This is a genomic window from Kordia sp. (genome assembly GCF_022447245.1).
Taxonomy (GTDB): Bacteria; Bacteroidota; Bacteroidia; order Flavobacteriales; family Flavobacteriaceae; genus Kordia.
The window spans coordinates 1-57671 of record NZ_JAKVBC010000020.1; the positions used below are offsets into that span (position 1 = coordinate 1).

General features: G+C 32.6%; 57 protein-coding genes, 1 tRNA gene and 3 pseudogenes (1 of these 61 running past the window's edge). 22 read left to right on the top strand and 39 right to left on the bottom strand.

Annotated features, from left to right (window positions below):
* The 4 genes from MK119_RS14040 to MK119_RS14055 all read right to left on the bottom strand — a co-directional run.
* Positions 1-276 (bottom strand): Arm DNA-binding domain-containing protein (locus MK119_RS14040; RefSeq protein WP_290679941.1); only part of this gene is annotated, 276 nt, incomplete at its 3' end.
* Between the two features lie 268 nt (positions 277-544).
* Positions 545-2164, bottom strand: a complete 1620-nt coding sequence (locus MK119_RS14045) for a T9SS type A sorting domain-containing protein (protein WP_290679943.1) — start codon at positions 2162-2164, stop codon at positions 545-547.
* 221 nt (positions 2165-2385) lie between these two features.
* Positions 2386-4077 (bottom strand): helix-turn-helix transcriptional regulator, encoded by a 1692-nt coding sequence (locus MK119_RS14050; RefSeq protein WP_290679945.1) that lies wholly within the window; start codon positions 4075-4077, stop codon positions 2386-2388.
* 89 nt (positions 4078-4166) lie between these two features.
* Positions 4167-6230, bottom strand: coding sequence for an ATP-binding protein (locus MK119_RS14055; protein WP_290679947.1), 2064 nt, complete (start codon positions 6228-6230; stop codon positions 4167-4169).
* 289 nt (positions 6231-6519) lie between these two features.
* Between MK119_RS14055 and MK119_RS14060 the strand changes: the two genes are divergently transcribed.
* Entirely contained in the window at positions 6520-6870 is a 351-nt protein-coding gene (locus MK119_RS14060; RefSeq protein WP_290679949.1) for a hypothetical protein, read from the top strand.
* On the opposite strand, the gene MK119_RS14065 is transcribed toward MK119_RS14060, so the two are convergent.
* A complete protein-coding gene (locus MK119_RS14065; RefSeq protein ID WP_290679951.1) occupies positions 6854-7399 on the bottom strand; it encodes an alpha-ketoglutarate decarboxylase in 546 nt (181 codons plus the stop codon). The genes MK119_RS14060 and MK119_RS14065 overlap by 17 nt on opposite strands.
* A 113-nt stretch (positions 7400-7512) precedes the next feature.
* On the opposite strand from MK119_RS14065, the pseudogene MK119_RS14070 reads away from it, so the two are divergent.
* The 3 genes and pseudogenes from MK119_RS14070 to MK119_RS14080 form a co-directional block, all read left to right on the top strand.
* A pseudogene (locus tag MK119_RS14070) lies at positions 7513-10284 on the top strand (2-oxoglutarate dehydrogenase E1 component); the annotation flags it as partial.
* A gap of 137 nt (positions 10285-10421) precedes the next feature.
* A complete protein-coding gene (odhB, locus tag MK119_RS14075; RefSeq protein WP_290679953.1) occupies positions 10422-11642 on the top strand; it encodes a 2-oxoglutarate dehydrogenase complex dihydrolipoyllysine-residue succinyltransferase in 1221 nt (406 codons plus the stop codon).
* A 205-nt stretch (positions 11643-11847) separates the two neighbouring features.
* A complete protein-coding gene (locus tag MK119_RS14080) occupies positions 11848-13881 on the top strand; it encodes a carboxypeptidase-like regulatory domain-containing protein (protein WP_290679955.1) in 2034 nt (677 codons plus the stop codon).
* 276 nt (positions 13882-14157) lie between these two features.
* Here the strand turns inward: MK119_RS14080 and MK119_RS14085 are convergent, their stop codons facing one another.
* Positions 14158-14598, bottom strand: a complete 441-nt coding sequence (locus MK119_RS14085; RefSeq protein WP_290679957.1) for a retropepsin-like aspartic protease — start codon at positions 14596-14598, stop codon at positions 14158-14160.
* Positions 14599-14746: 148 nt separating this feature from the next.
* Here MK119_RS14085 and MK119_RS14090 point away from each other — a divergent pair, with 148 nt between their 5' ends.
* The 8 genes from MK119_RS14090 (at position 14747) to MK119_RS14125 (ending at position 19942) form a co-directional block, all read left to right on the top strand.
* Positions 14747-15514, top strand: coding sequence for a TatD family hydrolase (locus MK119_RS14090; protein WP_290679959.1), 768 nt, complete (start codon positions 14747-14749; stop codon positions 15512-15514).
* Positions 15515-15598: 84 nt separating this feature from the next.
* A complete protein-coding gene (locus tag MK119_RS14095) occupies positions 15599-16627 on the top strand; it encodes an asparaginase (protein ID WP_290679961.1) in 1029 nt (342 codons plus the stop codon).
* Between the two features lie 57 nt (positions 16628-16684).
* Positions 16685-16772: transfer RNA gene (locus tag MK119_RS14100), tRNA-Ser, on the top strand.
* Positions 16773-16849: 77 nt separating this feature from the next.
* The gene (locus MK119_RS14105) at positions 16850-17575 is read left to right on the top strand and encodes a MotA/TolQ/ExbB proton channel family protein (protein WP_290679962.1); all 726 of its coding nucleotides are present in this window, start codon (positions 16850-16852) and stop codon (positions 17573-17575) included.
* A 30-nt stretch (positions 17576-17605) separates the two neighbouring features.
* Positions 17606-18016 (top strand): hypothetical protein, encoded by a 411-nt coding sequence (locus tag MK119_RS14110; RefSeq protein ID WP_290679964.1) that lies wholly within the window; start codon positions 17606-17608, stop codon positions 18014-18016.
* 2 nt (positions 18017-18018) lie between these two features.
* A complete protein-coding gene (locus MK119_RS14115; RefSeq protein WP_290679966.1) occupies positions 18019-18645 on the top strand; it encodes a biopolymer transporter ExbD in 627 nt (208 codons plus the stop codon).
* Positions 18646-18657: 12 nt separating this feature from the next.
* Positions 18658-19146: a biopolymer transporter ExbD gene (locus tag MK119_RS14120; protein ID WP_290679968.1), complete on the top strand. Its 489-nt coding sequence runs from the start codon at positions 18658-18660 to the stop codon at positions 19144-19146.
* Positions 19147-19246: 100 nt separating this feature from the next.
* A complete protein-coding gene (locus MK119_RS14125; RefSeq protein ID WP_290679970.1) occupies positions 19247-19942 on the top strand; it encodes a porin family protein in 696 nt (231 codons plus the stop codon).
* Here MK119_RS14125 and MK119_RS14130 read toward each other — a convergent pair.
* The 3 genes and pseudogenes from MK119_RS14130 to MK119_RS14140 form a co-directional block, all read right to left on the bottom strand.
* On the bottom strand, positions 19937-20542 hold the full coding sequence (locus MK119_RS14130; RefSeq protein ID WP_290679972.1) for a phosphatase PAP2 family protein: 606 nt from the start codon (positions 20540-20542) through the stop codon (positions 19937-19939). The genes MK119_RS14125 and MK119_RS14130 overlap by 6 nt on opposite strands.
* Positions 20543-21999, bottom strand: a pseudogene (gene rpoN, locus MK119_RS14135) (RNA polymerase factor sigma-54).
* A gap of 57 nt (positions 22000-22056) precedes the next feature.
* Positions 22057-22737: a hypothetical protein gene (locus tag MK119_RS14140; RefSeq protein ID WP_290679974.1), complete on the bottom strand. Its 681-nt coding sequence runs from the start codon at positions 22735-22737 to the stop codon at positions 22057-22059.
* A gap of 314 nt (positions 22738-23051) precedes the next feature.
* Here MK119_RS14140 and MK119_RS14145 point away from each other — a divergent pair, with 314 nt between their 5' ends.
* The 3 genes from MK119_RS14145 (at position 23052) to MK119_RS14155 (ending at position 25480) form a co-directional block, all read left to right on the top strand.
* Positions 23052-24770 (top strand): hypothetical protein, encoded by a 1719-nt coding sequence (locus tag MK119_RS14145; protein ID WP_290679976.1) that lies wholly within the window; start codon positions 23052-23054, stop codon positions 24768-24770.
* A gap of 264 nt (positions 24771-25034) precedes the next feature.
* Positions 25035-25277, top strand: coding sequence for a class I lanthipeptide (locus MK119_RS14150; RefSeq protein ID WP_290679978.1), 243 nt, complete (start codon positions 25035-25037; stop codon positions 25275-25277).
* Between the two features lie 68 nt (positions 25278-25345).
* Positions 25346-25480 carry a hypothetical protein gene (locus MK119_RS14155; protein ID WP_290679980.1) on the top strand — a complete coding sequence of 45 codons (135 nt, stop codon included), beginning with the start codon at positions 25346-25348 and terminating at the stop codon, positions 25478-25480.
* 154 nt (positions 25481-25634) lie between these two features.
* Here MK119_RS14155 and asnS read toward each other — a convergent pair whose 3' ends face one another.
* From asnS to pyrH, 8 genes are all read right to left on the bottom strand, one after another.
* Entirely contained in the window at positions 25635-27077 is a 1443-nt protein-coding gene (gene asnS / locus MK119_RS14160; RefSeq protein ID WP_290679982.1) for an asparagine--tRNA ligase, read from the bottom strand.
* A gap of 569 nt (positions 27078-27646) precedes the next feature.
* Complete coding sequence (locus MK119_RS14165; RefSeq protein ID WP_290679984.1) at positions 27647-27901, bottom strand: DUF1428 family protein; 255 nt, start codon at positions 27899-27901, stop codon at positions 27647-27649.
* Between the two features lie 141 nt (positions 27902-28042).
* A complete protein-coding gene (locus MK119_RS14170) occupies positions 28043-28732 on the bottom strand; it encodes a hypothetical protein (protein WP_290679986.1) in 690 nt (229 codons plus the stop codon).
* A gap of 156 nt (positions 28733-28888) precedes the next feature.
* The gene (locus tag MK119_RS14175; protein WP_290679988.1) at positions 28889-29266 is read right to left on the bottom strand and encodes a hypothetical protein; all 378 of its coding nucleotides are present in this window, start codon (positions 29264-29266) and stop codon (positions 28889-28891) included.
* Between the two features lie 61 nt (positions 29267-29327).
* Positions 29328-31745 (bottom strand): efflux RND transporter permease subunit, encoded by a 2418-nt coding sequence (locus MK119_RS14180; RefSeq protein WP_290679990.1) that lies wholly within the window; start codon positions 31743-31745, stop codon positions 29328-29330.
* 50 nt (positions 31746-31795) lie between these two features.
* A complete protein-coding gene (locus tag MK119_RS14185) occupies positions 31796-34318 on the bottom strand; it encodes a DUF5686 and carboxypeptidase-like regulatory domain-containing protein (protein WP_290679992.1) in 2523 nt (840 codons plus the stop codon).
* Positions 34319-34480: 162 nt separating this feature from the next.
* Complete coding sequence (gene frr / locus MK119_RS14190; RefSeq protein WP_290679994.1) at positions 34481-35035, bottom strand: ribosome recycling factor; 555 nt, start codon at positions 35033-35035, stop codon at positions 34481-34483.
* Between the two features lie 194 nt (positions 35036-35229).
* The gene (pyrH, locus tag MK119_RS14195; protein ID WP_290679996.1) at positions 35230-35937 is read right to left on the bottom strand and encodes a UMP kinase; all 708 of its coding nucleotides are present in this window, start codon (positions 35935-35937) and stop codon (positions 35230-35232) included.
* Between the two features lie 237 nt (positions 35938-36174).
* Here pyrH and MK119_RS14200 point away from each other — a divergent pair, with 237 nt between their 5' ends.
* The 3 genes from MK119_RS14200 (at position 36175) to MK119_RS14210 (ending at position 37282) form a co-directional block, all read left to right on the top strand.
* A complete protein-coding gene (locus MK119_RS14200) occupies positions 36175-36342 on the top strand; it encodes a hypothetical protein (protein ID WP_290679998.1) in 168 nt (55 codons plus the stop codon).
* A gap of 245 nt (positions 36343-36587) precedes the next feature.
* Positions 36588-36833 carry a hypothetical protein gene (locus MK119_RS14205; RefSeq protein ID WP_290680000.1) on the top strand — a complete coding sequence of 82 codons (246 nt, stop codon included), beginning with the start codon at positions 36588-36590 and terminating at the stop codon, positions 36831-36833.
* Between the two features lie 200 nt (positions 36834-37033).
* Positions 37034-37282, top strand: coding sequence for a hypothetical protein (locus MK119_RS14210; protein WP_290680002.1), 249 nt, complete (start codon positions 37034-37036; stop codon positions 37280-37282).
* Between the two features lie 561 nt (positions 37283-37843).
* On the opposite strand, the gene tsf is transcribed toward MK119_RS14210, so the two are convergent.
* The 4 genes from tsf to rplM form a co-directional block, all read right to left on the bottom strand.
* On the bottom strand, positions 37844-38809 hold the full coding sequence (tsf, locus tag MK119_RS14215; RefSeq protein WP_290680004.1) for a translation elongation factor Ts: 966 nt from the start codon (positions 38807-38809) through the stop codon (positions 37844-37846).
* Positions 38810-38915: 106 nt separating this feature from the next.
* Positions 38916-39701, bottom strand: coding sequence for a 30S ribosomal protein S2 (rpsB, locus tag MK119_RS14220; RefSeq protein WP_290680006.1), 786 nt, complete (start codon positions 39699-39701; stop codon positions 38916-38918).
* A gap of 172 nt (positions 39702-39873) precedes the next feature.
* The gene (rpsI, locus tag MK119_RS14225) at positions 39874-40260 is read right to left on the bottom strand and encodes a 30S ribosomal protein S9 (RefSeq protein WP_290680008.1); all 387 of its coding nucleotides are present in this window, start codon (positions 40258-40260) and stop codon (positions 39874-39876) included.
* Position 40261: 1 nt separating this feature from the next.
* Entirely contained in the window at positions 40262-40717 is a 456-nt protein-coding gene (gene rplM, locus MK119_RS14230; protein ID WP_290680010.1) for a 50S ribosomal protein L13, read from the bottom strand.
* A 277-nt stretch (positions 40718-40994) separates the two neighbouring features.
* On the opposite strand from rplM, the gene MK119_RS14235 reads away from it, so the two are divergent.
* Positions 40995-41996, top strand: coding sequence for a hypothetical protein (locus MK119_RS14235; RefSeq protein ID WP_290680012.1), 1002 nt, complete (start codon positions 40995-40997; stop codon positions 41994-41996).
* 57 nt (positions 41997-42053) lie between these two features.
* Here MK119_RS14235 and MK119_RS14240 read toward each other — a convergent pair whose 3' ends face one another.
* The 8 genes and pseudogenes from MK119_RS14240 to MK119_RS14275 form a co-directional block, all read right to left on the bottom strand.
* Positions 42054-42881, bottom strand: coding sequence for a tellurium resistance protein TerC (locus MK119_RS14240; protein ID WP_290680014.1), 828 nt, complete (start codon positions 42879-42881; stop codon positions 42054-42056).
* Between the two features lie 14 nt (positions 42882-42895).
* Entirely contained in the window at positions 42896-44095 is a 1200-nt protein-coding gene (locus MK119_RS14245; RefSeq protein WP_290680016.1) for an SGNH/GDSL hydrolase family protein, read from the bottom strand.
* A gap of 11 nt (positions 44096-44106) precedes the next feature.
* Positions 44107-45072: an acyltransferase gene (locus tag MK119_RS14250; protein ID WP_290680017.1), complete on the bottom strand. Its 966-nt coding sequence runs from the start codon at positions 45070-45072 to the stop codon at positions 44107-44109.
* Positions 45073-45154: 82 nt separating this feature from the next.
* Positions 45155-46117 carry an acyltransferase gene (locus MK119_RS14255; protein WP_290680019.1) on the bottom strand — a complete coding sequence of 321 codons (963 nt, stop codon included), beginning with the start codon at positions 46115-46117 and terminating at the stop codon, positions 45155-45157.
* A 5-nt stretch (positions 46118-46122) separates the two neighbouring features.
* Positions 46123-46779: a methyltransferase gene (locus tag MK119_RS14260; RefSeq protein ID WP_290680021.1), complete on the bottom strand. Its 657-nt coding sequence runs from the start codon at positions 46777-46779 to the stop codon at positions 46123-46125.
* Between the two features lie 12 nt (positions 46780-46791).
* The gene (locus tag MK119_RS14265) at positions 46792-48312 is read right to left on the bottom strand and encodes a radical SAM protein (protein WP_290680022.1); all 1521 of its coding nucleotides are present in this window, start codon (positions 48310-48312) and stop codon (positions 46792-46794) included.
* Positions 48312-49286, bottom strand: a complete 975-nt coding sequence (locus MK119_RS14270) for an SGNH/GDSL hydrolase family protein (RefSeq protein WP_290680024.1) — start codon at positions 49284-49286, stop codon at positions 48312-48314. The genes MK119_RS14265 and MK119_RS14270 overlap by 1 nt, the downstream gene beginning before the upstream one ends.
* 285 nt (positions 49287-49571) lie before the next feature.
* Positions 49572-49840 (bottom strand): annotated as a pseudogene (locus tag MK119_RS14275) (DUF2200 family protein); the annotation flags it as partial.
* A 159-nt stretch (positions 49841-49999) separates the two neighbouring features.
* Here MK119_RS14275 and MK119_RS14280 point away from each other — a divergent pair.
* Genes MK119_RS14280 through MK119_RS14290 form a run of 3 tightly spaced genes read left to right on the top strand, consistent with a single transcriptional unit; the run spans position 50000 to position 53145 of the window.
* On the top strand, positions 50000-51115 hold the full coding sequence (locus MK119_RS14280; protein ID WP_290680026.1) for a hypothetical protein: 1116 nt from the start codon (positions 50000-50002) through the stop codon (positions 51113-51115).
* 4 nt (positions 51116-51119) lie between these two features.
* Positions 51120-51554, top strand: a complete 435-nt coding sequence (locus MK119_RS14285) for a hypothetical protein (protein WP_290680028.1) — start codon at positions 51120-51122, stop codon at positions 51552-51554.
* Positions 51547-53145 (top strand): glycosyltransferase family 39 protein, encoded by a 1599-nt coding sequence (locus MK119_RS14290; RefSeq protein WP_290680030.1) that lies wholly within the window; start codon positions 51547-51549, stop codon positions 53143-53145. Before MK119_RS14285 ends, MK119_RS14290 begins: the two co-directional genes overlap by 8 nt.
* A gap of 202 nt (positions 53146-53347) precedes the next feature.
* Here the strand turns inward: MK119_RS14290 and MK119_RS24330 are convergent, their stop codons facing one another.
* The 10 genes from MK119_RS24330 to MK119_RS14335 form a co-directional block, all read right to left on the bottom strand.
* Positions 53348-53569, bottom strand: a complete 222-nt coding sequence (locus MK119_RS24330) for a class I SAM-dependent methyltransferase (protein WP_366512821.1) — start codon at positions 53567-53569, stop codon at positions 53348-53350.
* A gap of 3 nt (positions 53570-53572) precedes the next feature.
* Positions 53573-53749 carry a hypothetical protein gene (locus MK119_RS14295; RefSeq protein WP_290680032.1) on the bottom strand — a complete coding sequence of 59 codons (177 nt, stop codon included), beginning with the start codon at positions 53747-53749 and terminating at the stop codon, positions 53573-53575.
* A 21-nt stretch (positions 53750-53770) separates the two neighbouring features.
* Positions 53771-54079 carry a hypothetical protein gene (locus tag MK119_RS14300; protein WP_290680034.1) on the bottom strand — a complete coding sequence of 103 codons (309 nt, stop codon included), beginning with the start codon at positions 54077-54079 and terminating at the stop codon, positions 53771-53773.
* A gap of 94 nt (positions 54080-54173) precedes the next feature.
* Positions 54174-54650 (bottom strand): hypothetical protein, encoded by a 477-nt coding sequence (locus tag MK119_RS14305; RefSeq protein ID WP_290680036.1) that lies wholly within the window; start codon positions 54648-54650, stop codon positions 54174-54176.
* A gap of 339 nt (positions 54651-54989) precedes the next feature.
* Positions 54990-55325, bottom strand: coding sequence for a sensor histidine kinase (locus MK119_RS14310; protein ID WP_290680038.1), 336 nt, complete (start codon positions 55323-55325; stop codon positions 54990-54992).
* A complete protein-coding gene (locus MK119_RS14315; protein WP_290680040.1) occupies positions 55307-55579 on the bottom strand; it encodes a hypothetical protein in 273 nt (90 codons plus the stop codon). Before MK119_RS14315 ends, MK119_RS14310 begins: the two co-directional genes overlap by 19 nt.
* Before the next feature lie 24 nt (positions 55580-55603).
* Positions 55604-55990, bottom strand: a complete 387-nt coding sequence (locus MK119_RS14320; RefSeq protein WP_290680042.1) for a hypothetical protein — start codon at positions 55988-55990, stop codon at positions 55604-55606.
* Between the two features lie 241 nt (positions 55991-56231).
* Positions 56232-57074: a metallophosphoesterase gene (locus MK119_RS14325; protein ID WP_290680043.1), complete on the bottom strand. Its 843-nt coding sequence runs from the start codon at positions 57072-57074 to the stop codon at positions 56232-56234.
* Positions 57074-57256, bottom strand: a complete 183-nt coding sequence (locus MK119_RS14330; protein WP_290680045.1) for a metallophosphoesterase — start codon at positions 57254-57256, stop codon at positions 57074-57076. Before MK119_RS14330 ends, MK119_RS14325 begins: the two co-directional genes overlap by 1 nt.
* A gap of 16 nt (positions 57257-57272) precedes the next feature.
* On the bottom strand, positions 57273-57671 hold the 3' portion of the coding sequence (locus MK119_RS14335) for a hypothetical protein (RefSeq protein WP_290680047.1). Its footprint extends 186 nt past the window's final position; 399 of the gene's 585 nt are visible here — the last part of the coding sequence; its start codon lies beyond the right edge, outside the window — the gene reads right to left on this strand; the stop codon is at positions 57273-57275.

Sequence of the window (57671 nt, forward strand, 5' to 3'; positions counted from 1 at the left end):
AATCTGCTGAGCACTTATCTCCATATCGTTGGATTGTAGGTCGATAAGTCGCTTATTTGCTTCAGCAAGTTTAGTGGCGATGAGATTATTTAGTCGTGCAGAATTTGGATGTGATTTTCGTACCTTACGTTCAGCTTCGTTCCAATATTTCTTGTCAATATAGTGACCTGTATAGATGTAAGAGGGCTTTCGATTTTTAATGATTCTCACCACTAACGGGTACAAGCCTTCTTTGTTGGGTTTGTTTCTAAGGAGTACTTTTACGCTTGTTGCCATGTTCGTATCTTTTATCTAAGTTACGAAATTTAGGTAAAACATAGGTAAAACATTTGGTGTTTTTTCTTAGGTTTTTGTGAACAGTAAATTTAGTAAAATATTGGTAATCAATTGATTTTTAGTGCACATACGTTCAAATGAGTTCAAATTGAACTGGATTCAAAATCCAGTTCTTTCGAGAGTGTGGGTTCGATTCCCACCTCGAGTACTGAAAATTCAAATCCCAACAGAAATGTTGGGATTTTTACTTTTTGTAAAATTAAGAATGTTATTTTGTGATGACTAAATGATGTGAATACACTTGATTCGCACCGGTTATCTTTAATATATATGTCCCAGTTGGTAAACTTTGCGTATTTATTTCAGTAGAATTTTTTGGAAAAGTACCTTTTAAAAGCAACCTTCCCTTCATACTGTAAATTTGATATTCTATCTCAGATAGATCTTCATCTAGTTTTATGGAAACAACATTTTTTGCTGGATTTGGGTATGCTTGAAGAGTTTTTATCTTTTTGACTTCATTTAAGAGAGCACGAGAAGCTACAGGAAGGCAAACAGGAGCTCTTGTTCCTCCATCAACCATTTCTCCATCTTGGATAGGGATAATGTCATTAGTAATTTGGCTAAGCTTAAAATTACTTCGTTGTTCTTCGCTTCCTGAAACTAAGATACCAACTTCATCTACGTTACAACAATTAGTTAAATCAGGCAGTGTGCTCATGACAGCTCCATTTCTTAGCGGAAGAAGAGAGAAACCTTCAGGTCCTGGATCTACTCCGCCAGCTAGCATATTTCCAGAAGAAATAGAAATAGCATCGAATAGTTTAGAGTTTAATTGACCATAAATTCTAGAATTTACAAGTGAAACGCTAGTGTCAATTGTGGCAAGATATTTAAAGCTTTCCAGTTCTCCTGCAATCAAAAAAAGTGGTGAGTTGGGTATTTTGTGAATGCTTTCCAACATATTTCCTTTACTAGAAGTGGTAGAAGTAGCGCTTTCTACTAATACGCCGCTTAAAAAAGTTCCCACTGGGTTTACAACCATGATAAAGCCAAAAGAAAGATTGTCATGGATATTAGTTGTGCCGCCAACAATAATGAAATTCCCTTCATCGGTTTCAATAATTTCTCTAGGAATGAGATCTCCAACAGAATTATGTTGTGGATGTATAAGACCAAGTTTTGAGACAGTGTTATTAATTGCACTAAATCTGTAGAAGAAAAAACCACCGCCGTTGTTAACATCGGTAGCTACAACAACAATAGAATTGTCATTTGCAATAATAGCATCTTGTACACGATGCGGATTGAATATGTTAATAGTTCTGGATGCTATAAGAGCACCAGAAGTACCATTCAACAATACGAAAAAAGATCTGCTAATACTTCCATCTGATTGAGTTCCTACCACAAGTATATTGTTATCGGAAGTCTCTAAAACTTTTGCAGCAGTCAGATCGAAATTTTCCAATGGAATTCGTTGTCTCCATACAGGATTTCCATTCAATCGTAAACTAAATACAATAATCTCGGTATTCAGATCTGGATCGGTGTCTTGGTGTGTGCCAGCAATCACAAATTGTGAATCAGAAGTAATCATACTACTAGCAAACGTTTCTATACCATCATATCCGATAGCTTGACTCCATAAGGGAGTTCCGTTGTTTAAAAAAGAAGCGCAATAAAGGTCTCTTCTTCCATTTCCAAAAGAATCGGTATGTCCAGCAACTATAATATGATTAGAGTTTGGCTGGTGTACTTCAAAGATATCATCATTGATATCTCCTCCAACTTGCGTACAAAATTGTCCGTATGTAGTATTTGTAAATAGTAGTAAAAATATAAACGTAAAAAAGGTAAATTGGCAAAAAATAAGTTTTGTCCTCATAATAATGATGTTTTAAATGAATAATAAAAAACCGGTTTTCTGATGTATTAATTAATACTTCAAAAGTAGTTTTAGATGCTAATTATTATGAAGAATTACGAGGACAAAAATGTGACAATTCTTCTGTTATTGTCGATTTTATATATATGTAGGACAAATGTGGGACAGATGTGAGGTAAATTTATTTATACATGTTTTTATCCTTTTGTATTTTCTAAAAATTAAGCTGATTGATTCATTTTTTTGAGAAAATAAGAAACGGTCAATTCAGTTTGTTTTTTAAAAGCTTTTGTGAAAGATTCTGGGTTAGAAAACCCAGCTTCTTCTGAAATAGCTTTTACAGTATACTTTTTAAATTTTGAATCATTTTTAAGACAATCTAAAATATAATTAATTCTCAGATCATTGACATAATTTCTAAATGTTTTATGTTTATGAGTATTAATGATTTTTGAAAGATATTTAGGATTTGTTTTTAGCTTTTTTGATAAGGTTGATAATGTTATTTTTTTATTTAAAAAGCCTTTCTTTGTTTCAAAATTGGTGAGCTCTCCTAAGATTCGACGAATGATCTCATCGTTGATTTCTAAAGAATCATTTTTAAAACTTTGAGAGGAAATTTTAGGTTTAACTTGATGATTTGAATGAACCAACTTCAGAAACTTTTTTTGGTCTTTTTTTCTATTATAAAAATTAAAAACAAAACCAATTACAGCGATGATAAGTAGTATTGAGAAAATGACATAATAAATAACAGAGTTATTACGCTGTTTTTTGAGCAATCTGTCTTTTTGAGCAATTAAGTTTTTCGTGTCATAATCTTTATGTAATTTTTGAACAAGAAGTGTAAACTCTTTATTAATAATACTGTCAATGGTGAGTAAGCGATTCGTATAATACAACTCTTTTTCTGTATCACCTTTGGTTTTATAATAATCTAAAATGCCTTTGTATGCGTCTCGAAATTCTGGAATGAGATAGCCGCTAATCTTATACAAACTATCTAATTTTTTATAGTAGTCAGTGGCTTTTTTAAAATTGCGGTTATGGTTATTAATTTTTCCAAGATAAAAATAGCACTCAGCTAAATCAGGATTTAAGTTCCTTTTTACAAAATAGGGGATAACCTTTACAATACTTTTTTTGGCAACTTTATAATTTCCACGCGCAAATTGATTTCCAGCTTCTTCTTTTCTAAACATTGTCGGTGTATAGTAACCGTAATTCTTGATGGATGATAATTGAGCGCCTTCATTGAAAACAATAGTTGCAGAATCATGCTTCTTTAAGCCAATATATGCTAATCCTAAAGTATATAAGGCGGTAAGTTTAGTGCAATTTGGATCGTTGTATTGAGAAGTTTCATAATCAAACATGCTATTCTCCTTAAAGATGTCTGCCGCTTCTCTATATGCTCCTATGTGTAATTTAAATGATGCTATATAATGTTGTGTTTTGTTGTAAAACTCGCCCTTTTGATCCTTAAAAAAGTCTCTTGCTTTAATATAATAGGATAAGGCTTGTTCTGGTTGTCCCTTTAAGGAATTTAAGACGCCTTTATGAATATAGCTTTCATGTAAAATTTTATCAAGATTATTTGTTTTGCTTATGGAGATGGCGCTATCAATGTATTTTGTAGCATTAGTCATATTGTTGGCTATAAAATGTAATAGGATATAACTGTTAGCAATTGCTTCAATATTATGTTCTTTTTTTGCCTTATTAATTTTGAAGTTGGCTATCTGTTTTGCTGCATCTTTTTTTGCAGTTTCTAATTTTGAATAGAAACTGTCTTTAAGTTCAGAAAAACTCTTGTTTTTTAATGAGTCTTCAGGAATAAAATCTTGAGCATTTCCATGTATAGTATAAAAAGGAAAAATTAATAAGAGTATTATATATTTTAAATATCTCATCATAAAATAGAGGATAACAAGTGTTCAAGTATTGTTTTGTAAAATTAAACGAATGAGATGATAGAACAATTATTATTTAACTAAGAAAATTATAAGCAAATAGTTTTATGAATGGTTTTTATAAAATCTTCAGTCAAAAAAGGCTTCATTATATAGCCATTCATTTCGTGCTTATTCATTTTTGCTTCCACTTCTTCACTGGAAGATGCGGTAAGTGCAATGATGGAAATATCAGCATTAAATTTACGGATAAGCGAAGTGGTTTCATAACCATCTAAATCGGGCATGTGTAAATCCATCAAAATACAGTCAAACTGTTCTTTTTCAATAATAGTAATGGCTTCTTTTCCTGAACTGACTACTTTTGTAATTACCTGAAAATCATCAAGTATTTTTTGGGTTACTAATTGATTGATTTTATTATCGTCTACAATTAAAATTCGCTTATTTGCGATTGATGTACAAATATTTTCAAGTGTATTATTTTGCAACTTTGAGGCTTCTATCTTCTGAAAAATAAGTTCAAAGCTAAATGTAGCTCCTTGATTGACTTCACTTTTTATACAAATAGAACTATCCATAAGATTTAAAATTCGCTTTACAATCGAAAGTCCTAATCCAGTTCCGTTATATGATTTTTGAATTTTTGTTTGTTCTTGATAAAACTTTTCAAAAATTTGTTCTTGTTTTTCTTTTGAAATACCTACGCCATCATCTTTAATTTCAAAATAAATTTTTACATGTTGATCAAGATCATCTACTAATTTAGCAGTAACATATATATTGCCTTTGTGAGTAAATTTAATAGCATTCGATATTAAATTAATAAACACTTGCGATAACTTTAAAGAATCTCCTTTCAAAGATTGTGGAATAGTATCATCGTATACAATGTGAATTTTATTTTGACTATTATGCAACGAAAACTCCAGACTCTCTATAATATTATTGATTAGGCTTTTTAGCTTAAAATCTAGAAATTCTAGTTTTATTTCTCCAGATTCAATTTTATTTAACTCTAATACATTATTAATTAATGATAATAAATGACTTGCTGAAAAATTCAAAGATTCTAAATATTCTCTATGGCTGCTATTTACATTTTCTTTAGAAAGCAGTTTTGAAAGTTCTATAACGCCATAAAGTGGTGTGCGCAATTCATGACTAATTTCAGAATAAAAATTACTTTTTGCTTTTGACAGTTCTTCTGCTTTGCTCTTTGCAATATTAAGCTGCTTGTTTTTCTTAAAGATTAAATATGTGCTTATTAAAAGTCCCAAAACAAATAGTGCGAGGACCGTATTATATATTCTAAACTTTGAGATAGTAGCATCTTTAAACTCCTGTTCTGTTTCTAATAATCGAACTTTCTCTTCATTTTCGCGTAAAAAATTGTCGGCTTCAACCTGTTTGGCTTTTTCAAATTCTTTGATTTTATTCAGTGAATCTTTGTAAATGGTATATTTCTGCATAAAACCATAAGCCTTCTCAGGTTTGCTATCATTTCTAAATAACTCAGCTTGTTCTTTATAAAGGTTTGCTAGAACTTCTATAAAGCTATATTTTTTGGAAGCTTCAATAGATTTATCAAAATACAATTGGTGGTTTTTAAAGTCTTTAATCTTGTAATATGCATAGGTTAACTGTACATATATAAGTGCTTTTAATTTTCGATCCTTATACAAAGGAACCTTCCTTATAATATCTAGGGTTTCTAAAGAATACTTTATACCTTCTTTATATTTTTCTTCTTCATAAATTTTAAGTTCAGCAACATTTGACAAAGGATAAATCATGTCTACTTCATATCCACCTGCTTTTGCAAGATTAATAGCTTTCGTAAAATACATATTGGCTTTGGGAATACTATCAAAATCTTTATAGTTTACTCCAATATCATTATAGGATAATACTAAATTAAAAGTGTCTTTTGCTTTTTGGAAAATGTCTTTTGCTTTGAACAAATAATAGAAACTTAAGGAATCTTTACTTACGTAGTAATGAGAATTTCCAAGAGATGCATAACAGCGCCCAATTAAAATACTGTCATTTACTTCTTTGGCATACTTGAGTATTTTATTATTGATCGCGATAGATTCAACATGTTTGCCTTGTTCAAATAATTTAAAGGCTCTCTCTTTCTCTGCTAACATAGAATCTTTTAGTACATCAGAGTTGTTCTGTGACAATGACAAAAAGGGAATTATAAAGACAAGGAAAAGAAAATATGTTTGCTTCAAACTAAATCAATGGTTTAACTCAATTAATTTACTAAAACTATTGCAAATATACGCTTTAATAATAGTTTTTAGTGTAATCTGCTTTTTATGAGGTGATTAAGCGAATCTTAAAAAACTTTTTATAGATGAGACAAATCATCAAACTCTAAAAATAGTAGGTTTTTGTGGTTCTTTGTCGGAAAGATTTGAGTATTTTCGTTATATGCTAAAAAATCACACGCATATAGAAGAATTGTTAATTGATGCAACCAAAGAAGTACTATATGAAAAACTAATAGCGCAACTCAATAAAGATTTTTTGTTAGCTAATATTGAAGAAACTTTCCCTGCTACTATTTCTCCAGAATCCTTGAAAAGAGAATTGCACGCAATTGTTTATCAGCTAATTAGAGAAAAATTCGCTGAATATTTAAACTTGCTTTACATTATGGATGTTTCTGAAGCCAAAATTAAAGCGTTAGATGGATCGGATATGGTTGGACTTTCTGAACAAGTAGCTTTTCTAATGCTAAAACGCGAATGGCAAAAAGTATGGTTTAAAAATAAACTCTAAAAAACGGCACCAAAGCATCTGCATAAATACTTTTATCGTCATCGTGTAAAACATTATAGCGAATACCAACAGTAATATTGTTTGTGGTATATCCAACGCCAAAAAATACAGCAGGTTGCCAATAATCATCGTCTACAAAAATAGGATCTTCAAAATCTCTGCTTACATGCAAATATTCAAACTCACTCGACAATTGAATTTCAGGCAATGGATTAAACAAACCAATAAAACTTCCACCTACAATGGTTGACTTAAAAAAATCATCATCTTTAAAATAGGTGTAGTTGAGTGAAACACCAGCAGAAAATTGTGTATTAAAGTCATAAATAGCACTTGGAGCTACTGTAGCGCTAAAAATTCCATTGGCAAAACTCAAACCCAATCCGCCGCCAAAACGAATATGTTGCCAAAAATCACTTCCTCTAGAATTTAAATTGGAATTATTTTGCGAAAATGCTGAAAAGGATGCTAAGAGTGTAAAAATGATTAAAAAAGTACTTTTTGGTCGGGAAAAAACAGAATTTTTCATGTATTAGAAAAGCTTATGGATTATTCCTATAAATATATACAAAACTTGTGATGTGTTTTTGTCAAAAGTTGTATTTTTGGTAAAATTTTGTCGAAACAAGACAAGAAAGAAAAAACATGGATAGATTTTCCTTTTTAAATGCAGCACATACAGCATATTTTGCTGAATTATACGATCAATATTTAGAAAACCCAGATAGCGTTGAGCCAAGTTGGCGAGCGTTCTTTCAAGGATACGATTTTGGAACTGAAAGCTACGGTGAAGAAATGGCAGAAACAACAGAAACTGTTACGAAAGTAGTAGTTCCTGAAAATGTAAAAAAAGAATTCCAAGTTGTAAAACTTATCGACGGATACCGTACACGTGGACATTTATTTACTAGAACGAACCCTGTTCGTGAACGTAGAAAATATGAGCCAACTTTAGCCTTAGAAAATTTTCAACTCAGCGAAAGCGATTTAGATAAAACGTTTGAAGCAGGTTCCATCTTAGGAATTGGGAAAACAACACTAAGAAATATTATCACACATTTAGAGCGTATTTATTGCGAATCTATCGGTGTAGAGTATATGTATATCAGAAAACCAGAACAGATTAAGTGGATTCAAGATAAATTGAATGTCAACGACAATCATCCGCAGTTTTCTAACGATACCAAAAAACACATTCTTAAAAAACTGAACGAAGCAGTTTCTTTTGAAAATTTCTTGCATACAAAATATGTAGGGCAAAAACGTTTCTCGCTAGAAGGTGGAGAATCCTTAATTCCTGCGTTAGACGCTGTTGTAGAAGAAGCAGCAAACAAAGGTGTAAAAGAGTTCATTTTAGGAATGGCGCATAGAGGTCGTTTAAATGTACTAACGAATATCTTTGGTAAATCAGCGAAGAATATCTTTAGTGAATTTGACGGAAAAGACTACGCAGAAGCTATTTTTGATGGTGATGTAAAATACCATTTAGGATTAACTTCTGACAGAGAAACAGATTCTGGAAAGAAAATAAATATGAATATTGCGCCAAATCCATCGCACTTAGAAACGGTTGGAGCAGTAGTAGAAGGAATTGCCAGAGCAAAACAAGATCGTTATTATCCAGATAATTTCTCTGAAGTGTTACCAATTGTAATTCACGGTGATGCCGCAATTGCAGGGCAAGGTTTGGTATACGAAATTGTACAAATGTCACAGTTAGATGGTTACAAAACTGGCGGAACCATTCATATTGTAATTAATAATCAGGTCGGATTTACTACCAACTATTTAGATGCGCGTTCGTCTACGTATTGTACTGATGTCGGAAAAGTAACACTTTCACCAGTATTACACGTAAATGCAGATGATGCAGAAGCCGTTGTTCATGCAGCTTTATTTGCATTAGATTATAGAATGACATTCAAGCGTGATGTATTTATTGACTTATTAGGATACCGTAAATATGGACACAACGAAGGTGACGAACCTCGTTTTACGCAACCAAAATTATACAAAGCCATTTCAAAACATAGCAATCCACGTGATATTTACGCAAAGAAATTACAAGAGCAAGGCGTTATTGATGGAAACTATGTAAAAGAATTGGAAAAACAATACAAGGACTCACTAGAAGTAAAACTGGAAGATTCTCGTAAAGAAGAAAAAACAATCATCACACCATTCATGCAAGATACTTGGAAAGATTTTGAGCGAGTAGATGAGCATGAAATGGCAAAAGATGTGGATACTACATATCCAAAAGAAAAATTAGCAGAAATCGCTAAGGCAGTTTCTAAATTGCCTGAAGACAAGAAGTTCTTGCGTAAAATAGAACGTTTAATCTCTGGTCGTCACGATATGTTTTTTGAAAAAAACAAAATCGATTGGGGAATGGGTGAAATGCTAGCGTTTGGTTCTTTATTACAAGAAGGATATGATGTGCGTATCACAGGACAAGATGTGGAAAGAGGAACCTTCTCGCATCGACATGCAGTAGTAAAAGTAGAAGAATCAGAAGAGGAAATCAAATTACTTGACCATGTAGCAAATGAGCAAGGAAGCTTCTATATTTACAACTCTTTGCTATCAGAATACGGAGTGGTTGGATTTGATTATGGATACGCTATGGCAAGTCCAAAAACACTTACGATTTGGGAAGCACAATTTGGAGACTTCAGTAATGGAGCGCAAATTATGATTGACCAATATATCTCTTCTGGAGAAGACAAGTGGAAAACACCAAATGGGTTGGTGATGTTATTGCCACACGGATATGAAGGGCAAGGAGCAGAACACTCATCAGCGCGTATGGAGCGTTACTTACAATTATGTGCAAAAGACAATATGTACATGGCAGATTGTACAACACCAGCAAACTTCTATCACTTGTTGCGTCGTCAGATGAAAGCAGGTTTTAGAAAGCCATTAATTGTATTTACACCAAAAAGATTATTGCGTTTGCCAGCAGCAGTTTCTACAGTAGACGATTTTGCAAACGGAAGTTTCCAAACGTTAATCGACGATGTTGATGCAGATGCTAAAAAAGTAAAAACATTAGTGTTCTGTACTGGTAAATTCTATTACGATTTACTAGAGGAACGTTCAAAGCAAGGAAGAGATGAAGATGTTGCTTTAGTACGAATAGAGCAACTATTCCCATTGCCAAAAACGGAAATAAGAGAAGTATTAGCAAAATATACAAACGCAGACGATATTGTTTGGGCACAAGAAGAACCAAGAAATATGGGAGCTTATGGACACTTACTAATGCATGTGGAGGAAGTACGAAATTTTAGAGTTGCTTCTAGAAGATTTTATGGTGCACCAGCAGCGGGAAGTTCAGTGCGTTCCAACCGTCGTCACGCAGAAGTAATTGCATACGTTTTTGATAAAAATAAAAATAATATGCGTTAAGGATTGTATTTAACTTAATTTAATAAATAAGTGAGTGCAAAATAGTAACAGCGGTTGCAGAAGTCATTGAACGAAGTTGAAATGAGTCGAAGCAAACACCCAAAAAAAGTAAAATAAAAACTAAAATATAGAACACGATGATTTTAGAAATGAAAGTTCCTTCGCCAGGAGAATCCATCACTACAGTAGAAATTGCAGAATGGTTAGTACAAGACGGCGATTACGTAGAAAAAGACCAAGCAATTGCTGAGGTTGATTCTGATAAAGCAACGTTAGAGTTGCCAGCAGAAGCTAGTGGAACAATCACCTTAAAAGCAGAAGAAGGCGATGAAGTAGAAGTTGGACAAATAGTTTGTTTGATTGATACAAGTGCAGAAGCTCCAAGTGGCGATACGGCAAAAGAAGAAAAGAAAGCCGAGGCGCCAAAACCTGAGCCTGCAAAAGTAGAAACGCCAAAACCTGCAGAACCTGCAAAAACATACGCTTCAGGAAGTGCTTCTCCAGCAGCTAAGAAAATCTTAGCAGAAAAGGGAATGAGTGCTAACGAAGTAAAAGGAACTGGAAAAGACGGTCGTGTTACTAAAGATGACGCAGTAAAAGCACAACCTAGTATGGGAACACCTTCTGGTGGATCGCGTGGAAGTGAGCGTAAAAAATTATCAATGTTACGTAGAAAAGTGGCAGAACGTTTGGTATCTGCAAAGAACGAAACGGCAATGTTAACAACGTTCAACGAAGTAGATATGTCGCCAATTTTTGCACTGCGTAAAGAATACAAAGAAACATTCAAAGCAAAGCATGGTGTAAGTTTAGGATTTATGTCGTTCTTTACTTTAGCTGTAGTTCGTGCATTAAAATTATATCCAGCTGTAAACTCTATGATTGATGGAAAAGAAATGATTAGCTATGATTTCTGTGACATCAGTATTGCAGTTTCTGGACCAAAAGGATTAATGGTTCCTGTAATTAGAAATGCAGAAAACTTATCATTTAGAGGTGTAGAATCAGAAGTAAAACGTTTGGCATTGCGTGCACGTGATGGGCAAATCACTGTAGATGAAATGACAGGAGGAACATTTACAATTTCTAATGGTGGAGTTTTCGGTAGTATGTTATCAACACCAATTATCAATCCGCCGCAATCAGGTATTTTAGGAATGCATAACATTGTTGAAAGACCAGTTGCTGTTGATGGGCAAGTAGTTGTTCGTCCAATTATGTATGTTGCCTTGTCTTATGATCATAGAATCATTGATGGGAAAGAATCAGTAGGATTCTTAGTAGCAGTAAAAGAAGCGCTAGAAAATCCAACTGAATTATTGATGGACAACAATGTAAAAAAAGCTTTAGAATTGTAAAAAAAACAATCTATTCAAAATATGAATAACCATTGCTGAAAAGTGATGGTTATTTTTTTTGGAAAACCTTTAATGTAATGATTCATGAGCGGACTTTGTTTACTTCTTTATTTTTCAGTATATTAAAGAGTGTTCGAGTGAATTTTTATAAGAAAAATCGGCATAATTCTTGATGAAGATTATGCGTCCAAAAATATGATCAGCCATGAAAAAAATTACCTGTTTTATACTTACGTTTCTCTTCACAATTACTGCTTTTGCGCAATATGAAATTACCATTGATGCGCATGTGTTGGATATGGATACTAAAGCTCCTATTCCGTATGTAAATGTAGAATTTCAAGGAAAAGACTTAAAAGCAGTTACCGATGCTGAAGGAAAGTTTACATTGACCTTTGATGAAGGTTGGATTGACGATACCGATCGTTTTCAGTTAGTGGCTAATGGGTATAATATAGTCAATGTAGACATGTCAAAACTGAGCAAATACTTAACATTTACAGATAAAATCTTTTTGACAAAAACGACTACAAAAGCTAAAAACACTCTAAAAGGAACTGTTTTTACAGAAAAAAATAATTCAATTCAAAATGCGATAGTGCAGGTAAAAAACAGCTTCAAAATGACGCAGACAAAAGCTGATGGTTCATTTGAAATAGCAGTCAATATTGGAGATGTACTTGTGATTGATTATGTAGGAGTTCACAAAAAAGAAATTGTAATTCGTGATATGAATCCACTGAATATCAAATTGCAATCAAACACAGAATTACTTAATGAAGTTACGCTAAAAGGGAAAAAATCTCCAAAAAAAAAACAATATACAGATACTGGATTTGGACGAATGAATCTAGAAGCTTTTGGAGGCGGAAGTGTAATCACTTCTGATAATATTGGGCCACAACATATTTATGTCTCAGATGTTTTACGCGGAAGTATTGCGGGCTTATTTGTATATAATGGAGAAGCCAATATTAGATCTCGATTCAATCAATTTGCAAGACGAAGTATAAACCCTGCAAATGGAGGGGCTTCAATGTCGCCTAGACAACCTGTACTCATCTTAAGAGGAAATCCAGTTCAAGTATATTATGATGGTTTTCCATACTATGGGAATATAGATGAAATTGAAATTCGTTCCATAGATAATATTGTAGTGTTGAAATCGATGGCATCTACTATTTTATATGGCGGAATACCAACAATCTTAATCACATCTAAAAATAGATTCTTAAAAAGAGATGTGGATGGAAATACTGTCAATTCAGCGTTGTTAACTAATAACTACTACAAAGAAAATATTCCTTTAATTTCTAATTCGGAAGAAAAACCAATATATATAGCAGAGTTAGAACAAGCAAAAAATTATGCGCAAGCACTGGAAATATATAAACAGCAAAAACAAAATCCATCACGTGAAACAATTCCGTATTACCTAAATACTGCCGAATATTTTAAAAGATGGAATGATGAAAAACCACTTGCAATCCTAAAAGAAGTTGAAGTGCTTGCGGAAGAAAATCCAAAAGCATTAAAAAGTCTGGCGTATAAATTAGAAGAACTCGGTGAGTTTGCTGCTGCGAAAATAATCTATCAGAGAATAGCTTTGTTATTACCAAATTCTTCACAATCGTATAGAGATTTGGCCTTAGCATACAAACGCGCGGGGAATTATCAAGAATCGTTAGACCTATATATAAAAATGCTTACAGATTCTTTTGAAAACATAGATTTTTCAGGAATAGAAAATCCACTCTTAAGCGAAATGCAACAATTGCTTCGTAGACATAGGGTAGAACTTGATTATAAAGACATACCATCTAATTTGCTAAAAGCAACATTTAAATATGATGTGCGAATTGTATTGGAATGGAATAGAGCAGATGCTGAATTTGAATTGCAATTTGTAAATCCTACCAAAAAATTCTATACATGGCAACATTCCATCATGTCAAAAAAAGATCGTTTGCTCGATGAGGCAAAAAATGGTTATTACATGGAAGAATTTATTATTGATGAAGCTGATATGGTTGGTGAATGGATGGTGAATGTCAAAAGTCTGGAAACAGAAAAAGCAATTAATCCAACATATTTAAAGTATACAATCTACAGGAATTATGGAACGCCAAATCAAGAACGTAGCATCAAGATAGTGAAACTGTATAAGCATCAACAAAAAGTTACCTTAGATAAGATTAAATACCAACCACAACAATCAACAGTATCATCGCAGCGATAATTGTATAATGCATACAAGTTTATAGAACGAAAAAGCTAATAACTCCACAAGTCATAAATATTGATGCAAAATCCGGCAATCAATAAAATAATTTGGATGATAAAAAGTACGTTAAATCGTTTATTGTTATGAGTAAGGGAATTCATGACAAATAGATTAAATTAATAATATTGTAAAATTCTTAAAAAGGGGGCAAAAATAAATGCGTAGTAATACCTGATTTTATAAAACAAGTATCTCTTACGAGGAATAATAACAGTTGTATTGCTAAAAACCCTACTTCAAATACAAACAGTTTTTGTCATAATCGATCACAGCTTTTCCTTTGCGTAGAATGTCCGCACCAATAATTCCGTGTACAGGTTTTGCATCGTGTTGTGTCAATGCAGTATTTACGTGATCTAAATTGAATAACACCAAAGCCACACGTTGTTTAGTCCATTTACCAAGACGAACTTTATTGTTTTTTGAAATTTGTGTTTCCATATTAACAGCGCCAGCTCCAGCAGCTTTAATCTTTGAATCTTTTGCTTTCAAGTTGAAGATTTTTACGGCTTCAAAACCGACACAAGAGCTAGAAGCTCCTGTATCTAAGATAAAACTACCTTCAATGCCATTAATCTTAGCTTTTACTTCGTAATGATTCGTATTAATACGATTCAACTTAATCCGTTTATATCCTTTATCAAGTAAAAACTTTCGCAAACTTTTTTTCATCTACACAAATATCTAATTCAATTAGATGCAAAAATACAAATCAAAACGAATGTGGGTTATAAATAACTCTTAAAAAGTGAAAATGAGATTGACTTTTTTTAAAATAAAGTTTTCTACATAATCTTATGGAAAATACTATTTTTACGCCATGATTATTACAGATACACATACACATTTATATAGTGAAGCATTTGATGAAGATAGAGATGAAATGATGCAGCGTGCTTTGCAAAATGGCGTACAACGTTTTTTTGTGCCAGCAATTGATTCAACATATACGGAACGTATGTTTCAGTTAGAAAAAGACTATCCAAATGAAGTGTTTCTAATGTCAGGATTGCATCCAACACATGTAAAAGAAAATTACAAAGAAGAACTAGCACATGTAGAAGCACTTTTGGCAGAACGAAAATTTTATGCAGTTGGTGAAATAGGAATCGATTTATACTGGGACAAAACCTTTTTAACAGCTCAGCAAGAAGCCTTTCAATATCAAATTCAACTTGCGAAGAATTACAAACTTCCAATCGTAATTCATTGTCGTGATGCTTTTGATGAAGTTTTTGAAGTACTTGAAAAAGAAAAAGACGATTCCCTATTTGGCATCTTCCACTGTTTTACAGGAACTCAAGAGCATGCCGAAAAAGCAATTGGGTACAATATGAAATTAGGAATTGGTGGTGTAGTGACTTTTAAAAACGGGAAAATAGATAAGTTCCTAAATGAATTTCCTTTAGAGCATATTGTTTTAGAAACAGATTCACCATACTTAGCACCAACGCCATACCGAGGAAAACGTAATGAAAGTAGTTATGTAATGAATGTATTGGGAAAAGTCGCTGAAGTTTATAACATATCAACTGACGAAGTTGCAAAAATTACGACTGAAAACTCAAAAGCAGTTTTTGGAGTTTAGAGTTAAAACTAACATTGAGAAATTAAGTTATAAATATTAAGAATCGTCACCAAGAACCATAACCCAATACCTAAAACCAACAGCATGAACCAACCAAAAATATTACTCATCTATACTGGAGGAACTATTGGAATGATCAAAGATTTTGAAACAGGTGCTTTGCGTGCTTTCAACTTTGATAAACTACTAGAGCGTATTCCAGAACTTTCACATTTAGATTGCGACATAGAAACGATTGCCTTTAAAGATCCTATTGATTCTTCTGATATGAATCCGAAATATTGGATAAAAATAGCAAGTATCATTGAAGAGCACTACAATAATTTTGATGGTTTTGTGGTGTTGCACGGAAGCGATACGATGAGTTATTCTGCTTCAATGTTAAGTTTTATGTTGGAAAACCTCGCAAAACCAGTCATATTCACAGGTTCTCAATTACCGATTGGAGATTTGCGTACCGATGCAAAAGAAAATTTAATTACGTCAATCCAAATTGCTTCTTTACAAGATGAAGAAGGGAATCCAGAAATTACGGAAGTTGGTTTATACTTTGAATACAAACTATACAGAGCAAACAGGACTACCAAAATAAATGCAGAACATTTTGAAGCGTTTGCCTCATTGAACTATCCTCCTTTGGCTGAATCAGGTGTGCATTTAAAAATATTTAAAGAAAACTTATGGCGTCCAGAGAAGGGAAAAGCATTCAAAGTTCACAAAGAAATAGATAATAATATAGCTTTAATCAAGTTATTTCCTGGAATAACAAGCGCAAGTTTAGAAGGTTTTTTAGCTTCTGATACGATAAAAGCCATCGTTTTAGAAACATACGGAGCAGGAAATGCGCCTACAGAAGCATGGTTTTTAGAATTTTTATACAAAATAAAGCGAAAAGGTATAATTATTGTAAATGTAACTCAGTGTTCTGGAGGTAAAGTGATCATGGGGCAATATCAAACTAGTGTTGCGCTGAAAAACCTAGAAATAGTAAGTGGTAACGACATCACAACAGAAGCTGCTATTGCAAAACTGATGTATCTTTTAGGTAGAAAAATGGACGAATCCACGTTCAAAACTGTCTTTGAAACACAAATTAGGGGCGAAATGTCCTAAAAATAACAGGATATATTTCAAAAACTAAAATATTTTTTGTTATTTGCTCGACGATAAAGAGAGGTCGCCGAGTGGTCGAAGGCGCACGCCTGGAAAGTGTGTATGCGGCACAACCGTATCGAGGGTTCGAATCCCTTCCTCTCTGCATAAAAATATCGTACATTATTACAAAATTTTTATATCTTTAACCCGATTAACTAACAAAATTTAAGTTCAAGAGAAATGAAAAAAGGATTTTCTATTATGGCTGTAGCCATGTTAACGATTTTAAATGTAGGTGTAGCATCAGCTCAAAATGATGCAGCAGCAGACGCTGATCAAGGTATTCACCAAATATTAAAAGAATACTTCATCAAAGGTGGACCAGAGTTCATGGGAATTGTACTGTTGTGTTTGATCTTAGGATTGGCAATATGTATCGAAAGAATCATCTACTTAAATATGGCAACAACTAATAATAAAAAGTTATTAGCAAATGTTGAGAATGCATTAGCAAGTGGTGGTGTAGAAGCTGCTAAAGAAGTTGCTAGAAATACAAAAGGACCTGTTGCGTCTATTTTCTACCAAGGATTAGACCGTATGGACGAAACAGTTGACAATGCTGAAAAAGCAGTTGTAGCTTACGGAGGTGTACAAATGGGACAATTAGAAAAAAACGTATCTTGGATTTCTTTATTCATCGCAATTGCACCGATGTTAGGATTCATGGGAACGGTAATTGGTATGATTCAAGCCTTCTCTGATATCCAAGCAGCAGGAACAATGGATGCATCGTTAATTGCAGGTTCTATTCAGGTAGCATTATTAACAACAGTATTCGGTCTTATTGTAGGTATTATACTTCAAATTTTCTACAACTATATTATTGCTAAGATTGATAGTATTGTAAACGATATGGAAGATTCATCTATTTCTTTAATAGATTTATTGGTTCGTTACAAGAAATAATACTATCAACTTTTTACAATACAATATATTATGAAACAATTAAAAATAATATTAACAGTTTTAATCGCTGTGATTGCACTTGTAGGAGTTATCCTATATATCACGATCCTTTCTGGTAAATCTACAGGAAATGGAATGATTGTTGCGGGAGAAGTATTAGTTCCTATAACAGCTGCTGTCGCATTGTTCTTTGGGATTAAAAATTTGGCTACCAATCCACAAGCATTGAAGAAATCGTTAATCTCATTGGCAGTCTTTGCAATCATCGCAATATTATCATACGTTGCAGCTAATGACGCTATGACAGAAGTAGGTGATATAACAATTGATGCAACTAGATCAAAATTAGTAGGAACAGGTATTTACATGTTCTATTTCTTAGCAGCAGTTGCTATTTTGGCAATGGTTGGATTTGGAATCAAAAAAACACTTAACAAATAATTATGGGAAGAAGAAACATACCAGAAGTGAATGCAGGTTCAATGGCTGATATCGCATTCTTACTTCTTATCTTTTTCTTAGTAACCACTACTTTTGAGCAGGATGAAGGTATTACTAGAAAGTTACCGCCAATTCCGCCTGAAGGAGTAACGCCACCAATTATCAAGCAAAAGAACTTATTTACAGTATTAGTAAATAAAAACAATGATCTTTTGGTTGAAGAAGAAGTTATGGATTTGAAAGATTTGCGCCAAGCAGCAATCGATTTCTTAGATAACGGTGGAGGAACTAACGAAAAAGGAGAGCCATGCACATATTGCCAAGGAAAGAAAAATCCTGAATCATCGGATCATCCTAACAAAGCAATTATATCTGTGCGTAATGACAGAGAAACAGAATATGCAACATTCATTTCTGTTCAAAATGAGCTTGTAGGAGCATATAATTTCCTTAGAGATAGAGAAGCTGTAAAATTGTTCGGTAAGGATCGTTCATTTACTAAAATGGATTCTATATTATCGCACCCGCAAACAACAGATGAAAACCTTATCGAGGATCTAAAGGATAAAATGAAGACAATAAAGGACATGTATCCTTTAAAGATATCTGAAGCAGAAACTAGTAATTAAAACGTAGCGATTATGTCTAAATTTAAAAAGAAAAAAAGTGGTGAACTGCCACCAGTATCTACAGCAGCTTTGCCTGATATTGTATTTATGTTATTATTCTTCTTCATGACGGTAACTACGTTTAAAAAGGATGATTACAAAGTAGCTCAGAAGTTTCCTTATGCAGATCAAATACAAAAGCTAGATAAAACAGATCCAGTTATATATATTTATGCAGGGACACCAAGTAAAAATTATCAGAAGGATGTTGGATCGCAACCAAAAATTCAGTTGAATGATAAATTTGCGGATGTTTCTGAAATCAAAGATTATTGGTTCAATACGTTAAATACTGACTTAGGACCAGAATTTAGAAATGTTGCTATTACTGCTTTAAAAGTAGATGGTGAAACAAACATGGGACTTGTAGCTGATATTAAGCAGAATCTTCGCGAGATTAATGCGCTAAAAATTAACTATACTACCAGAAATGGTAATTCTAGTAAGAATTTTGAAAAATAGAAGATCTTAAATTTATAAAAAAAAGCACTCTGTATAGAGTGCTTTTTTTGTATTATCTTGCTATCTAATTAATACTATTATCTTGTTAAAATAGAATCGAATGAAGCATATTGTTATTGGAATTTTAGTGTTGCTAGGGATGCAATTTGGGTTTGCCCAAGAAGAAGCAATTCAAGATACAATTCCAGATGATAAGTATCGAGAAGATCAATTTTACATTGGATTTACCTATAATATTCTTCAAAATCGTCCCAGTGGTATTTCTCAGAACAATCTCTCTAACGGAATACATATAGGTGTTATTCGTGATTTTCCTATTAATAAGAAAAGAAATAAGGCAATTGGAGTAGGTTTAGGATATTCATACAATTCTTATTTTCACAACCTAAAAGCATTAGAAACTGCTAATGGAATTACATATCAGGAAATAGAAAGTAGTGAAAGCTTTAAGCGCAACAAATACCGAACACATGAAGTTGAGTTGCCAATTGAATTTCGTTGGCGTACCTCTACAGCTACCGATTATAAGTTTTGGCGTATTTATGGAGGATTGAAATTTGGCTATATCTTCTCAGGAGTTTCAAAGTTCATTAGCAATAGTGAAAAGATTAAGTTTCAAAACAAAGATATAAACCGTTTTCAATACGGACTTACGCTAAGTGCAGGATATAATACGTGGAATTTTCATTTGTATTATGGATTAAACAAACTCTTTAAAGATGGTACTATGACTGTAGACGGCGAGCAGTTTGAGATGAATACCATCAAAGTAGGTTTGATATTTTATATTTTATAACCAATCATACATCACTAATACTTGCGGAATAGCTCCAATAAAGAAACCAATAATTAATTCTATAAATGTATGCGCTTTTAAATACAATCGTGAAGTGCCTACAAGTCCAATCATAAAAATAAGTATGCTTAAGGCAAAGGTGATATTGAGTTGATACGTAATACTCAGTACAATAAAAAACAGTACCAAACCAGCCATTCCCATTATATGCATGCTCGCTTTTACGCGAAACAATACAAGAATTAAACAAGCAATAGAGGAAATTAAAGTTGCTAGAAAGAAATCGTGCAACTCAGCAAATAAAGATTTTGAAATTACTTTTGTAATCATTAAAAACAAGAGTAACACATATAAATACAGTGGAATTCTCCGTTGTTTTACATCTTTCACAAAAATAGAATCAATCAGTCGAAAACGTCGTAACAGAATAAATGTTAAGATTGGGATAAAGATGGTGAAAATAGAAACGGTAACAGAAACATCAATTTTAAAATTAAAATCATACAAGCGCGGTGTGACTAAGAAAAAGCCAACTGTTGCCATCACAGGGATGAAAATGGGGTGAAATATGTAGGATATTACCTTGAGAAAAGTACGCATCTATATTTTCTTTCGTAATCGTGCCACAGGAATATCTAACTGTTCTCTATATTTAGCTACAGTTCTACGCGCAATCGGATACCCTTTTTCTTTGAGAATAGTTGCTAACTTTTCATCGGTCAATGGTTTCTTCTTGTTTTCCTCTTCGATAACTGTTTCTAAAATCTTTTTAATTTCCCGAGTAGAAACATCTTCTCCTTGTTCATTTTTCATCGATTCAGAGAAAAATTCCTTAATTAATTTAGTTCCATACGGCGTATCTACATATTTGCTATTTGCTACACGTGATACGGTAGAAACATCCATATTGATCATATCGGCAATATCCTTTAAAATCATTGGTTTTAACTTGCGCTCATCGCCTGTAAGGAAATATTCTTCTTGATAATGTAAAATGGCATTCATTGTTACCAAAAGTGTCTGCTGACGTTGTTTAATGGCGTCTATAAACCATTTTGCGGCATCTAACTTCTGTTTAATGAACATCACAGCATCTTTTTGCGATTTTGTCTTTTGACGTGTATCCTTATAGCCTTTCAACATATCGTTGTATTCTTTAGATACATGTAGTTCTGGAGCATTTCGTCCGTTAAGCGTCAATTCTAATACGCCTTCAACGATACGAATGGTAAAATCAGGAACAATGTGTTCAATAATTTTTGTATTCCAGCATAAGAACCACCAGGTTTTGGATTTAAACGTTCAATTTCTAAAATGGCATCGCGCAATTCTACTTCGGTAATATCAAACTTCTGTAAAAGCTTTTTGTAATGTTTCTTGGTAAAATGCTCAAATGATTTTTCTAAAATAGCAATTGCCATTTCAATAGAAGCTGTTGGTTCTTTTCTGCGTAATTGAATTAACAAGCATTCTTGCAAATTTCGCGCACCAACTCCAGCAGGATCTAACTCATGAACAATATGTAAAATCTTCTCAATGTTTTCATCTGTCGTAAAGATGTTTTGTGTAAATGCTAAATCATCCACAATATCTTCCAAAGGTCTTCGGATATAACCACTTTCGTCAACACTTCCAATCAAAAACTCAGCGACTTCACGATCTTCATCGGAAAGCCTGAAGGTATTTAATTGATTTTTTAAATGCTGATTAAAAGATGTTCCAGAGGCATACGGAACGCTCTTTTCTTCATCATCGACACTATAATTATTAGCTTGTAAACGGTAATTAGGAATTTCGTCATCGCTCAAATATTCATCTACATTGATATCTTCAGCAGAAATAGTTTCATTTCCGTAATCGTCATCATAATCATTTGACAAATCGGAATCAAACTCATCTACTTGCTCTTTTCCGCTATCTAATGCAGGATTTTCTTCCAGTTCTTGTTTCAGTCGTTGTTCAAAAGCTTGTGTAGGCAATTGAATCAATTTCATCAACTGAATTTGTTGTGGAGATAATTTTTGAGATAATCTAAAGTTTAATTGTTGTTTAAGCATAGTTTTTTGTGTAAAAACACGTGGTTGTCGTTGATTGATTATTTTCTTAGCAATATATCACTGCTCGTATATTGAGTAGATGGCTTTTCCGCCACCAGTTTGCATATTCATAGTCCGTTTTCCTTTGATAAATCGTTTAGTTATGCGGTCAATTTCATACGTTCCTTCTGCTTTATTCTTCTTTAGCATTCCTCCAAAACCATCAATATCCATGGTTACATCTATAAAAATTTTATCTTTCGTAATATCGTTTACGGTATACGTAAATTTTATTTTTTGCGATGCTATCAATGGATTCGTTGTGTCATAACTCCATGTAACTCCTACTGCCAAATCTTCTTTAGGAAAACTCATTGTAGGTACAGTTGTGTATTGTTCTACAATTGCTGTATCAATAAATAAAGATGCATCCTTAAACGTTGCACTTTTAATCAAATTTCCATACTTATCTAAAGTAAAAGTAAATTCCTGATCTAAGTATTGCTTTATGTCATTATACATTTCCAATTCGGTATCGCTCATTTTTTTGGTATTGTTTAATGCTTTTACAACTTCGGTGTCTACATTTTCTTTCTCTCCAAATAAGTCAGCTTTGTATTGCATACGTTTCACTTTTCCTGTAAACACAAAACTGCTATCACTTTTGATCTCATCCAATCGAAATTGTACTTCATTCTTATCTTCAAAGAATCCCATTTTGTTGGCTTTTGTATTGGTTCCAAAAACCAAAGTTTGCATGAATCCTTTTTCAAATTTTAAAGTCGAACTGACCTTATCAGTACTTTTTGAAGTACAGCCTACCAAAAATAATACCATTATTAGGCTTAGAAGGAAACTTTTTGTCAAAAAATGGTTTTAGCATTACACAAATATAACAAACTTCAATGGTAATGACAGGTGTGAACTAAAATAATAGGAGGGGAATTCCTGTCTTTAGAAAAAGTAGGAAAAGATCATTTTTGGGGAATAACACCCTTTTAAGAAACTTTAAAAATATAAATCTTTAAAAATTAAAACCGTTAAAGTGAGCTGATATGAATACTGTGCAAAAAATGAAAAGAGATTATCTTTCAAAACATATTGTTGTTAAACTTATACTTTTTACAAGCTGTTATTTGTTTTCTTTAGGAAATATGCACGCTCAAAAAAGAGATTTTTTAGTTGTAGAATATTTACAAAAAACCCGAAAGTTTGCTTACGAAAATAAACGCGATTCTACCATTTATTATATGCAGAAAGCTGAGAAGAAAGCTTTAGGGAATCCTGACGAACTTTTTAGAGTATATAGTCGTGCAGGTATGTATTTTTTTAGAGAAGACTTTAAACTGGATTCTGCACGTGTATACTTAAAGAAAATGCAAAAACTGCTCCCAAAGATACAAGATGATGTGCTCAAAGCTAAAGTATATAACAAAACCGGATATTTCTTTTTTATAGATGGTCAGTTGGGAAAGGCGTATGAAGCATTTCGTAAGGCATTAAAAATTAACTTTAGTGAAGGCACATTTTTAGATGCAGGAGTGTTGGCAACAACCTATATCCGTATGGCACGATTGTATGCGAAATTTTCATTGTATGCTGAAGTATTAGATTTTGCTGAAAAAAGTATCACGCTTACTAAAAATGAAAAAGGTGTAGATAGAGTTTCTGTGTATCGGCAAATTGGTTGGATTCAAAAAAAGATGGGTAATTATTATGAAGCATTAAAATTTTTAAAAGATGCAGAACGTATCAATAAAAATAACCATAATAAAACAAAACGTGATAGGTATGGAATTATAATCAAACGAAATATCGCAGAAGTGTATTATGAAATAGGAGATAAAAGAAAGTCGCTAAAACTGATTTTAGAGAGTATAAAAGATGCAAAAAAAGCAAAAGTTAGAAACATTGATATGAGTCTTTATTTGCTATTGTCTAAACTGTATAACGACCAAGGAAATTTTAAGGAGGCTTTGAAAAACGGATTAAAAGCATACGATATTGCTGTGGTAAGAGATCTTCCCGGAAAACTAGCAGCAACGACCAAACAATTAGAAAATATATATGAAAATATGGGAGATAGTGATTTAGCATATTATTATGTAAAAAAATACAATGACGCGAAGTCACGAGTAGAAAAAGAAGAAGGGAAGTCTGCATATTTAAAAGAAGAACTTAAGATTGCGAAACGTGAATTTGAAGAAAAGATGCAAGCCATAGAGTCAAAAGCAGAAATGGCAGAATTGAACACACTTTTAATAACAATGGCATTGATAATGTCTATTGGGTTTGGATTTCTTTTTTACCGAAGAAAAAAGATTGTTTTTTTACAGCAAATCGCTAAAAAGGAAAAAGTAAAGTATAAAATTCAACAACAGTTGAAAGAAGAAAAAGAAAAAGTCATAGCAAAAGAAGAGGAGTTAAAAGTGTATATGAAAATGCTTTCCGATGATTCAAATACAAGTGTAAAAAATCTCAAAGAAGTAAAAAGAATATTGAATGAATTACGTGATTTTAAAATTTTAACCGAAAACGATTGGACAGGTTTTAAATCTATATTTCAAAATGTATATCCTAACTTTTTTAAAAACTTTAAAATACGGTCCATTAATTATTCACAAGGCGATTTAAAGCTAGCAGCGCTTGTTCGGTTAAACTTTAACACTAAAGAAATTGCCGAAATTTTAGTCATATCGCCTGATAGTGTTCGTAAAAGTAAATACAGACTTCGCAAAAAAATGAATTTTACTTCCGAAGAAGAATTACAAAAATTTATTCACGACTTATAGTATGTCCTGTTTTTGTCTCAGTATAGATATTGAGTAGGTTTTATAGTGTATTTGTCACGTTTATGTCTTGTTGTTTTTTCGTTTAAAAACGAGCACGATTCTAATTTTGAAGTGAGTAATTGAAAAATCGCTTTCAAAGTGTTCAATGTCGTTTCTTATGGCATATTCACAAACACAGGTTAGATTTGGGAATTTAGTTTTAGGTGTTTTAGAAAGCGGTTTTTTTAATCTTCAAAAATTAGTAACCGTTAAAATCATTTTAGTATGAAAAAACAAAAAGTAAATCTAAAACGCTTGACATTGCATAAGAAAACAGTGTCTAGCTTGCATCAAAACCAAGTTTCCGGAGGAGTGCCAAGATCATTAGGTTGTCCAGGAGGAATGAGTGTTATTTTAAACTGCACAACAACACAAGATCCTACACCTCCATTAATTACTATTGATCCTGAAAAGGAACTTTGTAGAACTATTCTCAATTCATGTAAATCGTACTGTCCATTTTGTTAAAAGGCAGCATTGTAAACTTTTAAATTATATTTTATGAAAAAAGAAAGATTCAAAGTAAGAAATTATCCTTGCATAAAAATGCAATTGCTGATGTGAACGCAAACGCGATTCAAGGAGGAACTATTGGAACAATTATCACATTGTTAGAAACGCGATTAGCTATCATTTGTACAACAACAACCGCTACAAATACGGTAACTTAAAGAAAAACAGTTTGTGAAATTACCTGTATAGAATGCCCGACATATAATATAATACTATGTCCAGGAACAATTGTCAAAACGACACTTTGTTTAGGCAATAAAAAAACCGTCAAGCTACACTTGACGGTTTTTAGTTTCCATTAAATTTTTATTTTTAAAACGCTGCGTTTTGTGGTGTTCTTGGGTAAGGAATTACGTCTCTAATATTGCTCATTCCTGTAACAAACATTACCAAACGCTCAAAACCAAGTCCGAAACCAGAGTGTACAGCTGTTCCGTATTTACGTAGCTCTAAATACCACCATAATTCTTCCTCAGGAATATCCAAAGCTGCCATTTTTTCTTTTAAAACATCCAAACGTTCTTCACGTTGCGATCCGCCGACAATTTCTCCAATTCCTGGGAACAAAATGTCCATAGCACGAACTGTTTTTTCATCTTCGTTTAAACGCATGTAAAATGCTTTGATGTTTGCTGGATAATCAAATAAGATTACTGGACACTTAAAGTGTTTTTCTACCAAGAAACGCTCGTGTTCACTTTGTAAATCTGCGCCCCATTCATTGATTAAGTATTTAAACTTCTTCTTTTTGTTAGGTTTCGAGTTACGTAATATCTCAATCGCTTCCGTATAACTTACACGTTTAAAGTTGTTATCAATTACAAAACGCAATTTCTCTGTCAAGGTCATTTCATTACGTTCTGCTTGTGGCTTTGACTTATCTTCTTTGACTAAACGTTCTTCCAAGAATTTTAAATCATCTGGATTGTGTTCTAATACATAACTTAGTACAGACTTCATAAAATCTTCTGCTAAGTCCATATTTCCTGCCAAATCCATAAAAGCAACCTCTGGTTCAATCATCCAGAACTCAGACAAGTGACGTGATGTATTTGAGTTTTCAGCTCTGAATGTTGGTCCAAATGTATAGACTTTACCTAAAGACATCGCATACGATTCTGCTTCTAACTGTCCAGAAACAGTCAAATTTGCTTCCTTTCCAAAGAAATCCTGCGAATAATCTACATTTCCATCTTCATCTAATGGTGGATTCTTAGGGTCTAATGTTGTAACTCTAAATGTTTCTCCTGCACCTTCTGCATCACTTCCAGTAATAATTGGTGTATGCATATAATAAAATCCATTTTCGTTGAAATATTTGTGTATAGCAAACGATAATGACGAACGCAAGCGCATCACAGCGCTAAATGTATTGGTACGTGTGCGTAAATGTGCTTGTTCACGTAAAAATTCCAAACTATGTCTTTTAGGTTGCATGATCGTTTTTGAAACTTCTTCTGGATCAGCATCACCTAAAATTGTAATCTCTGTTACTTGTACTTCTACTTTTTGCCCTTTTCCTTGACTTTCTATCAATTCTCCTTTAATGGCAACAGAAGCACCAGTTCCGATACGTTTTAAAATATCTTCATTGGTATTTTCAAAATCAACAACACATTGAATATTATTTATAGTTGATCCATCATTTAAAGCAATAAAACGGTTTGCTCTAAACGTTCGTACCCAACCTTTTACAGTAACTTCCTGTAGCAATGTTTCTGAGTTTAGTAACTCTGCGACTGTGTATGATTTCATCTTTTAAATATTTTAGGCGACAAATATAATTCATTAGTGAAAACTTACGAAACGAGCTACAACAATTTTTTACGGCTAACTGATATGATTACTAGTAAATTCAAATTGAGAGAAGTACTAAAAATAAAAATGAACAGATGATAAAGACATAGAGTAAAATTGCTTTTAAAAGATGGTATATTTTGTACGAAGAGTATGTTTTTCTTATAGGAGAATTCAGTAAAGCGTAAAAATACCTTAAAATAAAAGGGTATTACCCAGTAAAAAGGGGATTTTTCCCCTTGTCCAAACGCTCAATCTTGACATATATTTGTCATGGCTATTAATCAATTGTAATCTTAATTTGTCTTCAATGATTAAGAAAATTAAGGTAGGTTTGGGGGAACCGAATAGAGTCTGAATGCTGTAACAACAGCTTCAGGCTTTATTTTTTGTGACTATCTCACAAAAGTAAGTAATTATCTACATATGGAGAGGTGGTTCATCTAATTTAAAGTGATTTTGTCGTAAATTTCAATCAAATATGGCTTTCAGAAGGCTAATCAAGTTAGAAAATACTCTTTTGTAGCTTATTGTTTTGAATGTACAAGTGAGCGAAATCCGCCATAAACCATTCTACTGGCATCAAAAATCAACCTGTTAGGATTTACTAAAGGCGCAACCAATGTTGCCATTCTTGGATCTTTAGGAACTTTTTTGTTAGCTATATCTCTAATTTCTTTTGAAGGAAATAAAACCCAACCAAATATGATTTCTTCATCATCTTTTATATCTACGTTTTCAATAAAAGATTTTGTGTCTTCTAATGATAATTTTTCGTCCACGAATTCAAATTAGGTAATTACGCCATGTTATTTCCAAATTACAGCTACCTTTTTCTTTTCATACAATTATATTTTAGGAATAGGGAGCATAAATCCGTCTATATAATTTTTACAAGCCAGCTTCTAGTATTACGTAAGTAATTACTGGTTATTCATTTCAGATTGTAATTTAGTCATTTTTTCATCGGTCATTGTTGCTGTTTTAGACATTCCATTGATGAGTTCAAATGTCATTGTCAATGCTACAGCAGGATCTAATGCCTTTTTAGTTTCAATGAGTATTTTACCAAGAGCTATAATCGCTATTTGCAATGTTTTTTCATTGCTTTCAAAGTGGATGTATTTGTCAACAAATTTTCTTGTTTCATAACCAACTCGTAATGGTAAAAGAAAAGGTTTATGATCTTCAGGAATAGATAAATTCAGATTTCCCCATTCAGTTTCGTCAATATTATTTATATAGCTTTCAAAAATTCCAGTCAAAGAAGGATAAGAAGTTTTACTGAAGTGTGCATTAATTCTAGTTTTAATTCGTGCAAAAACAGCTGTTTTAGGTAATTGATTCCAATTTTCAGTAGCAATTGGTCCAACAAGTGTATCGTTCATTTTTTCGGAGAAAACTGCAGTGCCTGGTTCAAATTCGTGGCTATTTATTGAAAATTCATTCGTGACTTCAATACATCTTTCGGCAACAATAGTTGCGATGACGCAGATTGCATCTTCAACGCGAACTCCTTTTTCTGTCTCAACACTGTCGTAGACAAACTCTACTAATTTTTTCGCTAATTTTTCATCGGAAGGCTTAAAGTTTAAAAAGTCAAATATTCCCATAGTTTTGATTTTGTTACGTAATAATACGACAAGAATTTAAGGAGTAATAAATTACAATTTTAGTATTGAAATGGCAACATCATTTGAAGAATTCTAAATGTAAAATTCCTTTAAAGGTTTGGGAGTTTGAAAGCTAAACGGAATCGGTTTTAAATCTTACTCTATTGATTTAATCATCTCTTTTTCGACAACAATTCCGTTAGATTCCGTTCTGCAAAGAATTTTATTTTTGTTGATATCTATAATCTCAATAATATATTTAGTTCCGATGATAGATTCCATTTTTGGAACATTAACCTCAATATATTCTATTTCATATGTACAAGCTGTCAACCATTTTACTTTGCTAGTTAGTTTCCAACCCATTTTGGGGTAATGATCTGTTTGAAGAGAATCGTTTCTTTCAGTTACTAAATCTGCATAATCTGGATCAGAATATGTGAATTTTCCAATTTTGAAATCAGAGCATTTTTTCTCTTGTGAAAAAGAAATTAACGATATAAATAATGTTAGTATTGTTATGACTTGTTTCATGCTAAAACGACATATTTTGCATGTTTCGCTATTGCTAATATCGTAAATATTATGAATAGGTTTACTCTTTTTTGTCTTTTCTTCGAGCTAAGTCCGATAGTTTCCTATTTGGTTTTTCAGGAAGAATTCGAAAGCTTGAATTTTTGATAACGCGTTTGTTAGCAATGCTTCTTTCTAACGAAAGTAATAAAGAAGGCAATAATAGTAAATTGGCCAACATGGCAAAAAGTAGCGTTGCAGAGACCAATCCGCCAAGAGCGACAGTTCCTCCAAAACTAGAAATCATAAATACCGAGAATCCAAAGAATAATACAATAGACGTGTAAAACATACTTACTCCAGTTTCGCGTAATGCTGCATATACGGATTTACGAATTTTCCAGTGATTGCTTTGTAATTCCTGTCTGTATTTTGCTAAGAAATGAATGGTATCATCTACAGAAATACCAAAAGCAATACTAAATACCAAAATGGTAGAAGGTTTGATAGGAACGCCTAAAAAGCCCATCATTCCTGCTGTAATTAGTAACGGTAATAAGTTAGGTACTAATGAAATCAAAATCATACGGAATGAACGAAATAAATACGCCATAAACAATGAAATCAAGAAAATCGCTAGTGATAAAGACATGATTAGATTGTTGACTAAATATTTGGTTCCTTTCAGGAAAACAAGCGCTTTTCCTGTCATTGTTACATCAAATTTATCTTTGAAAGTATTCTTTATTTTGTTTTGTAAATTTTCTTCGATACGTTCCATTTTATCGGTTCCGATATCTTTCATAAACGTTGTAATACGTGCATATCTTCCAGTAGAATCGACAAAACTTGCTAGTAAATTGGTTTCAGATTTTGACTTTCCAGCATACGCCATAATCCAATTGTTCTCGTTGGAAGTAGGTAAGGTGTAGTTTTTAGCCAATCCACCAAAATATGCTTGACGCGAATATTTTGCTAAACTTACTACAGACATTGGTTGTGACAACTCTGGAGTTTCAATGATCAGTTCTTCAAACTTGTTCATACGTTTTAGCGTAGACAGTTTAGTAACCCCATTTTTACGTTTGGTATCAACCAAAATTTCCAATGGCATAATACCGTCAAACTCTTTTTCAAAGAAGCGAATGTCTTTAAAGAAATCAGCGCGTTGTGGCATATCTTCAATCAAACTTCCTGAAATTCGAATTTGATAAATTCCAATAATGCTCAAGGCAAGTAATCCTACAGAAACGGCATATACAGAAAATCGATGGTGTCGTACCATTTTCTCCATCCAAGAAACAATCGTATTGATCCAACGCTTGCTTAAGTGATTTAAGTGTTTCTGTTTTGGCAATGCCATGAAACTATAAATGATCGGAATGATCAATAAAGAAAGTATAAAAATGGCGATGATATTGATAGAGGCCACAATACCAAATTCCTTCAATAGTTTACTTTCTGTGATGATAAACGTTGCAAAACCAGCTGCGGTTGTTATATTGGTCATCAAAGTTGCGTTTCCAATTTTTGAAATTACGCGTATTAACGATTTGGCTTGATTTCCATGTTTTTTTATTTCTTGCTGGTATTTATTGATGAAGAAAATACAGTTTGGAATTCCGATGACAATAATTAAAGGCGGAATCAATGCTGTTAAAACGGTAATTTCATAGTTTAATAAACCAATAAAACCAAAAGACCACATTACACCAATCATTACCACAATCATGGAGATGAAAGTCGCACGGAATGATCGGAAGAAGAAAAAGAAAATTAAACTTGTGATGAGCAAAGCCGCACCAATGAACAATCCGATTTCATCGACAATGTTTTGTGAGTTTAATGTACGAATGTATGGCATTCCTGAAACGCGGAGATCTAATCCAGTTTCATTTTCAAACTCTTCAATCATTGGCAATACTTCTGCGTAAATAAAGTCTTTACGAACTGCAGTATTTACAATTTCTTTATCGAGATATACAGCCGTTCTAATGGTTCCTTCATCATTAAAAAGTAAGCTTTTGTAAAATGGTAAATTGTTGAAAAGTTCATCACGAATGGCTTCTGCTTCTTCTTGTGTTGCAATTTTTCCTTTGACTAGTTCATCAAGTGCAAAACGCTGATTTTCTTCGTCTTTTATAAGCTTTTTTAAATTTTCGGTAGAGATTACCGCACTTACTTCTGGCTTTGCGTTAAATCGTTTGCTAAGACGATTCCATGCATTAAATTTTTCTGGAGTAAAAAGCGAGCTGTCTTTTACAGCGAGAATAATTAAGTTTCCTTCTTCCCCAAAAATATCAAGGAATTTGTTGTATTCTATATTTACAGGATGATTGTCAGGTAATAAATTTGCTTCTGTATACGAGAAACGCATGTTTTTCCATTGGTAACCAAGAAATACAGTCATTCCAACTACAAGTGTTAAAATGATGATTCTATTTCTAAGAATCAAACGCGCAACACTTGCCCAGAAACGGGTATTTATCCATTTAATCATTGTCTCACTTTTAGCTCGTGCAAATTTAGCAAAAACGAATGAAGGCAGGCTTAAAAACCTAAACTAAAATAATAGGTAAACTTAAATGATAAATTATCTTCAAATTTTGGCAAATGATACGCACCATATCTGTACATAAAACTCAATCCAAAACCAGCAAATAGCTTATTGATTTCAAATCCAGATTCAGAAAATCCGTGCTTTAATGAATCGAAGTTTTGACCTAAATGGCGTTCAATGTCTTTAGCATCACCAATGGCAAATCGTGAAATTAATGTCAATTCTGGTCTAAAACCACGCGTAATTTTGAATGGTTTAAATTTATGTTTTGCCTGAACCATGGCATATTTATCTGAAAAGAATTCATTGAAATACATGGTTTCAAAACTATTTCTTCCTGCAATTGAAAAACGTTGTAAGAGTACATCTTTGTTTGGATTGTTTGGTGATGTATGGTATAAATGTGAAATCGGAATATCACCTAAACCTAAACCACCCTTTACCAAGAAAGTCGTAACACCTTTGTCAATAGGTCGAATTTCATGTACAATACGTGCATCAAACTTCGTATAGTTAAAATTACCACCAAAAAGACCATCAAAGCTTCTAGTAGCTTGGAACGCAAATTGAGGAAATCCTCTTTTGATTTCATTACGCCCATGACGGGTTTGCATATACTCACTAAATGGATTCCATTGCACAGATAATGTAGCTTCAGTGATTTCGTAAGAGTTGAAAATTTCACCGCCTTTTACAAAACCATAATCATACGTAGATTCTACATTACTTTTTGAAATCATCAAATTTGCATGCGTTTTTGCTGTGACTTGATGCTCAATATTTGCGGTTAAGCGTCTAGTTTCATAAAAGAGATCAATATTGAACAATCGCGGTTCAAACAGTGAAAAAGCACGTCTGTCTGTAATAAAACGTGAACTTCCTGTTTCTACCAAGTCATCGGTATATGACATTCCAAACCAGGTTTGTGTTCGTTTATCCAATCGCGCAGCAGCGCCAACTCCAAATTTAAAATCTTTGTCGCGTGTTCCGTATACACCATATCCATTTAGACGATATTTGGTAGAAAAATTAGCATTGGTTACACCACCAAGTCCTAAACGGAAAGCTTCGTAATTGTTGTATTTTACCAAGTACCGTAAATCCAGATCTACATATTTTGTTGGATAATATCCTTTCAGCAATTTTCGTGCGAGATAAATATCTTTTTCAACGCCATCTTCTGCAATAATACTATCTAATACTACGTAAGTTTCTTTCCCGCGTTTGGTAATACTGTCTGTACGGAATTTATTCCAATACGCTTCATCTCTATTGTGTGCTTGATCTTCAATCTCAATCGCCAAGCCACGCCCACGAATTTTTACAGGTTCGTTGATCTTTAAGTCAAAATTTTTGGTTTTTGAACTTAAATACACAAAATTGTCAACATCTTGTTTGTTGGTTCTGAAGGTTTTGGTACTGTCTTGTGGAGTACCACGAGATACACTAACTGCCTGTCCAAAAAGTGATACAGAATCATCTGTTTTTCCTTTTCGAATTTGAATTTCTTTATCGGTAGGAAACCAAACTTTAAATGTTGAATTATAATCAAAATTTTGTACGGCTTTGATATCGATTACACCTTTTATTTCAGCAATTCCCTTTTGTAGCGCATACGATTCACGGTCAATATATAAAATACCTTCTAGTCCAGAAGTTTTTCCTTTTTTCTGCGGACTGTAATAAATCATATACGATTCGCGATTATTGTTGCTTACCGTATCTAATATTTTATAATTGTATTTAGAAAGTGCATTGTTTGCCATTGGACCTGGATATTCGGTTCCAAAAAGCTCATATCTGTTATTGTAAAATGAGAATGACTGAATTTTAATTCCTAATATTTCATAAATAGGTTCTTTAAAACCTGCCATTCGTGTGGCTAAAATCTTTTCACGTTTTCCTTTGGACGAACTAAACGAAACTTCACTTACCTTTTCGGTCATGTAAATGTGACTTCGTGTTAAGTCTTTTTTAAAACTATAGTTTGAGGAATCAACTTCTTTGAAGACTAATTTTCCATCTTTTTTAGTGTAAATAGAATCAATTTGCCCGTTGATAGAATCAGGATTCGCAGTTACTAATAGTTTGTTATACGCGTTTAATTTGAACGAATTTAATTTGCGCTCGGGATCATTGTCTTTCTTGCGATCAATAGCGTCGCGCATAATTTGTAAAGCAGGATTCTCTTTGTTATAAAGCACAACAGCATCCAAGGCTTCTTGTGTAGGTTGTAAACGTATTTTAAGATACGTAATGTTTTGCTCTACAGGAATTGTAACTGTTTTGTAGCCGATATAAGAAACCTTGATAGAGGTAATCTCTTTTTTAAGATTTAGGGTAAACTTTCCTTCTGCATCTGTGATGGTCCCTTTTGTTTTGGAGATATAGATATTCGCAAATGGTAGAGATTCTTTTGATTCTGCGTCAATGATAATTCCTGAAATGCTTTTTTGCGCAATGGCAGCAAAAGAACTAAGTAATACAATAAAAATCAGTATTGATTTTTTCATCTATTAGGGTATGTTTTAGTGGTCTAAATATAATTGGTCGTTTACAATCAATATATTCTATGGAGCGACCTTTTTCTTATAACGAAATATATGGTATAATGTTACAAAAAATAAAGCGACCACTGGTCGCTTTACAATTAGTTTATTATAAGTTTAACGTTTTTATACAGTCATGATTTCTTTCTCTTTCACGGTATAAATTTCGTCAATCTTTTTTACATAACTATCTGTTAATGCTTGAATGTCTATTTCTGCATTCTTTTTTGCATCATCAGAAATGTCAAGATTTTTTACTTCTTTATTTGCTTCTTGTCTTGCATTACGAATTCCAACTTTTGCATGATCGGCTTCAGATTTAGACTGTTTTGCCAATTCTTTACGACGTTCTTCTGTTAATGCTGGCACGTTGATAATTACGGATTCTCCATTGTTCATTGGGTTAAATCCAAGGTTTGCGACCATGATTCCTTTTTCAATTTCCTGAATCATACTTTTTTCCCAAGGTTGAATTGTAATGGTACGTGCATCTGTACTATTTACGTTTGCAACTTGTGATAAAGGTGTTTGTGAACCATAATAATCAACCATTACACTTGACAACATAGCAGGCGAAGCTTTTCCAGCTCTAATACCTAATAATTGCTTATTTAAATGCCCAATTGCATTATCCATGGATTCTTTTGTCGTATCTATAATAAATTTAACGTCTTCGTTCATACTATTCTTTTAATTATTGAATGTAGCGGTAACAACTACATAATTATTTAGCACTAATTTAAAATAATTTTTTGTTTTGCTCGAATAAAATCAAAAACCAAGCCAGTTTTACTCGATAATAGAGATTTAAATGCTTTACGCATGTGTGGAAATCCCATCTTAACGGTTTAGCATGTTGGTCTCGAAGCAGTTGATTATAGGTTTACCTTAGTTCCTATATTTTCTCCTGAAACTACTTTCATTAAATTCCCTTTGGTATTCATGTCAAATACAATAATAGGCAATTCATTTTCTTGACTTAGCGTAAAAGCAGTGGTGTCCATTACTTTTAGTCCTTTTTTCAATACTTCATCAAAAGAAATATGATCAAACTTGATGGCTTCTGTATTTTTTTCAGGATCTTCATTGTAAATACCATCAACACGTGTTCCTTTTAAAATAACATCCGCATTGACTTCTATAGCACGTAATACTGCGGCAGAATCTGTTGTGAAGTATGGATTTCCGGTTCCAGCTCCAAAAATAACCACACGTCCTTTTTCTAAGTGACGAATAGCTTTTCTTTTAATATATGGTTCTGCTACTTCTTTTATTTCTAAAGCTGTTAATAAACGTGTGTAAATACCAGCATCTTCTAAAGCACTTTGTAAGGCAAGTCCATTAATTACGGTGGCTAGCATTCCCATGTGGTCTCCCTGAACTCTGTCCATGCCATTACTTGCTCCAGCAACACCTCTAAATATATTTCCACCACCAATTACAATGGCTACTTCTATTCCTAAATCAACTACTTTTTTAATTTCTTCAGCATATTCGGCTAAACGCTTCGGGTCAATTCCATATTGTCTTTCGCCCATAAGCGCTTCTCCCGATAATTTAAGTAAAATTCTTTTGTATTGCATTGTTTATTGTGATGAGTTTTGCAAATATAGCAAATAAAGAAGTCTACAAAAATGTTTTTGAGCAAGGAAGTTTTCTTTTCTAGCATCTTTAAGAATTATTCAGAAATTGACCGCATAAAATAGTGAATCTAAAACTTCCATTGATTAGAATTTAATATGAGATGTTTACAGTAGTTAAAGTTTTTAAAAGTAAGTTGTAGTTTTTCAAGATCATTAATCATAAAAAACGGGAACAATATGAAAAAGCGTAGTTTAAAATTTGGATTAACTAAATCAAAAGTTTCAAATTTAACTCGCCTGATTGCAATTAATGGAGGAGATTTAACATATAGTGAAGAAAATACCTGTATTGAATCGGTAACGTTTGCCATAGATCTCTGTTGTGATGCCAATAGAGGACTTTAAATTGTACATGGTTTAATGTGAGTGTGCCGTTTTTAGTCAGTATTTAGCATTAAAAGAATTTTAAAAATTATGTAATTCGAAGAAGGAGATCGTTAATAGACGGTCTTTTTTCTTTTTTAAGAACGCTTAAAAATAAAGCCTTTAAAATGTAAAAAAAATGAGTGCTTGGAATAATAATTGGTGCTATTTAAACGAAAAAAATCGCGAAATTTTTCAAACATCATTAACATCAAAACCAAATTATTATGAAAAAGCAATTATTTAAATTAGAGTTAAAGATAACAAGTGTTTCAAATTTGAGTAACATCGAAGGAGGTTTAGAAATAGCAAGTAAAGAAGTATTTTGTATTGCTTCTTTTACTTTAGTACATGATATTTGTTGCGACCAAACGTATCCAGATTCAGAATTGAATTGTCTTACGGTTGTAGGACAAGGAACATGTGCTTTAGATTGTGAACATCCAAAAACTCAAATAGGAGAAACATGCTAATATAACATAAGCATAAGCATTAAAAGGTTGTCAATTTTCTGACAACCTTTTTTTATTTAATAATGTCTGTTAAGAGAAGCTTTTAAGCTTATTGTGGAAAATTTTTATTAGTCGTAATTATATAAAACCGACTTCAAAAGTTTTTTGAACAGGAATTTCAGGATTAATTTTAGGAGAAGTTTAATCTAAAATTAAAAATTATGAAAAAAAAGAAAATGAATTTAAGCCTGAATAAGACGGAAATTTCAAATTTGTCAGGAATAAAAGGAGGAAACAACAACACATCAAATGCTGTGGGTTGTGTACACACTGTGAGTAGAAACCTTCTAGATTTATGCTGTCTAATATTTGGAACAGATGAATGTTTAGATACGTATCTTACGGGATGTCATGGCGATACAATTGCAAGTCTTGGTTGCACAGAACAAACACATTGCTTGTGTGGTTAAGATTGTTAGATTTTATCTAAAAATAATAGGGTCGTTAATTAACGATCCTTTTTTTGTGTAAATAGGTTGTTAAGTAGAATGTTTGATTTTTAGAAGTTTATAGGTTATTGTAAGTGAATTTTTGCTAGTCGAAATTGTATAAAACCGACTTCAAAAGTTTTTAGAGCAGAAATTTCAGAGCTAATTTTAAGAAGAAGTATAATTTAAATTCTTTAACAATTATGAAAAAGAAAAAGTAAAATGGGTATTAATAATACGGAAATTTCAAATTTGTCCATGGTAAAAGAGGGAAATGGCAATGGATCAAATGTTGTAGGTTGTGTGAAAACAATCAGTAGGAATTTTATTGACTTGTACTGTCATTTCATTGACTCAGCCGAGTATGGAACTGGAGATACAGATTTTACAACATGTTATGCAAATACAAGCCAGCAAAGACATTTGTGAACTGCAAGGGGACATTGTACTGGAGCTTAATTATTTTAATTTTGAATTAAAATTAAAAAGGATCGTCAATTTGACGATCCTTTTTTTATCACTAAACTCTTGCGAGTAACTTGCTTATCCTAAAGATGCACGTTTAAAACCTGTTACTTCTACTTCTCCATAAGAAGAAACATATTTAGCAACTGTAGACTTCTCATCTTTGATAAAGTCTTGGTCTAATAAACACTGCTCTTTGTCTAAAGTTGTATTATCAGAAATGAATCTTTCCATTTTTCCGGGTAAGATACGATCCCAGATTTTCTCTGGCTTTCCTTCTGCAGCTAATTGAGCTTTTGCATTTTCTTCAGCTTGTGCTAATACTTCTTCAGTTAATTGAGACATAGAGATGTATTGAGGAACATTTCTCAATGTTTTTCCTAAACGCTCTAATTCTTCATTATCTTTTTCAATTGCAGCAATTCTAGCTTCAGTTTCAGAAGCAACATAAGCTGGATCAAAATCTTTGTAAGATAATGTTGTAGCACCCATAGATGCAACTTGCATTGCTAAATCTTTAGCTAATACATCAGCGTTGTCTACTTTTGCAGATAATCCAACAACAGCAGCAATCTTGTTAATGTGAACGTAAGAACCAACATAAGGAGCTTCGATTCTATCAAAAGCTTTTAAGTCAATTTTCTCACCAATTACACCAGTTTGCTCAGTTAATTTATCAGCAACAGTAATACCGCCAAAATCAGCAGCTAAAAACTCTTCTTTCGAAGCGTAGTTGATTGCTAAGTTAGCGAAGTCTTTTGCTAAAGCAACAAAGCTTTCATTCTTACCAACGAAATCAGTTTCACATCCTAAAACAATTGCAACACCAGCAGTATTATCTGCATTTACTTTAGCAGCAGCAACACCTTCTGAAGAATCACGGTCTGCTCTTTTAGCAGCGACTTTTTGACCTTTCTTACGAAGAATTTCAATTGCTTTATCGAAGTCACCTTCTGCTTCAACTAATGCTTTTTTGCAGTCCATCATTCCTGCACCGGTAGCTTTTCTTAATTTACCTACTTCTGCGGCTGTAATTTTTGCCATTTTATTGATTGTTTTAATGTTAGTACGTCCATTCAGCATCTTCAAAACGAGTAGCAAAGCTACTTATCTTTCTTTGATGAATGAACGTATCAACGTTAAATAATAATTATTTTGTTTCTTCTTTTGCTGGAGCAGCAGCTTCTTTTTCTGCTTTTGGAGCAGCAGCAGCTTCTTTTTCAGCTTTCTTAGCTTCCTTTTCAGCTTTTCTGTCAGATAACCCTTCGATTACTGCATCAGTAACGTGCGTTAAAATCTTATCGATTGATTTTGAAGCATCATCATTTGCAGGAATTACAAAATCAACCTCTCTTGGGTCAGAATTTGTATCAACCATTGCAAAAATTGGAATGTTTAATTTTTGAGCTTCTTTAATCGCGATGTGTTCACGTTTGATGTCAACTACGAATAATGCACCTGGAAGACGAGTCATATCAGAGATGGAACCTAAGTTTTTCTCTAATTTTGCTCTTAAACGATCTACTTGTAAACGCTCTTTCTTGGATAAAGTCATGAACGTCCCATCTTTCTTCATTCTATCAATAGAAGCCATTTTTTTAACGGCTTTTCTGATCGTTACAAAGTTAGTTAGCATTCCTCCTGGCCATCTTTCAGTGATGTAAGGCATGTTAGCTTTCCCTGCTTTTTCAGCAACGATGTCTTTTGCTTGTTTTTTGGTAGCTACGAATAAAATTTTTCTACCAGAAGCTGCAATCTTCTTTAAAGCTTCATTAGCTTCGTCGATTTTAGCAGCAGTCTTATATAAGTTGATGATGTGGATTCCATTACGCTCCATGTAGATGTATGGTGCCATGTTTGGATCCCATTTTCTTGTCAAGTGTCCAAAGTGTACACCTGCATCAAGTAATTCTTTTACTTCTATGTTATTTGCCATTTTTGTAAATAGTTTACGTTCCGTTGAATTAGCAATAGGTAAGTAGCAATTTTATAATTGGTCTTAGCTATTTAGATGCTAAACTAAATTTCGCTTTTGCGAAACAACGACAACATGATTTTAATTTCAATAATAAATGAACAGTACGTTTTTTTTAAAAAACGACCAAAAATTAACGTTTCGAGAATTGGAACTTCTTACGAGCTTTCTTCTGACCAAATTTCTTACGTTCAACCATTCTTGGATCTCTAGTTAATAATCCTTCTGGTTTTAATGCTAATCTGTTCTCAGCATCAATCTCACATAAAACTCTTGAGATTGCTAAACGAACAGCCTCAGCTTGTCCTGTAGTTCCACCACCATATACGTTTACGTTTACATCATAAGCGTCAACTGTTTCAGTTAAAGTAAAAGGTTGCTTTACTTTGTACTGTAATGTTGGAGTTGGGAAATACGTTTCAAATGCTTTTTTGTTTACTGTAATGTTTCCAGTTCCTGGCTTTACGTAAACACGAGCAACAGCGGTCTTTCTACGACCAATTTTGTGAATCACTTCCATGTTACTTTAAATCATTTAAGTTAATTGCAGTTGGTTTTTGAGCTTCTTGTCCGTGCTCTGATCCAACATACACTTTAAGGTTACGGAATAAAGCGCTACCTAATTTGTTTTTTGGTAACATTCCTTTCACTGATTTTTCTACTAATCTTGCTGGATCTTTTTCGTAAAGTTCCGTAGCAGAAAGTGTTCTTTGACCACCTGGATATCCTGTGTGACGAACGTATGTTTTGTCTGTCCACTTGTTTCCAGTTAAGTTGATTTTCTCAGCATTGATAATAATTACATTATCTCCGCAATCAGCATGTGGTGTAAAGCTAGGCTTGTACTTACCTCTAAGTATTTTTGCTACCTTAGAAGCCATACGCCCTAGCGTCTGTCCTTCAGCATCAACTAAAACCCATTGCTTATCTGCAGTAGCTTTGTTTGCTGAAATTGTTTTGTAGCTTAATGTATCCACACTAATTTTTTTAATAATTAAACATTCCTATCTCTTTAAAAGAGTCCGCAAAGGTAAGATTTATTCTGTAGATAACAAATACATTCTGAAGATTCCTTAAAATAGTTGAATGTATTGGTTTTCATTGGCTTACTTTTCAGTTTCTGAACCGTAAATAATTAGTTTTTTATAGCTGCTTTCTATATAAAGATGCGTTTGTACACTAATTGTATTTCAAATTGATTAAAAATTACTTGAAAATTTAATTTTAAAAGTATCTTTGGTCAAATTGCAAGCAATGAAATTTTTGCCAAAAATAAAGAAGTTTATTCGTAATGCCATTATTATTATGGTGTTAAGTTTTTTATTGTTTGAAGTATTGTATAGACACTCTGTGATCGATTTTTACAAAGCAGAAACCTCACATCTGAATAGTGAGGCAGATTTGTCAAATACTGCTGTAGACTTTTTGGTGTTTGGCGATTCCTTTTCTGCTACAGCTAAAAGCATTAATTATATAGATAAGCTACGGGCAAACAATCCAAATGTATCTTTTGTCAATGTAAGTGTACCTGGTATTGGAATCAGGCAAGTAAATACGTTTGCCAGTTCAAAGATCAATCAACACAACCCAAAAGCTATTATTTATCAAATATATGTTGGGAACGATTTGACAGATGTAGATCATTTGTGGAGTTGGGAAAAATTCTCCATAACAAGGAATTTATATTGGGCAGTTTCTGATTATTTTTTAAGCTTGGCATATTTTAATCATAAAGCAGCAGCGTTTAGCCCAAGGGTAAATAGTAGAACGTATACTATGGCGACTAATGTTTTTAAGGAAGAATATTATGATCAGCGAACGAAGCGTTTTTTATATTTTGATGCAGCATATTTTAATAACACATTGATGTTAAAAGAACCTTTTACATCACGTTATGATATTTGGCTTGATGAAATGCATACTTTTTTAGAAACTGTTCCGAATGATATTCCTGTGTATTTAGTATGGATTCCACATTGTTCTCAGGTAAGCTCTTATTACAAGGATAATTTGAATCAATTAGGCGCTGCGTTTCCAGATGAAATTAAAATTCAAGAATCCAATTACCCATTCTTCGCTAAAGCAACAAAGGACTTACAAGCATACACAAATGTCATACAAATAAATCCTTTATCGGTATTTCAAGTCAATGATACGTTTGATCATCGCTTATATTTTGCCAACGATCCACATATTAACAACAATGGTAATGTGGTGTTGAGCGATTTTTTAGAGTCTGAGATTGGATTGGAATAGCTTTTCATCACATTTCGGCTACGCTCAATGTGTTGTAGCATAAACCAATCAACCTATCTATGCTTCTTTTTCTTCAGCAGCACGATCCATGGCTTCTTTTTTTGCTAATAAATTCTTTTGGTAGCGACCTTGAACGATATCTACAATCACTAGTGTGATAATGACAAAGTAGAACGTTGTTTTGCTCATTGGCGTTACTTTGTTTCCAAATAATTCTAAATGTGCTAAATGTCCACCTTCTGACAATAACATGATTCCTACAATAAATAGAATGAAGAGTCCCAATACTTCATACATTTTATTTTTCTGCAAGAAATTCGATACTCTATCTGCCATCACAATCATTAAAAATCCACCTAAAACAATGGCAATAGTCATTAAAATTAATTGTGGTGTGGGATCCATATCACTTGTCAATGCCATAGCGCTTAAAATAGAATCAAACGAGAATACCAAGTTCATAATGACAATCCATATAATCACACTTTTTACGGATTTTTTGCTTTCAGCATCTTCTACTTTTGCATGTTCTTTCATTAACATCATGTGCCAAATTTCCTTGACAGCTGTGTATATTATGAAGACACCACCAGCAAGTACAATCAAACTATGTCCGTTGACATCAAATTCTAAAAATGAATTACTGTGCAAGGATAAAAATGGCTTTTGGAAATATTTAATAAGTTCTAGTAAAACAAATAACAATACAATTCGTAGAATAATTGCCAAACCAACACCCATTTTACGAACATATGATTGCTTGTCTTTTGGTGCTTTTTGTGATTCTAACGAAATGTATAATAAGTTGTCAAATCCTAATACGGCCTGTAATAATACAAGCATGAATAAAGTGAAAAGACTGTCTACGGTTAATAGTTGTTCCATGTTTCTTTATATAGTTATTTATTGATTTCTGTTAGTTGTTCGGTTTCGGGTATTGTTACACTATCTTCTACTTTTTGCACTAATTCTTGTTTTACAGCTGAAAACATTTTTGCTGCAACCAGTTGATTTCCATATTCGCCTGTATGGCAAAAATCAAAATAAATTGTTTTTTCTTCCCCATCAAAAGCATTGCTTATATCAACAAAAGTTGCATCGTTGATCATTAGTGAATCTTTACGTACATTTTCATAAGCCAATGTATATAAGTTTTCATAATACTGTTGCTCTTGGAAGTAACCTTTTTCTGCTTCCGAGAGGATTTCTTTTGAGTAAATATGCGGCTGCATAAAATTGAAGACTTTAAAACCATACGCAGCTTCTAAATTTTTTGAAAGTTGCACAAAACCCATGTAATTTTCGGCAATATTAATTGCTAAAGAATCATTTCGTGCAGTTAATTTTATATAAGAAGATCCAGAATATATTTTACGCTGCATTGTGGTGATGAATCTGTATAAATTACTAGATTTTATAAGTAGTTTAATGCGTTTTTTGTAGCTATGTGCAATTTTAAATTCTTTTTTTCGATTGTAGGCATTTGTTGGCGAACCAGCGGCATTGTTTTGGTGAGCTGAAATGACTTCATTAACACCATCATAAAAAATAACAATATCAGGAATATTCTTTTTTACAAGTTCTCGCTGTAGCTGAATATTCTCAGTAGCACGCGTATATCCGTGACAACCAAAGTTGGTGACTTCCACATTTTGATCGGGAAAGTTTTTATGTATTAAATGCGCTAATTCTGAAGGAATCGTATGTTCATCTCTTGCTCCAGAACTATACATAGTAGAACCGCCAAAGCAAAATATTTTGATAGCTGTAGCAGAATCTTTTAAGCTTGGATTAATTGTTTTTCGCTGTCCGTTGGCATAAATCGTATTGTGTTTTCCTTGCATCGGTTTAAAACGATAATGTAAATACGGTTCCCAAGTCATGTCTTGTTGACGCAATTCTCGGTAAATTACTTTAATATCTTCATCTGTCAAATCTGTGTTTTCATATAAACCAGAAGCAATAATACGTTCTGTGTTTCCGTCAATACCACTTTCGTCATAGTAATTATAAAAAATACCGAGTATAATCTCTAATAAAAAGAAAGTGATCAGGACATTTCTGAAGATAACTAGAGCAAATTTTAGTTTTAGTTTCACAAGACAGTCGTTTATAAAATGTATTTTAATTTTTTATTGAGCTGTATTAAAAAATAACTAGCAACAATAGACAATATAATTGCTACCAAAGTTAAGGATATGGATTCTAAAGTAACAAAATATCTAATAATAAAAACGATCAATGGATGTACTAAATAGATGCCAATAGAATACGATGATAACAACTTGCTATCTACCCTAGCATTCACAGTAAAGGAAAATGTAGATAACAATAATACAGGAGCTGCTATGAAACAGGAAAGACATATAATACTTAACGAACGATCTATGTTATAATAATAATTAAACAAACTCTCTACGGTAAGCAATACAACGCTAAGCATTAGTAATCGGATGATTTGTTTTCTAGTTAGCTGTTTGTGAAAATTAGAACGTCGAATGATATATCCCAGCGCTAAAAATGGCAAATCAAATAATAAAAAATTACGGTGTGTAGGTGTAAAGTTGACTAATTTGACAAGCAGTTCAGGTTCTGTAACGAGTTTTAAATCACCTAATATTTGAATAAAATATCCTATAATGTACAGTATAATGGAACCTATGAGTAAGGTTTTGTTAGAAAGTTTTCGAATGGAGTACAATAGCAATCCGCCGACTAAAAATGAGGCAACATACCATAAATGATTGAAGCCAATAACAATGTTTAATAACAGCTTTGTTGGACTATTGTAATTAGGGATAACCCAAAAGTAGCTGAAAATCAGCATCCATGCCACATACAGAATGGCAATGCGCTTGGCCCAAAGTTTAACACGACCATTCTTAAATATTGTGTATAAAAAGAATCCATTGACACAGAAAAAAAATGGAATTACAGGTCGAAAGATGCCTTTAAAAAAAAGATAATTTACAAATTCATTGTGGTCATATAAAAAATTGCAATGAAAGGCAACAACCAGCAATGAGGCTATAACTTTTAAAATGTCTATTAATAAATTTCGAGGGGAAGCTTGCAAAACAGTATTAACTTTTTGAAGCTTAAATATATACTTTTTCTCATTAACACTATTTTTTTTTGAACCATAATATTAAAATGAATTACAGAATATATTTGAATTTTTTATTGAGTAAAATTAAGAGACAACTCACAATTCCAGACAATAAGATAGTTGTAAAGGTTAAAGATGTCGATTGTAATTTTACAAAACTGTTAACTAGAATGATAATTAACGGATGTGTTAAATATAATGCGATAGAGTAGGATGATAACAATTTACTATTAACTCTCGATGTAACTTTGAAAGAAAAAGCAGCGATTAATAAAATTGGTCCTGCTAATAAAAAGGAAATACTCATATTGAATGAACCATCAGAATTTACAAGATAATTCAACGTACTTTCAGTTATAAGAAAAGCAAAACATATAGTTAACAATGTTATTGTTTGTGTTTTCGATAGTTTCAAATGAAAGTTAGTGCGCCGAATGACATATCCAATACTTAAAAAAGGCAATGCAAAGAATGCAAAATTTCGATGTATAGGAGGAAAATCAATCAATTTAACTAAAATGCTTGGACTTGTAATTACATCAAAATTACTGAGTGTTTGAATGGTGTAACCAATACAATAAACTACAACGGCAATTGAGAGTAAAACTGTGTTCGAAAGCTTACGTAGCTTATATAATAAAAATCCACCTAAAAAAAGCGCTGCCAAATACCATAAATGATTGAACCCAAAAAGTACAGTTGGTATCATCCTCAATGGATTTTCATACACAGGAATAATCCAGTAGTAACTAAAAATCAACATCCAAATAACATACAAAAGACCTATGCGTTTTATCCAAGTTTTAATAAGATCATTCTGAAAAACGGTATACAAAAAGAAACCATTAACCGTAAAAAAAAGTGGAATTGTAATGCGAAATACACCATTACATGTTATGTGATACGCCATTTTATTATAATCGAACAAAAATCCACAATGCGCTGCAATGACAAGAACAGCAGCGATCACTTTAAAAAAATCTAGTAGTATGTTTCGTGAAGCTGTTTGCAATTGGGCTAAGATTTTTCTATCTGAAATATATAGTTTTTTTCTCTTATAACACTTTTCTCTAAAATCAATTTAAAGAAAAGTCCATTTTTAATTGCTAATTGTTTGATATGATCAATTTCACAATCTTCTGATAGAATCATCCATGTGTTTGGTGAAAGATGATGGGGCAATTGTAGAAAGAGTTTTTCAAAATACTCAAAATTTTCACCACAAAACCAAGCACGTTCTTTGTCATTTTGTGGTGCTTTTGGATAGTATGGCGGATTTATGATAATGTAATCAAATTGCTGATTTTGAAGACTTTCAAGCAAATCAGAATATACTACATTTATTGAAATTTCATTATTGATGGCAGCTTCTTTCAATATCCTAATTGCCGTTTGATTGATGTCAGAAGCGGTAACTTTTGCACCTTTAGAAGCTGCAAATAGTGAGATGATTCCTGAGCCACAACCCAATTCTAAAAAGTTTTTGTCTTTTAGATCAAGTGGTTTTATGTATTCTAATAAAATCTTGGTGCTTATAGTAAATTTTGGAGGAAATACTTCCTCATGAATCGCTATCGTAATACCTTCATATGTATATTTTCGCTGTTTTGAAATATACTTATCAAAGAAAAATCGAGCAACAGGATATAATTGTTTTTTGAGTTTTTTAACCATGTTTTAGCAGGATTATTCAGAGTAGAAACCTTCAATTTCTGGTTGACGATATTTCCATATTTTGTGCATAACTTTAATCTCATATGGAAACTTATACCATCCATATTTAAAGCGGTAACCAGAAGCCATTTTGAGCAACCATTTTTTATATCCTTTAATTCTAAAATCAGAAGCAGTAGGATAGTAGCCGTTTAGTACTGTTTCAAAATTTTGAATTTTGTCAATCATATATGGTTTTAACCAAGGTGTTAATGGATTTCTTCGTAAATCAAATTTTTCCCAACTTGGTTCAATCCATTCTTCAAGTTTGGTTGGGAATGAAAACCCTGCATCAATGATTTGCTGATATAATTCGGAACCTTCGGTTGGTACAGGACTGTATAAATAGATAATGATTTCCGCTTCAGGATTGATGCTTTTTATCTCGCGAATAAAATTTATATCCCATAAAATTTGTTCGTACACTTTTTTCTCGTCAGGTCCAGGCAAACCTAATACAAATGATAATTCAGGAATGATATCCACATCTTTCATACGCTTCACAAAATCTTTAATCATTTGTCCCGATTGTGTTCCGCCTTTGTTCATTTGCTTCAACACTTCATCATTTCCTGTTTCTGCACCCAAAAAGATCATACGACAGCCTGCTTTTCGCATGTAATGCAAATCTTCATCCGAATATTTATTAATCGTATCAATACGACCTTCTCCCCACCATTGAATATTTTCATCCATCATGAGTTTGGAAAATTCTAACACACGTTTTTTGGATGTGAAAAAGTTATTATCGTGAAATTCTACAGCGTCAATTCCGTATTTTTCTTTAAAGTATTTGACATCTTTAAATACACTTTCGGCAGATTTTGCTTTCCAACGCGCATTATAAATAGGAACAACTGCACAAAACGAACAGGTAAAAGGACAGCCCATGCTAGAATGATACGCAAAAGTTTTTTGTCCCATAAAGGTTTTCGCTAAATAACGCTCCAGCGGATAAAAGGTATTAAAATATTGATATGGATATGGAGGCAATGCGTCTTGATCGAGTAGTGCTTCTTTGACGGTTTGCACAATTTTACCATCCTCATCTTTAAAGATTAAATTGCGAATCAACGTTAATTTCTCATCGCTTTTTCCTTCCAAAGCATCTAACAATTTCGGAAACGTATTGTCACCAGGTCCGTTGATAATATAATCTACATAACCAGAATTCAAACAAACTTTATATTGATTGGAAGCAAAATATCCACCCCAAATATTAATAGAGTTAGGATACAATTCTTTAATCTTTTTGGCATAAGGAATTGCCTGCTTCAATTGCGGTCCAGGCATTACTGTCAAACAAAAATATTTGAATTCTCCCGTAGCAAAATATTCTGAAATCTTGAGCCAAGGATCTTTTTCCATGTTTCCATCAATAAAAACATAATCGTACTTTCCATGAATAGCCGCACCAACCTGAATAATGGTATTCGGTAAACGATGCTTTGCATTGGCGCTTCGTGGATTAAATATGATAATTTTGTTTCTCATTAGTTTCCGAAGATTTCATTTCTGTTTGCTAAAATAAAACTTGAGAGTATATCTGCAAAGATTTGATTTGCTTTTCCATTTGGATGTGTGTCAAGCTCATTCAAAATGTATTTAAATAAATTTTTATCTTCAAAAAAACTAGAAGCTTCTAAAAATAAAAGATCATTTTTTTCTGCCAATGATTGTATTTGGGATACACGTTCAGGATCGTAAATTAAATCTAGATAAAATATAAGGCCTTTAATATTATTTCTAATAAAAATATTCTGAAAATCTTGAAATTGATTATCCATATATTTTATATGTTCAGGTTTGTAGTTGGTAGGTTCTACTTCTTTTGAATTCAGCTTTATTTGCAATAATTTTTTCAGATAAGAATCCCAAAAGACATTTTTCTTGGGTTTTATAGTAAAATTATCCATGGAGAAATCAGTCCCTACACGATAATGATCGTTGGAAGCACAGAAACCAATCACAACTAAATCAGGGTTGTATTTAAGTGCATTTTGCTCCAAAATTATTTTATATTCTGTCAAGGAATATCCAGAGACACCAAAATTAAAGACTTCGAATTTTGACTCATCATGTGATTGATTTAATAACTCTTCTGTGCTTGTGACATACATTTCTTGTTCAGAAACACCTGTTCCCATCGTAAAAGAATCTCCTAAAACGGCAATTTTTTTAGTATTAGATGTTAACTCATGACTCTTGTCGCGAAACCCTTCTTCATTGGTATGGAAATCAACTAACTTGTACTTTGTATCTAAATTGGGGATTAAATCATACACTAAACCTTTTGTGTCGGAATATTGTATCAGATCAGAATTATCTAAAACACCAAAAGAATTGGTTCGTGAATACGAAAAAGCGGCACCGCCAAAGAAGTAAACTCTCGCGATAACTTCGCTAAGAATTAAACTAAGTAAAATTCCAATTATAATTGATACAATCTTGGCTTTTAGTTGCTTCATCTAGGTATTTTATTCTTAAAAAGAAAAGTGTATAATTTATTGTTTTATAAAGGTAGAAATAAAAAGAGTGAAAATGCTACAACAGTAGCATTTTCACTCTTAAAAAACTTAAATAGCTAATTTAACTATTGTTTTTCTATTAAACCTTTAACCTTTTGTTTTCTTCTTTAAGTTCTTTCATTTCTTTATATAACTCAATCATATATATTTAATTCTTCCACTTTTTGAAGTAGCTTTGCATCCATTTCTCCTCGAGAAATTCCATTTTCTTGTATTTCGTTTACAAATTTCTTCAATTCTATACCCGTAAATAACGCCTTTGATTAAATGTGCGTTTGGATGTATGGTTGCCTGTTCAAAGAAATCTTTAAAAGTGGCTTCACTGTTTTACGAATTCTTGAAGTTTAGCTTCGTTAAAACCCGTGAGCCAAGTTATTACTTGATGTTGTTCTTCTATGGTTCTGCCTTTTTTTTATTTTGGTGATATAATGTGGGTATACAGAGCGAAATTTCATTTTAGCAATTCTTTCGTTGTGTTCGGGAGTTACTTTCATGTTTCTAGATTTTTAGGTGTAAAAAAAAATTACAATTATCTTCATCAAACTCAAAAACAAGCGTAGACAATAACTACTTTTTTTAAATTCCATACACATTCTTTTCTTAGACACTGTATATTTGTTTTACTACAACAACCGCCAAAAAGAAATATTTTGTTGAAAAAACTTTTTTTAAAATCACTTAAAAATCTGATTATTATTATTGGAATTACGTTTGTATTGCTTGAAATTGTATTGGCTATTTACATTCGCGTTGCGAAAATAAAAATTGAATTACCTACCTATACATTTCAAAATACACACAATTTTTGGTTTGATTTGGATGAGAATTTTGGAACAAGACATCTGGCAAATGATGTGTATCGACAGAAAAAATATTGCTTTGATGTAACTTATGAGGCAAATTCAAAAGGATTTCGAGATGTAGAACGTGAGTTACAAAGTACAAGCCATAGAGTGATAGCTTTAGGAGATTCATTTACTGAAGGAATTGGTGTGAATTTGGAAGACCGTTTAACCAATCTTTTAGAAGAAAACACAAATATTCCACATTTAAATTTTGGTTTGGCAGGAAATTTTGGCCCAACCCAATATTGGATGTTGTATAAGACACATGCCATTGAATATACACACGATGCTGTTTTGGTAGGAGTTTTACCTTCCAACGATTTTATTGATGATGATTATGAAATTGGATTGCAAGTTGGCGGTTATCGTTACCGTCCGTTTCTAAAAGGTGATTATCCAAATTACGAATTGGTATATCACATTAAAAACATAGAGAATTCTAGAGCACGACCGCGTAATCCGCATTTTATCAATAAGTTTTTAAAGAATTTTACACATTCGTATAATATGTATTATTACTTGCGAACGAAACGAAAAATAAGTGCCATTCCAAAAGATCAATTGTTGGAAGAAACTAAAATTCCAAGCTATTTCAATTTTACAGAAGCACAATTTGATCGTTTGCACTACACGATAAAACAAATTAAAACCTTGGCAGGGAATCGTCCTGTGATGGTATACAGCATTCCAATTGAAAAAGAAATCAAATCCTATCGCGAACACAAAAAAAATCCGTTAGGAAAACAATTAAAAGCTGTTTGTGATAGTCTGGATGTAGAGTATTTAGACTTACTCCCAAAGACAGATCAATTTTTAGAAGAAGAATATAAAACTTTGTATTTACCCTGTGATGGACATTGGAGTGAAGCTGGAAATGCATTCGCGAAAAAAGAAATAGAATCATTTTTTAGCTATTATCAATAATAATATGACAACAGAAAATCTAGATACGATTTATATTGAATTGTTGGTGCAAGCTTGCCAAATAGAAGCCAAAAATATTTGGATGCAAGGAAGCTTGGAAGTTCGTATTGGCTCAAAAAAACCATACGAAGGAAGCGATATTATTATGGCAGATTTGTTTATGGAAAGTATGAAGAGAGAAGGAACGTATTTTATTTTTTCATGTAGCTGTGGAATTCGAGAATGTGGAGGCTGTGACCAAGGAATAGAAGTAAAGCATGAAAAAAATGTGATTGTTTGGAATATGTTAGACCACAATAAAACTTACCGCTTTGATCGCAAGCGTATCGAGGCTGATATTGAAGAAGCAATCCAAGAAGTTAAAAATTACAAAGCCTATTTTAAGAAGAAAGAGATCGAATATGTGGGTTTTGGATATAATTTGAATTCGAATGCGTGATTTTATCAAAAAATACCAAGATTATATCGGACTACTGTTATTGTGGTTGTTACTGATAATCATCATCAATCCGATTGGAGATTTTCCGCTGAATGACGATTGGTGTTATGGGAAATCTGTTAAAACCTTATACGAAGATGGATACCTAAAACTCTATAATTGGGGAGAAATGACCTTGGTTGGACAAGTATATTGGGGTTACTTTTTTACGGAAATCTTTGGCTTTTCCTTTACAGTTTTAAGATGGTCTACACTGGTCTTAGGGTTTGCAACGATTATTGGAATTTATAAACTCCTTACCTTGGCAAAACTGTCGCGTTGGGCAAAATTGATTGGTGTTTTATTATGTGTGATGAATCCAATCTTTTTGTCGTTATCGTTTTCATTCATGACCGATATTCCTTTTATGTGTGTGACGATTTGGGTATTTTATTTCTTTACGAAAGCTTTAAAAACTGATACATGGCAACCAATTCTTTGGGCAATTCTCTTCTGTTATTTTGCTTTTCTAATCCGTCAATTAGCATGGGTTTTCCCAATTGTATGGTTGATTACGTTTGTCATTGTAAAAGAACGAAACGCTAAAAATCTATTGAAAGCAATTACGCCACTGTTAGCTGTGATTTTGTTTTCCTTGGTTTTTTCATACATCATGGAGTCGAATGATTTGTTGCAAGAGCGTTACAATACCAAATTCGGTTTGCTTATAGAAAATATTAAAGGACTTCGTAAAGGATTACTAATTATCATTTTTTCGTATTTCTTTGAAAGTATTGCGTATCTAGGATTTTTACTGTTGCCAATTCACCTAGTATACATCAATCGTTATACATTTAAAGGATATAAAATTGCTGCTTTACTTTGGACAGTTGGAATTACTGCCTATTTGATGCGTCTTGGAAAAGTATTACCAAGTTTAGACAACATCTGGATCGATTTTGGTGTTGGACCAACAACCTTGTACGATCATGGTGGAAACTTTACCCAAAGTCCCGATCCGACTGCGCCAAATTGGTTTTGGCAAGTGATAACTTGTATTGGAATCTTTTCTAGTGTTGCATTGATTTTTCACATTCGTGAGATGGTATTTTCTATGTTTAAAAAGAAAAAAGTGGATTCACTTGTAGTGTTATCATTCGTATTCTTTTTAGTGTATTTAACGCCTTTCCTAATAGTTGGTGTGTATGACCGCTATTTATTGCCATTATTTCCAATTGCGATTGTCTTTTTGGGTGTGAATTCGCCAAAAGTTCCCCAAAAAATATATCAATATTGCACCTACGGTTTTCTTGGATTACTCACTTGGTTTTCTGTCAGTGCAGTTCACGATCATTTGTCTTGGAATCGCATACGTTGGGAAGTGTTAAACAAACTCACGGAAACCATTCCTAAAAATAGAATACAAGGCGGCGTTGAGTATGTAACGTGGAACTTTTTCTCTGAAGAACAAGAAAAATGGTGGGAAAATGTGAATGAAAAATATACCTTGGTCTTTAAACCAAACGAACATCAACAAGTAGTTGAAAAATATGAATATTCACGTTGGTTACCTGGAAAAGGAGAAATGTATTTGGTAACAGCTAAAAATTAGAAAATATTTTTTGCCTGTAGATTAAAAAAACATTCAAACGGACGGTTAGAGTTTGATAAGTCATTGCGAGAATTTCATAGAAATTTGTAGCAATCTGTTTGTTAGAAAAATTGCTTTGTATATGATTTAGGTAAATTACTTCGTCATCCTTCTCGTAATGACGAATTACAAAAAGCTTAAAACAAGTTTTTTAGTAAAATAGTTATTTAACCTTCTGAATCAAATAATTAGGATTGCTGTCTATGATCTTATAATTATCATTCTTTTTGATGTCTTTGATAAAGTCTGAACTTCCAAAATTTAAATGATCTGCGGAATCATCCAATAAGATAAATCCGTTTACTTTTAATTTTGAATCTACATTTTCAAAATCTTTTTTGGTTTGCTCGTAGGAATGATCTCCGTCAATATATGCAAACGAAATCTCTTATTGAATGCTAAATGTTCTATCAAAAACATCTGTGAATTCATTCGTTGTGTTCCATGTGTTAAAAAAAGCTTCCGAAGGAGAATGACACGTATGTGTTTTTGCATTTGGATGCAATAATGTTGCTGCATTCACAAAAGCATTCTGTATATACGTTACATAAGCTTTTCTGCTCACATTAGGCTTTCCATCTATATGTTATTCAATAGTTCCTGTATGATCTTTGAAACCTTCATATATCCAAGCGTCACAACCTACAAAACGGTGTTTTTTACCATGTTTTTCTAATAGATGTAACATCACATTGGTAGACAAACCTGCATACGATCCTATTTCAAAAACAATTCCGTCACTAGGCATGTGTTGAATGGCATAATCCATTAAATAGATATTGCCTTCAAGCAACATTCCTTCACCAATAATAGTAGCTTTAATCCTGTAAAGGAAGTAATCGTTATTGATGGTTTTGTATTGTTTTTTAAAAATATTGCGAATGCTCTTTTTCATGTTGTGAATATTGAATGAATTGATTCCACAAGGTGATTACGATGAAGTCAAATGTATTGATTTTTTAGAAAAGTATAGGAATACTTAGTTGTTGTTATTTATATATAATTTCTCTTGTGAGTATATGATCGAGTCTACCGTTCTGAGAAGATTCTTTTTTAATCCAATTGTCAAATTGATCGAATTGATATGTATTCTTGATGGTTGAAATTAAAGAATTTTTAGCATCATACTCTTTTATTTCAATGATCATTTCATCATCATATGTAAATATATAGTGTTTGCTTTGTGTTGGAGTTACATAATCTGACAGTTTTGATGTAGTGACGAGTTGCTTTTCATCATAATTTTTTACTTCAAGCGTATTTGTAATGGTATCATTCGTTTCCATATCTATATACAATTGTGCTAATGAGCTTTCTTTCAGTTTATTCTCAGAAGTGTACCTATATTTTCCAATATATTTGAATTCCATTTCATCATCTTTATGTTCAGAACGAGTTGCAATTAGCAAAGTGTCGTTATAAAAATAATTGACCGTAAAGGTTGCGTTGTTGCTGGTATAATGCACAACTTCTTTTTTAAGTTTTTGATTTTTATTGTAATGACACTCAATATTTGTAGTGTCTTAAGAGAAAGAATAATATTGATTCGAACGAATTATTTGATCGAGGTCATTATATTTTTTTTCAGTGATAAAGAGTGTATCTTGCTTTTTTCTCTTTACATCAATTGTATATTCTGTAATTTGAGTTGCTTTTTTTGTGAGCCCATTCTTTAATAACTTCTTGTTGTTATGACAACTGATTAAAGAAAGAGAAAAAAGTAAAATAGGGATGATTTATTTCATTTTAAATGTTCAATATATATGCTAAGATAAAGTTTGAAATATATAGTCTGCTATGAAAACCTATTTTTTAAACACTTTTGGATATGTAATGATAAATTTGGTGCCCAATTTCCCATCAGATTCTACACGAATAGTTCCATTATGCTTTTTAATAATTTTTTTGACAATAGAAAGTCCTAAGCCTGTACTTTCATAAATGACTTTTTCTTGCAATGTTTGAAATACTTCGAATATTTTTTTGTGATATTTTGGAGCAATGCCTGAACCATTGCCTTCAAATATCAATTCACAAGAATTTGATTTTTCAACGCTCGAAATTGTAATTTCACAAACTTCTTTATCGTTATATTTTACAGCATTGCTAATCAAATTAGAAACTACCTGCGAGATTTGCATTTTATCTCCTGTAATTTCTGGTAATATTCCTTTGGTGGTAAAAACAGTTGTGGGGTCTTGGTAGTTTTTGCGTAGGCTTTAATCATGGAATTTAGATCAACAGTTTCTGGCATGATTTTCCCAATTTTAGAATAACGCAAAATACCATTAATCAAGTTTTCAAGGCGTTTTACACGTCCTTGCATGGTGTCTAAATGATCGTAAACATCTTCAGTTTCACCAGCTTCTAAATCTTCCTTAATGAAATCTGTCAAACTTTAGATTTCTCGAATTGGTGTTCATAAATCATGTGAAGTGATATAAGCAAACTTTTCTAATTCTTTGTTTTTTAATTCAGTATCGTCTACATTTTGATTCAATTCTTTTAGCTTTCGAAAACTATCTAATCCAGTTCGTACTACTAAAAACACTAATAACGATCCCATAAAAAAGATAAGACCAGAAAGTATGGCCAATAGTTCCGTTTGTCCTAAAGTAACAACAGTAGCTGCGGCTAAATATCCTGCTAAAAATATGAACATCAACAGGCGTAATTTTTTCCAATTACCTCTCAATTCACTGTTTGGAAGTGTATCAAAAATCTTTTTGGTATTACCTGCACTTAATAGCATAATAAATGCTCCTAAAAGAATTAGGGCTGCTATGAGATAGTCAGAAAAGTACATAAGATTTCTAAAAAGTTAGTATCATATTCGTGTATATTCATAAATTTAACAATGTGATTTAGAGGATTTTTGTTTGAAAACCACATAAATGTAGTATGAACTGAACAGAAATACAATTTGAAAGTCTATGCTTCATTAAAATTTACGGTAAATACCAATTTTCTATGGACAATCTGCCGAATAGAGGAACGTATTCCAGTAACGTTTTATGTGTAAATATGTAAAGCTGAAAATTAGGTTGTTAGTTGCGTATTGGAATTGGATGAATTTGTAGCAATTTTGCCAAGTCCAATACTTTTTGTGGTGTGTATAATGTTTTTTCTAAATCATTTACTTCTAAAGTTCCTGCTTTTGCTTTGAACACAAATGATTTATAAGGTAATTTGGCTACTTCTTGGTTGAAATTAACACCGTGTTTTTTAATGAGCGTTTTGGTAACTATTTCTATTTCTGTTTGAATTGTAGTTCGTAACTCTTCAATTTCTCGAATCCAAGTACGTTGTTTGGTTAAGAATTCTTGAATTTCTGGTTCTTTCTTATAATCGAGTTTGTCTAATTGTCGATATACCTGATCAATCTTCATTTGTTCCCAATCTTTGGCTTCTAGGACAGGAATTTGCCAATCTGATTGTTGTTGTTTCCAGTGATCAGTCTGTACTTGTACTTGATGGACTTTGAAACTAGGTAATTCAATCGCTGTTAACTTTCCTGCATGACAAGCGCCTGTGTCAATTCCGTAAGTATTGTTTTTGACTTTTGGAATTTCGCCAACCACATGATGTCCGTAAATAATGGGTTTTTCTCCTGAATAATAGTCAGACCAATAGGTTCCTTCTTCATAATTACTTTCCAAATAACGACTTCCTGAAGTAGTTCCTGCAAGGACTTCTTCTTTCTGTTTGTACAAACTTTTATCATGTTCAAAAAAAGCATGTATTATAATAGCTTCTGGTGTTTCATAATAATACGGAAGCGTTTCTAACCATTTACAAAAATCGTCATATTCATCCCTAAATTGCACTTTCACAATTTCTTGCGAATAGCTTAAAACTCCATTCAAATGTTTGCGTTCATGATTGCCCATTAATAAATGGAATTCTTTCTATTCTTAAAATAATGATATAGTTCTACTGATTTATTTCCACGATCTACAATATCACCAAGAGAAATGACCAAATCATCGTCTGTCACACCAATTTGCGCTATAAGTTCAATAAATTCATCGTAGCAACCGTGAATATCGCCAATTATATATGTTTTGCTCATCGTATTTTGATGATTTTTAAGAAATCGAATCAAAAGTAAGCATTGATTCAATTTGCTGTTTAGAAATGCCCTTTGTTTTTGTGACTTTCCAAACCTCTTTTTTTTCAATACCAATATACCAACTTTTTACTTCGCCATTTTTAATATCATATACCATCAAACTCCCTTGATGATTTATGGTAGAGTTTGAAGAAATCCAAAAACAAAGACCGTTTTGAAGGCGCCTAGAAATTACATTTTTTTTATTTTCTATTGATGGTTGTAGTTGATGAAATGGTACTAAAAAACGAGTGTTGTTTATATCCTTTTTTCTAAATTTTGTTTCTGATAATACACGATTTGGATGAAAAGGCGGAATTGTAATTTCAGTATTCCAATATGGTTCTAATACAAAAGGAATTTCAGGATTTGATTT

Coding starts and splice junctions, on each gene's coding strand:
- MK119_RS14115 (WP_290679966.1), top strand. CDS start 18,019: ATGGGAAGAAGAAACATACCAGAAGTGAATGCAGGTTCAATGGCTGAT.
- MK119_RS14150 (WP_290679978.1), top strand. CDS start 25,035: ATGAAAAAACAAAAAGTAAATCTAAAACGCTTGACATTGCATAAGAAA.
- frr (WP_290679994.1), bottom strand. CDS start 35,035: ATGAACGAAGACGTTAAATTTATTATAGATACGACAAAAGAATCCATG.
- MK119_RS14065 (WP_290679951.1), bottom strand. CDS start 7,399: ATGAAAAATTCTGTTTTTTCCCGACCAAAAAGTACTTTTTTAATCATT.
- MK119_RS14330 (WP_290680045.1), bottom strand. CDS start 57,256: ATGAGCAAAACATATATAATTGGCGATATTCACGGTTGCTACGATGAA.
- rpsB (WP_290680006.1), bottom strand. CDS start 39,701: ATGGCAAATAACATAGAAGTAAAAGAATTACTTGATGCAGGTGTACAC.
- MK119_RS14290 (WP_290680030.1), top strand. CDS start 51,547: ATGCGTGATTTTATCAAAAAATACCAAGATTATATCGGACTACTGTTA.
- MK119_RS14120 (WP_290679968.1), top strand. CDS start 18,658: ATGTCTAAATTTAAAAAGAAAAAAAGTGGTGAACTGCCACCAGTATCT.
- MK119_RS14325 (WP_290680043.1), bottom strand. CDS start 57,074: ATGGGCAATCATGAACGCAAACATTTGAATGGAGTTTTAAGCTATTCG.
- MK119_RS14175 (WP_290679988.1), bottom strand. CDS start 29,266: ATGAAACAAGTCATAACAATACTAACATTATTTATATCGTTAATTTCT.
- MK119_RS14205 (WP_290680000.1), top strand. CDS start 36,588: ATGAAAAAGCAATTATTTAAATTAGAGTTAAAGATAACAAGTGTTTCA.
- MK119_RS14170 (WP_290679986.1), bottom strand. CDS start 28,732: ATGGGAATATTTGACTTTTTAAACTTTAAGCCTTCCGATGAAAAATTA.
- pyrH (WP_290679996.1), bottom strand. CDS start 35,937: ATGCAATACAAAAGAATTTTACTTAAATTATCGGGAGAAGCGCTTATG.
- odhB (WP_290679953.1), top strand. CDS start 10,422: ATGATTTTAGAAATGAAAGTTCCTTCGCCAGGAGAATCCATCACTACA.
- tsf (WP_290680004.1), bottom strand. CDS start 38,809: ATGGCAAAAATTACAGCCGCAGAAGTAGGTAAATTAAGAAAAGCTACC.
- MK119_RS14125 (WP_290679970.1), top strand. CDS start 19,247: ATGAAGCATATTGTTATTGGAATTTTAGTGTTGCTAGGGATGCAATTT.
- MK119_RS14310 (WP_290680038.1), bottom strand. CDS start 55,325: ATGCAAATCTCGCAGGTAGTTTCTAATTTGATTAGCAATGCTGTAAAA.
- MK119_RS14180 (WP_290679990.1), bottom strand. CDS start 31,745: ATGATTAAATGGATAAATACCCGTTTCTGGGCAAGTGTTGCGCGTTTG.
- MK119_RS14240 (WP_290680014.1), bottom strand. CDS start 42,881: ATGGAACAACTATTAACCGTAGACAGTCTTTTCACTTTATTCATGCTT.
- MK119_RS14110 (WP_290679964.1), top strand. CDS start 17,606: ATGAAACAATTAAAAATAATATTAACAGTTTTAATCGCTGTGATTGCA.
- MK119_RS14300 (WP_290680034.1), bottom strand. CDS start 54,079: ATGAAAAAGAGCATTCGCAATATTTTTAAAAAACAATACAAAACCATC.
- MK119_RS14200 (WP_290679998.1), top strand. CDS start 36,175: ATGAAAAAGCGTAGTTTAAAATTTGGATTAACTAAATCAAAAGTTTCA.
- MK119_RS14260 (WP_290680021.1), bottom strand. CDS start 46,779: ATGGTTAAAAAACTCAAAAAACAATTATATCCTGTTGCTCGATTTTTC.
- MK119_RS14320 (WP_290680042.1), bottom strand. CDS start 55,990: ATGTACTTTTCTGACTATCTCATAGCAGCCCTAATTCTTTTAGGAGCA.
- MK119_RS14235 (WP_290680012.1), top strand. CDS start 40,995: ATGAAATTTTTGCCAAAAATAAAGAAGTTTATTCGTAATGCCATTATT.
- MK119_RS14145 (WP_290679976.1), top strand. CDS start 23,052: ATGAAAAGAGATTATCTTTCAAAACATATTGTTGTTAAACTTATACTT.
- MK119_RS14090 (WP_290679959.1), top strand. CDS start 14,747: ATGATTATTACAGATACACATACACATTTATATAGTGAAGCATTTGAT.
- MK119_RS14140 (WP_290679974.1), bottom strand. CDS start 22,737: ATGCAAACTTTGGTTTTTGGAACCAATACAAAAGCCAACAAAATGGGA.
- asnS (WP_290679982.1), bottom strand. CDS start 27,077: ATGAAATCATACACAGTCGCAGAGTTACTAAACTCAGAAACATTGCTA.
- MK119_RS14105 (WP_290679962.1), top strand. CDS start 16,850: ATGAAAAAAGGATTTTCTATTATGGCTGTAGCCATGTTAACGATTTTA.
- MK119_RS14060 (WP_290679949.1), top strand. CDS start 6,520: ATGCTAAAAAATCACACGCATATAGAAGAATTGTTAATTGATGCAACC.
- MK119_RS14045 (WP_290679943.1), bottom strand. CDS start 2,164: ATGAGGACAAAACTTATTTTTTGCCAATTTACCTTTTTTACGTTTATA.
- MK119_RS14210 (WP_290680002.1), top strand. CDS start 37,034: ATGAAAAAAAAGAAAATGAATTTAAGCCTGAATAAGACGGAAATTTCA.
- MK119_RS14185 (WP_290679992.1), bottom strand. CDS start 34,318: ATGAAAAAATCAATACTGATTTTTATTGTATTACTTAGTTCTTTTGCT.
- MK119_RS14270 (WP_290680024.1), bottom strand. CDS start 49,286: ATGAAGCAACTAAAAGCCAAGATTGTATCAATTATAATTGGAATTTTA.
- MK119_RS14285 (WP_290680028.1), top strand. CDS start 51,120: ATGACAACAGAAAATCTAGATACGATTTATATTGAATTGTTGGTGCAA.
- MK119_RS14085 (WP_290679957.1), bottom strand. CDS start 14,598: ATGAAAAAAAGTTTGCGAAAGTTTTTACTTGATAAAGGATATAAACGG.
- MK119_RS14055 (WP_290679947.1), bottom strand. CDS start 6,230: ATGTTAGCAGAGAAAGAGAGAGCCTTTAAATTATTTGAACAAGGCAAA.
- MK119_RS14080 (WP_290679955.1), top strand. CDS start 11,848: ATGAAAAAAATTACCTGTTTTATACTTACGTTTCTCTTCACAATTACT.
- MK119_RS14130 (WP_290679972.1), bottom strand. CDS start 20,542: ATGCGTACTTTTCTCAAGGTAATATCCTACATATTTCACCCCATTTTC.
- MK119_RS14050 (WP_290679945.1), bottom strand. CDS start 4,077: ATGAGATATTTAAAATATATAATACTCTTATTAATTTTTCCTTTTTAT.
- MK119_RS14265 (WP_290680022.1), bottom strand. CDS start 48,312: ATGAGAAACAAAATTATCATATTTAATCCACGAAGCGCCAATGCAAAG.
- MK119_RS14095 (WP_290679961.1), top strand. CDS start 15,599: ATGAACCAACCAAAAATATTACTCATCTATACTGGAGGAACTATTGGA.
- rpsI (WP_290680008.1), bottom strand. CDS start 40,260: ATGGAAGTGATTCACAAAATTGGTCGTAGAAAGACCGCTGTTGCTCGT.